This is a genomic window from Stenotrophomonas sp. PE591, from assembly GCF_018320795.1.
Classification (GTDB): domain Bacteria; phylum Pseudomonadota; class Gammaproteobacteria; order Xanthomonadales; family Xanthomonadaceae; genus Stenotrophomonas; species Stenotrophomonas maltophilia.
In genome coordinates this window covers 56,820-112,901 of sequence record NZ_JAAOKO010000013.1, presented here as the reverse complement: position 1 = coordinate 112,901, position 56,082 = coordinate 56,820, and the positions used below count along the sequence as shown (strand labels likewise).

Below are 56,082 nucleotides of genomic sequence, written 5' to 3'. Positions count from 1 at the left end.
CGCGATGTTGACGATGCGCTCCACGCCGCTGACCAGGAAGCCCTGGATCGAGCGGTTGAACTCGGTGACGACCAGGTAGCCGGGCGAGGTGTCCGCCTCCGGCTCGCGCTCGGGATGGCCGATCGCCAGGCCGAGGTCCAGCACCGGCACCGAGCGGCCACGCACGTCGGCCACGCCGGAGAACTGGCTGGGCAGCCCGGGCACCTGGAACAGTTCCGGGCGCCGCAGGACTTCCTGCACCTTGAAGACATTGACGCCAAAAAGCTGACGTCCGCCGAGACGGAACAGCAGCAGCGCCAGGCGATTATGGCCGGCCAGACGGGTCCGCTGGTCGATCCGGTTGAGCAGGTCATGGGACATGGCTGCTGTATCGGCGGGGTAGGCGCCGAACTTGAGGGCGCTGTGCCGCCCGCGCGCTCCACACCGCTTCTGTAGAGTCGACTGTTAGTCGACTGCTCTTCTGGGCGACTGCTCTTATAGTCGACTGCTCTTATCCGATCGCGGGAAATCCCGCGCTTCGCGCGAAAGTCGACTGACGCGAAAGTCGACTAACAGTCGACTCTACAGGCCCCATCCCGAGACCCGGTCTCTGGCACACACCTTGCACGCAGCTGGGCCAGGTCCCATCGACAGGAGGCGCCATGCGCCGGGTCACATCTCTATTGGCCATCGCGCTTGCTGTGGCCTCGCCGTGGGCGGCGGCCGCCGACTGGCAACCCGTAGCCAGCATCCGCACCGCAGCGTTGTCGACGCTGCCGGCCGGCAGTGAGGGTGAGGCCCAGGTGGCCGATGCGCTGCGCCTGCCCAAGTGCGGCGGCGCGCTGCAGGTGCAGCCTACCGCCAACACCACGGTGGAGGTCAGTTGCCCTGATGCGGGGGGCTGGCGCCTGTTCGTGCCGGTGAAGGTGCGGCGCAACCAGACCGTGCTGGTGCTCAATCGTGGAATCGGCACTGGAGAAACCCTCACCGCCGCCGATATCACCACTGCCCAGCGTGACGCTGCCCGGATTGCCGGTGCGGTGCTGGCCGATCCCAATGCAGCGATCGGCCGCATCGCCCGCCGTCCGTTGCAGGCCGGAGCCCTGCTGTCGAACAACGACCTGGTGGTGCAGCGTCTCATCAAGCGAGGAGACAATGTGGCCCTGGTGTCGCGTCGCGGTTCGGTCGAGGTCCGCATTGCCGGCCGTGCGATGGGTGATGCCGGTGAGAACGAGCGGGTCTCGGTCGAGAACCTGTCCTCGCGGCGGATCGTGCAGGGCACGGTCGATGCCGCAGGTGACGTAATCGTGGCGCGTTGAATTACCGCAAAATATCCCTAAAGATCACGGCCCTGCGGCCGTTATCCCTTGTGAACGGCAACTCCAGGACACCCCATGAGCCAGAAAATCGACGGCAACCTGCAGGTCCCCCAGGCACTGCGCAGCGTGACGACCCCGGCCAACAAGCCCGGCGTCAGCACCGATGCGGCGGCGCGCCCGGTCGAGGCGGCCGACAGCCTGCGCCTGACCGGCGAGGCCACCAATCTGCAGGCCATCGAGCGTGAGCTGACCACCGCCCCGGCGATCGACGCCCAGCGCGTGGCCGCCGTGCGCGAGTCGCTGCAGAACGGCACCTACAAGATCAATCCGGACGCGATCGCATCGCGCATGCTCGATCTGGACCAGCAGCTGCACGGATGACCGCGGCGATGAGCGAGCCGCTGCAGCGCCTCGCCCAGGCCCTGGACGTTGAACGCCAGGCCCTGGTCGAGCACGACGTACACGCCTTGATCCGGGCCACCGGCGCCAAGCTGGAAGCGCTGCGTGCGCTGGAAGGCGCGCCGCCGGTGGGGCAGGGCGAGCAGCTGCAGGAACTGGCCGAGCGCAACCGCGCCAATGGCGTGCTGCTTTCGCGGCGCCGACGCGAAGTCAACTGGGCATTGCGCCAGTTGGGCCGTACCGAAGACGCCTCGGCCTATGACGCCAAGGGCCAGTCACACACCGTTACTGCCCGCCGCCCACTCGCCGTCGCCTGACGCGACGGCGGTCGCACTACCCACCCCCGCGGGCTGAAGCCCGCTGCGTGACCGCGTATATTGGGCGCCTGTTCGAACGTCCCGAGTCGCCGTGTCCGCTGCCAACGCCCTGGTTACCGCCCCCCTTCCGCCGCAGCCGGTGCTGCAGGCCCTGCTTGAGCGCCTGCGCGAAGGGCTGCTGCTGTTCACTGAAGACGGGCAGGTGGCGCTGGCCAATCCGGCCGCGCAGAACCTGTTGGCCGGTGGGGAGGACGGTGCACTGCCGCCGCAGCGGCTGCGTGAGCTGCTGCCACCCGATGCGCTGGAACAGGCGCGGCAGCATGGTCACTGGAACGGCAGCCTGCCGCTGGGGGAGGGCGTGGTCATCGCCCACCTCTACCACCACGGCCCGGTCGGCCAGGGGCACTTCCTGGCGTTGTTCCGCCATATCGAAGGGCAGGAGGACTACGAGCGCGAGCTGCAGCAGCGCCATGCCGAGCTGCGCCAGGCCTACCTGCGCCTCAACGGTACCCAGGAAAAGCTGCTGCAGTCGGAAAAGATGGCGTCCATCGGCCAGCTCGCTGCTGGCGTGGCGCACGAGATCAACAACCCGATCGGCTACGTGCACTCCAACCTGGGCAGCCTGCAGGAGTACCTGCGCAGCCTGTTCACGGTGATCGAAGCCTACGAACGCGCCCTTCGTGCGCCCGACCCGAAGGCGTTGATTCCGGAAATCGACGATATCCGTGACCGCCTGGACATCGATTTCATCAGCCGCGACCTGCCGCAGCTGATGGCCGAATCGCGCGAAGGCATCGAACGGGTGACCCGCATCGTGCGTGACCTGAAGGACTTCTCGTATTCCGGCCGCGACGAATCGTGGAAGCTGGTCGACCTGCACGCAGGGCTGGAATCGACCATCAACATCATCTGGAACGAGCTCAAGTACAAGGTCACCCTGGTGCGTGAGTTCGGCCAGCTGCCGCTGGTGGAATGCCTGCCGTCCGAGTTGAACCAGGTCTACATGAACCTGCTGCTCAACGCCGGCCACGCCATTGCCGAGCGTGGCACGATCACCGTGCGTACCGGTGTCGACGGTGACCAGGTATGGGTCGAATTTGAAGACACTGGCGGCGGCATCTCGCCGGAACTGCGCCAGCGCATCTTCGATCCGTTCTTCACCACCAAGCCGGTGGGCAGCGGTACCGGCCTGGGCCTGTCGATCTCCTACAGCATCATCAACAAGCACCATGGCCGCATCGACCTGGACAGCACCCCGGGCGTGGGCTCGCGCTTCCGCGTGGTGCTGCCGGTCAAGCAGCCGCGCTGACCGCTTCGGGTACTGCCGGCTGCTGGCCGGCAATCCCATTGAACTGGGCATCGAGATTAGCCGGCCAGCGGCCGGCTCTACCAGGGCTTGTCCCCGACCTGGATTCGCGCTTCGGGTAGTGCCGGCCGTTGGCCGGCATCCTCATTGAATCCGGCATCGAGAGCAGCCGGCCAGCGGCCGGCTCTACCAGGGCTTGTCCCCGACCGGGTTCGCGCTTCGGGTAGTGCCGGCCGCTGGCCGGCAACCTCTTTGAGCCAGGCATCGAGAGCAGCCGGCCAGCGGCCGGCTCTACCAGGGCTTGTCCCCGACCGGGTTCGCGCTTCGGGTAGTGCCGGCCGCTGGCCGGCAACCTCTTTGAGCCAGGCATCGAGAGCAGCCGGCCAGCGGCCGGCTCTACCAGACGGGATCGTTACCGCAGCGGGCGATCCTCGCCGCCATCCCCGCTCTCGGCAGGCGCCGGACCGGCGTTGCTGCGACGCTGCTCCTCATAGGTGCGGAATGCCTGGTGGATGTGCTTGCGCAGCTCATCGTCGTTCCACGGTTTGGTCAGGAAGCGATAGATCGCGCCGCGGTTGATCGCGTCGGTCACCGTGTTCAGATCGGTGTAACCGGACAGCACCAGACGGATCGTGTCCGGGTACAGCATCTTCACCCGGCCCAGGAACTCGGTGCCGCTCATGTCGCTCATGCGCTGGTCGGACAGGATCACCTGCACGTCGTTGATCGCCAGCAGGTCGAATGCATCGCGCACGTTGCCGGCGGCCAGGATGCGGTAGCCATCGCGGCGGAACAGGCGCACCAGCGAGCGCAGCACGTTCTCCTCGTCGTCCAGCAGCAGCAGCGTGCGGTCCGGGCGGGTCTCGGCGAAGGCTTCCGGGCGCAGGTAGCGGCGGCGCAGGGTCATGCCGGCGGCATCGGCCGACATCGGTTCGCCGAACAGGTAGCCCTGGAACACGTCGCAGTCGTTGCGGCGCAGGAAGCCCAGCTGCGCCTGCGATTCCACGCCGTTGGCAATGACCGTCATGCCCAGCTGGTGGCCCATGGCGATGATCGCGCGTGCGATGGCTGCCTCGCGGTTGCCGGCTGGTGCACTCTTGATGAAACTGCGGTCGATCTTCAGCTTGTCCACCGGGTAACGCACCAGCGCACTGAGGCTGGAATCGCCGGTGCCGAAGTTGTCCAGGCTCAGGCTGATGCCTTCGTTGCGCAGGTTGGCCAGTGTCTCGTGCACGAAATTGACATTGTTGGTCAGCGCGCTTTCGTTGATCTCCAGCGTCAGCATCTGTGCCGGCACGCCCGCGGCCTGGATCAGGCCCATCACTTCAGCGAAGAAGTTCGGCCGCAGCAGCTGCAGGGTGGAGACGTTCACGGCAATGGTGAAGTCGTCGAAGCCCTGGTCGCGCCACAGGCGGGCCTGCTTGAGCGCGCCCTCCAGCACCCAGGTGCCGATCTGCACGATGATGCCCAGCCGCTCGGCGGTGCGCATGAAGCGCTCCGGTACCAGCATGCCCAGCGTGGGGGACTGCCAGCGCAGCAGCGCCTCCATGCCCACCACATGGCCGTCGCGGGCACTGACCAGCGGCTGGTAGCGAAGCTTCAGCTCACCGTTGGGGATCGCGTCGACGATCTGGCGCGCGATGATGCTCTCGCTGTGCGCGCTCGGCGGGGTATCCACTGCATGGATGCGCACCGCGTTTCCACCTTCGCGGGCCGCCTGGTACAGCGCATCCTCGGCGTGGTCGAGCAGTCGCGAGGCGTTACTGGCGTGTTCCGGGCACAGGCTCACCCCCAGCTTGCCAGTCATGAACAGCGTGTACGGCAGCACCGACAGGGGCAACTCCATCTGTTGCCGGATCTCCTCGGCGAAGTCCTCCGGCAGCGGCACGTCGGCGTTGCGCGGGACCGCGATCAGGAACTCGTCGCTGCCATGCCGCCACAGTTTGCCGCGACCGCGCAGGTAGGACTGCAGCCGCTGCGCCACCAGCACCAGCGCCTGGTCACCCACCTCGGCGCTCATGTTCTCGTTGACTGAAGCGAAGTGGTCGATGTCCACGTGCATCAGCATCAGCGCGGTGCCGCCGGAGGCCGCTTCGGCGACCATCGCCTGCAGCTCGGGGTTGCCGGCACCGAGGCGATCGGGTGCATCATCGATGCTGACCGGCGGCTGGTTGGGATTCCACATAGGCTCAGTATTCCGGTGACTCAACGGCGGCCATGCTGGCCGCCTGGTAGGGGAGGTGAACGTCGATCAGGGTGCCTTCGCCATGTGCGGACTCGATGCGCACATGGCCGCCGACACTCTGCGCGCGCTCGCGCATCACGATCAGGCCCAGGCCGCGCGGGCCGTCCGGGTCGAAACCTTCGCCGTCGTCGCGGATCTGCAGGTGCAGGCTGCGCTTGCCGATGTCGCGCAGTTGCAGGTGTACCTGGCTCGCGCGCGCGTGCCGCAGCACGTTGGTCAGGCTCTCCTGTGCGATGCGGAAGCAGGCCTGTTCGATGCTGTTGTCGGGGCGATAAGGCAGGGGCTCGATCTCGGCCAGCAGCTCCACCTGCGAAGAACGGAACAGGACCCGTGCCTGCCAGCTGAGGGCTGCTTCCAGGCCCAGCGCGTCCAGCTGCGGAGGGCGCAGCAGGGTGGAGATGTCGCGCAGCTTGGCTACCGTGGTGTCGGCCAGGCTGACGATCTGTGCCAGGTCCTCGGCGCGGCGTTGCGGATCGTGCTCGTCCTGCGCGGCATGGGCGGACAATTTGATCGCCGTGATCGCCTGGCCGATGTCGTCGTGCAGATCGCGCGAGATCGCGCGGCGCTCGTCTTCCTGCAGGGAGAACAGGCGGCCGGCCATCGCCTGCAGTTCGCGGTTGCTGGTTTCCAGTGCACTGCGCGTCCGTTCGGAATCACTGAGGTCGCGCACGATCAGCAGCTTGCAGTCGCGGCCACCATAGCGAACCTCGCCCACCGCCAGGCCGGCATGGAAGCTGCGGCCGTCGGCGCGCTGCATGGCCACCACGCTGCTGTGGCCGGGGCCCAGGTGTGGCTGTCCTGCACGCAGCTGGCCGCGGACGCGGGCCAGATCACCGGCAGCGACCAGCGCCGACAGCGGCTCACCCAGCAGGGTATGGCTGCCATAGCCGAACAGGCTGGCCGCCCAGGCGTTGGTGTACAGCACGTGCTCGTCGGAGAGGATCACCACGCCATCGGGCAGCACCCGCACCAGCTCTCGGAACTGTTCTTCGCGCTCGCGCAGCAGGCGTCGCGATTGCTCCCGCTCGGTCACGTCCTGCAGGGTGCCCAGTACGCGGCTGCGGCCGGACTCATCGACACCACTGGCGGCACGCAGGTGCACCATCAGGGCGCGTCCGTCCATCGACAGCAGGGGCAGCAGTACGTCCACCTGTACCGGATCACCCGAGCAGAGGTCGGCCAGCAGCTGTTCGGTCTGGGTGGCGGTGGCGGGGTCGGCGGGAACCAGCAGCTCGTCGAAGCGGTGCCAGCGGCGGGCTTCCGGCGGCCGGCGGCCAAGCAGTCGGTAGACCTGGTTGGAATAGCGGCCCATGCCGGTGGACGGGTCCAGTTCCCAGGCGCCGATGCGCGCCAGTTCGTGGGCTTCTTCCACCCGCGCAAGCGCTTGGTCACGGCGCAGCTGGGCCAGGTCCTCGGCGGTGCGGTCGATGGCAATCAACAAGCGCGCGTTGTGGCCGTCATAGCTGATGGCGTTGGAGCGCAGTTCCATCTGCCGCAGCGAGCCGTCACGCAGCTGCAGCTGGGTACGCAGGATGCACAGTTCCTCCGGCGCCTCGCGGATCGCCTCCAGCTTGGTCTGCAGCGCCTGGTCCTGGCCTGGCGGCCACAACGCGTCGATGGTCTGCTCCAGCAGTTCGTCACGCTCCCAGCCGAAGGCGGTACAGGCAGCCGGATTCGCATCGAGGATCGCCAGCGTGTCCAGGTCGTAGACCAGGATCGGGCCGGGGTTGCCCTCGAACATCTGCCGCAGGCGCAGCTCCGAGGCCTGCTGGCGCGCATGGGTGTGCAGCACATGCTCGGCCAGCGGCCGCAACAGCAGATACAGCAGGCCGGCACTGGCCAGTGCGAAGAACGAGCCCTTCACGCTCTGCCACATCGCCGCCTGCTGCGGATCCGGCACCAGCGCCTGCACGGCACTGTCGGAAGCGATCATCCAGGCCAATGCCATCACCAGGTAGCTCAGGACCACCCGTCGCCGGTCGCGGCTCAGCGCCTGCGCCATCCGCGGATCGGGTACAAGGGCGGTGCCGGTCGGTTCTGCAGGCATGGACGGGCTGGTTGAAAGGGGCGCCGGCCATCTTACCGCGCAGGTGCGCCCAGACCACTCAATTATCCGCCGCAGGCGCCGTTAACCACTGCGTGCCCCGCTGACGGGCGTGTCATCCGGAGCAAGATCGCGTGGACCAAGGGATCATCGCCAGCCTGCTGCAGCACCCGCTTGCGTCGGCGCTGGTCATCGTCGACCGCACGGGCCGACCGCTGGCGGCCAATCCGGCTGCGCGCGAGCATGGCCTGCCGGCCACCGTGGCTGCGTATGCGCCGATGCTGGAAGATCTGCGCCTGATGGCGGCCGATGGCGGCATCGTGGCCTGCACGCTGCCGGGTGGCCCGCACGGGCACTACGATGGCCACCTGCGCGCCGTGCACGATGGCGCCGGCAACCTGCTGGCCTTCACGCTGAGCATTCCCGAACCGGTGCCGCTCGGCGGCGGTGGGCGCTGGGAGCTGGCGCTGGACAGTGCCGGCCACAGCCTGTGGGACTGGGACATTCCCAGTGACCGTGTGGTGCGCACTCCGGCAGTGGGCGATGAAACCGCCATCGAGATGCTGGCCCGCGTGCACGGCGAGGACATCGCCCAGGTGCGGGCCGCACTGGACGAGCATCTGCGTGGCTTGAGCGAGCAGTACAGCGCGCAGTTCCGTTTCCGCCAGGCCGATGGTCAGTGGCGCTGGGTACTGGACCGGGGCCGCGTGGTCGCGCGCACCGCCGATGGCCAGCCGCTGCGCATGGTCGGTACCCATACCGATATCGAACAGCAGAAGCAGCTGGAAGGGTTGCTGCAGGAACAGCAGCTGCACCTGAGCGAGGCCCAGCGCATCGCCAGCATGGGCAGCTGGTCGTTCGACCCCAACAGTGGTGATTTCTGGTGGTCGCCGGAGTTGCGCTCGATGCTTGCGCTGGAGCAGGGCGCCGTGCCCGGCCAGCGGCGCTGGCTGAAGCAGCTGCACCCACGTTCACGTGGCGCATTGCGTGCGGCGTGGCGGCGGTTGTGGCGCGATGGCCGTGCCGCCAATCTCGAACTGGAACTGACCCGGGGCAACGAGCCGTCGCAGCACCTGCGGCTGTGGATGCAGCCGTTGCTGGACATGGACGGACAGCCCAAGCGACTGCTCGGACAGGTGCAGAACATCACCGAGCAGCACCAGACCGACGCGTTGATCCGCTGGCGCACCGAGCTGCTCAACCGCGTCTCCGCGCTGGGCCGCATCGGCGGCTGCGAGATCGAGGTGAAGACCCGGCACATGCAGTGGACCGAGGAGTGCTATCGCATTCACGGCCTGCGCAAGGAGCCGATCACCCTCGACCAGGCGCTGGCGTTGTACACCGAGGACTCACGCAACGCCTTCGAAGCGGCGTTGGCGCGCATCGCCAACGGCGGTTTGCCCGAGCAGCTGGACCTGTGCTTCTACCGCCAGTCCGGCCTGCGCGTCTGGGTGCAGGTGCTGATCGAGCTGGACCGCCGTGACGGCCTGCCGCCGCGCTTCGTGGTGCTGTTCCGTGACATCACCCGCGAGCGCGAGGCCAACGAGCGCATCGAACTGCTGGCCCACTACGATCTGCTGACCGGCCTGCCCAATCGCGTGCTGCTCGGCGAGCAGACGGCAGAGGCCATCGAGGAAGCACGTGACCGTGGCACATCGCTGGCGATGCTGTTCATCGATCTGGATGGCTTCAAGACCATCAACGACAGCTTCGGCCACGCCACCGGTGATGCACTGCTGAAGGCCGCGGCGACGCGCCTGCACCAGAACCTGCGCAACAACGACCTGTTCGGCCGCTTCAGTGGCGATGAATTCATCGTGGTACTGCGCGACCTGGCCGAGCCGGAAGACGCCGGCCACGTCGCGCGCAAGCTGATCGCTTCGCTGGCCGAGCCGCTGCGTCGTGGCGAGACCACGTTGAAGGTCGGCGCCAGCGTCGGCATCGCGATGCTGGGCGATGCACAGACCGATTTCGATTCATTGCTGCGTGCCGCCGATGCCGCGATGTACGCGGCCAAGGAAGCGGGGCGCAACACCTACCAGTACTACAGCCAGGACGCATTGGCCCGCATCCAGCGCAAGCTGGAGCTGGAGCACGCCCTGCACGGCGCCATCGAGCGCGAAGAGTTCAGCCTGGCCTACCAGCCGCTGCTGCACGCCCACCACGGCGAGCCGCCGGCGATCGAGGCACTGTTGCGCTGGCACCGCCCCGGGATCGGCTACTGCAGCCCGGCCGAGTTCATCCCCATTGCCGAAAAATGCGGCGAGATCGTGCGGATCGGCGACTGGGTGCTGAATGAGGCCTGCCGCCAGGCAACCGCCTGGGACCGTGCCGGTCTGCGTTTCGACCGCATTGCGGTGAATGTTTCTGCGGTACAGCTGCGAGACCGCGGCTTTGCCGAGCGCGTGATCGAAATCTGCCACGCCCATGGCTGGCCACCGCAGCGGCTGGAGCTGGAACTGACCGAGTCGGCGTTGATCCGTGACACCGACATCCTGCGCCATTGCTTCGACGTGCTGGAGCGGCACGGCGTGCCGCTGGCGGTGGATGACTTCGGTACCGGCTTCTCCAATCTCAACTACCTCAACCGCTTCCCGGTGGGGCGCCTGAAGATCGACCGCAGTTTCGTGCAGGGCATGCTGCACGATTCGGGTACGGCCGAAGTGACCCAGGCCATCGTGCACTTGGGCCACGCGTTGGGCATGAAGGTGGTGGCCGAGGGCGTGGAAACGCACCAGGAAGAGGACATGCTGCGCCGCCAGGGCTGCGACGAGATCCAGGGCTACCTGTACTCGCGCCCGCTCAGCCCGCGCGACCTGGCGCAGTGGCTGCGCCAGCCACAGCCGGTTTCGCTGCGCACCGATGCCAGTGGGGAAGTGATGCTGGTGCGCTGAGTAGATGATTCCTCAGTTGCGCATTATTTCATCAGCAGGATCGGGCGAGGATTGCGACGCGAAGAGTTTGCCTGTTCGCTTCCGGGAATGGATCGACGATCCTTCCCGAACTAGCGACATGCGCATGGTCGAGATGTTCGTTGTCGTCGCGCTCTGCACTTGGGGTGGGCTCAGTGAGCTTCAGGCACGGCTGCCGGAGGCGCGTTTCATCACGGCCGACGGTAGTTTCGCCAGCGCAATTGCGTCGTTGGTGATCAATTTCTACTTGGTTTTCTACCTCTTCTGCAGAAGAAACGTACATGGCGACCATTCGAAATGTGTGTTTGGAAGTCTCCTGATACTCAGTGCAAGCGTGAACTATCTGAGCTTCGAGCTGCTATCGGATCGGCTGCAGGACATTTCCAGGTGGTTACCTCCTACCGCTTGGCAACTGAACTTCGCGCTGCTCATATCGACCGTCAGGAATGTCATCGCTTTCGGTTTCGGCGCGATTGGCGCGGGGATTGTCTCGGGTGTTCTCAGTCGGCACGGAAAGGGTGTCTCGGATGCCTAAGCAGGCGCCGCATGGCGACCATCCACGCATGGCGTGGATCTACCACAACCCGCTTTGGTGGGGGCCGACCGTTGGTCGGCACGGATGCCTGTGCCTCTCGATCATCCACGCATGGCGTGGATCTACCTCGGAAAATCCGCCCTCAGCTGCATGCGCAGCGCTTCTACAATGGCCGCATAGCGCCGCTTCTGGACCAGATAGCTGGCCAGGAACAGCGGCAGCACCAGCAGCATCGGCGCCACCACCGGGCGCATCGCCACCAGTGGCAACAGCAACAGCGACAGGATCGCCACGAACCAGCTGCACAGGCCGATCACCCGCACTTCGTGCCGTCGCGCGTTGAGTACGATGCGACCGCGCATCACCGGGAAGTAGCGCAGGCCGAAGCTTGGCGCGAAGCTCTCGCGGAACGCCATGCTGCCATCGGGCAGCGCATGGAAGGCCAGTTGCAGCCATCTGTCCTGCGGCAGGTCACGTTCCAGGCTGCCCAGCGAGAGCCGGGCCTGCATGGCCGGTGACGCCGCGATGCGTTCGTTGAACAGGGTGATGCCCCAACTGAAATAACCGGCCACCCAGGCCATCAGAAGGACGGTCTCGATCAGCAGGAGTGCGATCAGGGTGATGGCCATCGGTCTTCCATGAACGGGATCGGTGGATCATGCCACAACGATTTCGCCACCCCGGTAGATCCACGCCATGCGTGGATGTTGCGGCGAGGGCCAGGCGTCACACCGGCGGATGAAAGCCGTCCACGCACGGCGTGGATCTACTTCAGCGCTTCCCCGTCCAAACCCAGGTCCCAGGCCAGTCCCAGCAGCGCCTCGTCCGCCCGCGACGGAGCGGGGCGCGCGTCAGCCAGCTGCTGCAGTTCGCGGATCTCTTCGCGGGCGACCTTTTCCAGCTGCTGCAGCTGCTCACGCACGCTCGCGTTGCGCGGGCGCTCGGTATCGGTGAGGGAGGGCAGGGCGCGGATCAGGGTCATGGTGCGGGTACAGGATGCATCCAACGGCGGGTCACAGGCAAAGGCCCCGGACGAACCGGGGCCTTGCGGGCTGCCGGCGAGGGCAGCGGACATCAGGATCAGAACAGCTCGACGGTGCCGGCGCCCATGCTCTGCTGGGCAACCGGCTTGTGCGGCGGGCGTTCCCACTCGCTGCGCAGTTCGCGCAGGCGGCTGCCGGTGCGCTGCAGGGCGGTGGCGATCTCTTCGTCGAACACGCCGCCATTGCGGTGCAGCAGTTCCTGCAGGGCCACCGCTTCGCGGTTGATCGCGGTCAGGCGGTCCAGGTGGGTGTGCACGCCGCCCAGCGCCTGGGTGGCGATGTCCTCGAACTGCAGGGCGCGCACGGCTTCGGCCACGCTGCCATCGATCGAACGGGCGCACTCGGACACTTCGCGCATGCCGTCACCCAGCGAGGCGTTGATCTGCGCGACGTTGTCGAGCATCGCCGCCGCTTCCTGGCGCGCTTCGCGGGAGCGGTCCATGTCACGCGAGGCCATGTGCGAGACCGTCTCGCGCACCTTGGCGATGGCGTCCTTGGAGCTGTGTGCCAGCTTGCGGATCTGCTCGTTGAAGGTGGTCGAGCGCTCGGACAGGTTGCGCACTTCGTCGGCGACCACCGCGAAGCCACGACCGGCTTCACCGGCACGTGCCGCTTCAATGGCAGCGTTCAGGGCCAGCAGGTTGGTCTGGTCGGCGATCGACTTGACGTCTTCCAGCAGCGCGAAGATGCCATCCAGGTGCTGCGCCATCTGGTCGATGTGCTGCACGGTGGTGCTGCTCTGGCCGCTCACCTGTTCCAGTGCTTCGACCAGCTGTTCCATGCGGTGGCTGGCGTGCTGGGCGAAACGGGCAACGTCGAGGCCGGCATTGCCTTCGTCACCGGCGCGGTCGACGATGCGCGACAGGGCCTGGCTCTGCTGGCGCGACTTGCGGTTCATCGCATCGAAGCTGCCACCGAGGCTGGAGACGGCCTGGCGGATCAGGTCACGGGCGCGTTCCACTTCGCCGCGCGAACCTTCGATCTCGTTGCCGACGAAATTGCGCAGTTCGGTCAGCAGCTGGTCCTGCTCACGCAGGACACGGGCGTGTTCCGGGGAACGGTGTGCCTGGGCGCGGGTGGTCCACCACGCAAAGCCGAGCCAGCTCAGCGTCATCGTGGTCAGGATCGCCCAGCGCAGGGCGGCCGGCCATTCGAAACCGATGGCGAAGGGGAGCAGCAGGGTCAGAGCCAGGGGGGCGGCCAGACGGATGAAAATGCGTGAGTACATGGACGTTCTCGGGAGGTGCACGGAGGATGTATCGGCCGTCCCCCCTTTCTCTTTAACGTCGATATGCCTCGAAGTGCATTCTGAATGCGCCGGTTTTCCGGCGCCTTGGCGGCTTCGGGGTCAGAGCCCATTCCTTGCCGGAAAGGGATCCGACCCCACACCCTCAGGCCAGCTGCCGGTCCACGGCCTCGATCATCGCCTTGCGGCTGAACAGGAAGTCCCAGTAGCTGCCGCCCAGCTGCCGCCACAGCACCGCAGCGCGCACCGCGGCCAGCAGCAGGGCGCGGATCTCGGCCACCACGCCAGCCTGGCCCAAGTAGTGCGGGTTGCCCTGCACCATTACCCGCGGCTTGAGGTGGCTGATGGTGTCGGCGTAAAGGCCTCCCAGGTTGGCCAGCACGTCCGGGTGGCCGCTGTCGCCCAGTTCGGTGGCCTGGCGCTGGGCCCGCTCGATGCCCGAGGCGACCTTGTTGACGGTGGCGCCATCCTGAACGAAGCGGCGCTCCAGCTGCAGCACCGACAGGGCCAGCTTGGGCAGGATCGGGTCCTGGCCCTGGCTGCGGAAGTAGTTGTGCAGCAGGCGCAGGCCGGACTTCAGTGCATGGCGGTCACCGAACACCTCCTGCGGCGAGGACGCATCGACACGGAACACGCTGTCCACGGCGGTGCGCACGGCGGCGGCGTCGGAATGGCCGGTATCGGCGATGCGGCGTACCTGCTGCAGGGCCTGGGCAATGCCGGCCAGGGCCAGGACGCGGTCGTCGACAGTGAAACTCATGCAGCGATTACCTCAAAAGGGGAAGGGGTGGTGCGCAGGCGCTGTTCCAGCGGCGCATCGGTGGCGGCGATCACCGCGCCACCCAGGCACACGTCACCGTCATACAGCACCAGCGATTGACCGGGGGTAACGGCGCGCTGCGGGCGCGCGAAGGTGACCAGCACGCTGCCATCGTCCAGCACCTGGACCGTACACGGCTCATCGGGCTGGCGGTAGCGGGTCTGGGCGGTGCATTCGAAGCGCCGTGCCGGCGGCGAACCGGCGATCCAGTGCGCGGTTTCCGAACGCAGGCGCTCGGACAGCATCCACTTGCTGTCGCGGTCCTGGTCCACGTACAGCACGTTGCTGGCCACATCCTTGCCGACCACGTACCACGGTGCGGCCGGGCGGCCGCGCACGCCGCCGATGTTCAGGCCCTCGCGTTGGCCCAGGGTGAAATAGAACACGCCCGGATGTTCGGCGATCACGCTGCCGTCGGCCGGGTCGAGGATCTGGCCGGGCTTGGCCGGCAGGTAGCGGCCGAGGAACTCGCGGAAGTCACGCTCGCCGATGAAGCAGATGCCGGTGGAGTCCTTCTTGGCGTGGGTCGGCAGGCTGACGTCACGCGCGATCCGGCGCAGGTCGGTCTTTTCCAGGTCGCCGATCGGGAACAGGGTGGCCGCCAGCTGCTCCTGGCCCAGCTGGTGCAGGAAGTAGCTCTGGTCCTTGGAACGGTCGGCGCCGCGCAGCAGCAGCCACTGGTGGCCGCGCTGGGTCACCCGTGCATAGTGCCCGGTGGCGATGCGTTCGGCGCCCAGCTCGCGGGCGGCATCCAGGAAGTGCTTGAACTTCACTTCGCGGTTGCACAGCACGTCCGGATTCGGGGTGCGCCCGGCGGCGTACTCGGCCAGGAAGTGCTCGAACACGCCCTGCCAGTACTCGCTGGAGAAATCGCGGAAGTGGAACGGGATGCCGAGCAGGCCGCAGACGGCCACCGCATCGCGGCGGTCGTCCTCGGCGCGGCAGTCACCGCTGCCGTCGTCGGCCCAGTTCTGCATGAACAGGCCGGCCACGGCTTCGCCCTGCTGTACCAGGCGCCAGGCGGCGACCGAAGAGTCGACACCTCCGGAGACGCCCACCATCACGCGCGGAGTGCTCATGCGACCTCCCGGACCAGCGAAAGCGGATGGCGCTGGCCACCCAGGTAATCAGCCACCACCTGCCAGACCAGCGGGCTGCGCTGGCGCTCGCCGGCGGCCTGCAGTTCGGCCGGGGTCAGCCACAGCGCGCGATCTATGCCGGTGTCCAGTGGCTGCGCCGGGTCGTGCGAGACCGGGCACGCCGCATAGCAGAATCGCAGGAAGGCGGTGCCGTCGCCGGCAGTCCACTGGTAGCAGCCGATGAAATGGGTCAGCTGCACCGTCCAGCCGGTTTCCTCGCGGGTCTCGCGCAGGGCTGCCTCGGCCAGGCTTTCGCCCGGCTCGAGGTGGCCGGCCGGCTGGTTCAGCACCTGCCGGCCATCGATGGTCTCTTCAACCAGCAACACGCGGCCGCCGTCGACCACCACCGTGGCGACGGTGGCGTGCGGTGCCCAGCGCGGGTCCGGCGCGGCGTTCAACTCAGAACTCGTCCTTCTTGGTCAGTTCCAGCTCCATGGCGTCGGCGGTGCGGATGGCCGCATCGATGGCGTCGCTGAGCTGGTCGGCAGTGGCATCGGCGTCGATCTTGACCACGAACATGGCGGTGGTGTCCTGCTTTACCCAGCCGCCCATCTTGGCATCCTGCGAATCTTCCAGCAGGCGGTTGGCCACGGCCACCGGGAACTGCTTGGTCTTCGCGTTGTAGGCCGGCGACCAGATCTCGCGGATGTTGTGGGTACCGAAATCTTCCACCGACGAACGCACGTAGACCATCTGGGTGCGGTCACCCTCGACGTCGAAGACCATGCGGTAGTCGCCGTCCTCATCGACTTCGTAGGTGTAGCCCAGCTTGTCCAGATGGCGGGCCACGGCCTTGTCGGCGTCTGCGGCGGCAGCGGAACCGGTGGCAGCCAGAGCGATCAGGAGGGCGGGGAGAAGGGTCCTTTTCATGAAGATCCTGTGAAACAGTGTTGAGAGAGGGTGCAATTGTGACGGTGGGCGTGCGTGCCGTCCAATCTGCGGCAGGCCGACGCAGGCGCGCCCGAGCCTCTATAATGGCCCGATGCCCCATGAGTCTTCCCCCGATTCCCAGCACGAGCACGGCGTCGCCGTAGAGGCCGCGCGCCCGGAAGTGGCGCCGCCGCCGTTCTACCAGGTGATGCTGCTCAATGACGACTACACCCCGATGGATTTCGTGGTGGATGTGCTGCAGCAGTTCTTCAGCATGGACCTGGACAAGGCCACGCAGGTGATGCTGCACGTCCATACCCGCGGCCGCGGCGTGTGCGGGGTGTTCACCCGCGAAGTGGCCGAGACCAAGGTCGCCCAGGTCAACGAGTACTCGCGGATGAACCAGCACCCGCTGCTGTGCACGATGGAAAAGGCCTGACCAGCTGCCGATTCTCGTCCGGGCACATCGATCCCGGATGGTTGTGCCCACCAAGGTGGGCACCTACCAAGGCAGAAGCCCGTATCGATCAGGGATGGCGCGTGCCCACCGGGCGCCTACGGGGTGGGTTTCACGCTTCCGCCAGCGCCTCCAGGGCCATCCGGGCGACTGTCTCGTCGATATCGGCCGGGTCGCCGTCATCCCTGAACCACACTGCCGACAGCGCAGTGCTGGCCGCGATCCAGCGCAGCAGGCGCGTGCGTTCCAGTTCGGCCAGCGCACAGACCTGCTCAAGGCGGATCGCAAACCGCTCGGGCCGCGTCGCAACGTGGATGCCCGGACCACAGAGGTCCGGGTTGCTGAACATCGTCGTGTAATCGAACGCACGGTCCCCCAGCAGTCGCTTCGGGTCGATCGCCAACCAGCCGCGCGGGCCGAAATCCAGCACATTGTCATGATGCAGGTCGCCGTGCAGCGGCCGGATCTCCTGTTCGTCACGCAGCAGCCCCTCCGCCAGTGATCTGCACTGTTCCAGCAGTGGCGGCAGCACAGCCCTTGGCTGCAGCAAGTCGGCGAACCATGTACGCAGGCAGACCAGTTCCGCTGGCGGCGCGCTCCGTGGCCGGTGCAGCCGCTGCAGGACCTGGCACAGGATCGCGGTGCAGGCGTCATCGTCGCCCTCGATCGAGCGTTGCCGCAGCGAGTCACCGCGGGCACGCTCGATCAGGATCGCAGGCCCCTCGTGGGCCAGCAGTCGGGCGGCGCCATCGCCGTTCCACCAGCGTAGCAGGCGATGGCTGTTCTGCTCCTCGGTCTCGCTGCTGATCTTCAGCATCGCTGGCTCGCCCGCAGCGGTCAGCACCGGCCAGATCCGGGCGTGGGGCGTACGGATGGCCGGGCCATCACGCCGCAATCGCCAGCGGCTCAGGTAGGGTTCGCTCATGCTGGGTGGGCTGTCCTGGAGTGAATGAAGATCAAGCGATCTGTACTGCTAACGCCATCTGAACGCAGCAATCCGCTAGGGTGATGGAAATCGCGTAGTCAGGCCGCATATTGTCCCCATCTGCCGCCGGAGTAATCCATGTTCAGCAAAGACCTCGAACACACCATCGGCCAGTGCTACAAGCGCGCCCGTGAGGCCCGGCATGAGTTCATGACGGTCGAACACCTGCTGCTGGCACTGCTCGACAACCCGTCAGCCCAGGCCGTACTGAAGGCCTGTGGTGCCGATGCCGACCGCCTGCGCCAGGAGCTGGAGCAGGCCATCGAGGCCTCCGTGTCCCGCCTGGCGGAAGACGATGGCCGCGACACCCAGCCGACCCTGGGCTTCCAGCGTGTGCTGCAGCGGGCCGTGTACCACGTGCAGTCCTCGGGCAAGAAGGAGGTCACCGGCGCCAATGTGCTGGTCGCCATCTTCGGCGAAAAGGACTCCCACGCCGTCTATTACCTCAACCAGCAGGATGTGACCCGGCTGGATGTGGTCAATTACCTGTCCCATGGCATCGCCAAGCTGGGCGATGAAGGCGAGCAGTCGTCTTCGTCCCCGGAGGGCGAGAGCCGCATGGAAGGCGGGGAGGGCGAGCCCAAGGGGGATGCCCTGACCGAATTCGCCAGCAACCTCAACGACCAGGCACGGGCAGGTCGCATCGACCCGCTGGTCGGCCGTGCCGACGAGATCGAGCGCACCATCCAGGTCCTGTGCCGCCGCCGCAAGAACAACCCGCTGTACGTCGGTGAGGCGGGCGTAGGCAAGACGGCCATCGCCGAGGGCCTGGCCCGCCGCATCATCGAAGGCTCGGTGCCCGACGTGCTGGCCGACGCGGTGATCTACTCGCTCGACCTGGGCGCACTGGTGGCTGGTACCAAGTACCGTGGCGACTTCGAGAAGCGCCTGAAGAGCGTGCTGACGGCACTGAAGAAGGTGCCCAACGCGGTGCTGTTCATCGACGAGATCCACACCATCATCGGTGCCGGTTCGGCGTCGGGCGGCACCATGGATGCGTCCAACCTGATCAAGCCGGCGCTGGCGTCGGGCGAGCTGCGCTGCATCGGCTCGACCACGTTCCAGGAATACCGCGGCATCTTCGAGAAGGACCGGGCGCTGGCGCGCCGCTTCCAGAAGATCGACATCGTCGAGCCGACGGTGGGCGAGACCTACGAGATCCTGCAGGGCCTGAAGTCCAAGTACGAGCTGCATCACGGTGTGACCTACTCCGACGAGGCCCTGCAGGCCGCAGTGGACCTGTCGGTGAAGCACATCGGCGACCGCCTGCTGCCGGACAAGGCCATCGACGTGATCGACGAGGCCGGTGCCCGCCAGCGCCTGCTGCCCGAGGAGCAGCGCAAGGAGCTGATCGACGTCGAGGAGGTCGAGGCGATCGTGGCCAAGATGGCGCGGATCCCGGCCAAGCAGGTCAGTGCCACCGACAAGGATGTGCTGCAGCACCTGGAGCGCAACCTGAAGATGGTGATCTTCGGCCAGGACCCGGCCATCGAGACGCTGTCCTCGGCGATCAAGCTGGCCCGTTCGGGTCTGGGCAACCCGGAAAAGCCGATCGGCAACTTCCTGTTCGCCGGCCCGACCGGTGTCGGCAAGACCGAAGTGACCAAGCAGCTGGCGTTGCAGCTGGGCATCGAGCTGGTCCGCTTCGACATGTCCGAGTACATGGAGCCGCATTCGATCAGCCGCCTGATCGGCGCGCCTCCGGGCTACGTCGGTTTCGACCAGGGCGGCCTGCTGACCGAGAAGATCGTCAAGACGCCGCATTGCGTGCTGCTGCTGGATGAGATCGAGAAGGCGCATCCGGACATCTTCAACATCCTGTTGCAGGTGATGGACCGCGGTGTGCTGACCGATACCAACGGTCGCGAAGCGAACTTCAAGAACGTGGTGCTGGTGATGACCACCAATGCCGGCGCCGCCCAGGCCTCGCGGCGGTCGATCGGCTTCACCAAGCAGGACCATGCCACCGACGCGATGGAGACCATCCGCCGCAGCTTCACCCCGGAATTCCGCAACCGTCTTGACGCGGTGGTGCAGTTCCAGGCGCTGGGCTTCGAGCACATCCTGCGCGTGGTCGACAAGTTCCTGATCGAGCTGGAGATGCTGCTGCAGGACAAGCACGTCAGCCTGTCGGCCACCCCGACCGCGCGCGACTGGCTGGCCCACCATGGTTTCGACCCGCTGATGGGTGCCCGTCCGATGGCCCGCGTGATCCAGGACAAGATCAAGCGTCCGCTGGCCGACGAGCTGCTGTTCGGCAAGCTGGTCAACGGCGGCAAGGTCAGCATCGACGTGCGCGACGACGAGCTGGTGGTCGAGACCCAGGCCGAGCCGGAGCGGCTGCTGCCGGTCACGGTGGAATGAGCTGACGCCGCAGGCTTGGCGCGAAAGACTGGAAATGACAAGGGCGGCTTCGGCCGCCCTTGTCGCATGCACTGCAACTCAACGCCCCTGCTGCGCCAGCCGCCTGAAGGTCGCCGCATCGATCGGTTCGATCCGGGTCACGGTGCAGTGGTTGCTGTCGGTTTTCAGTGTGCTGCGGGCATCGCCGCAGATCCGTTCAGGGGTGCTGGGCGTGAAGAAGACATAGCTGGCCGAGGCGGCAGCGCCCAGGCAGCGCTTCTGCAGGTGCACCCGATAGTGGTTGTCACCGTCGCGCAGCAGCACCTCGCGTTCCGTGCTGGAGGGGCGGATTTCACGATTGGCGCCGAGGGCAATGCACTCGGACGCGTTGGAGGGCTTGCTGGGTTCAGCGGCGAATGCCGCCAGGGGGAGGCTGACCAGCAGAACTGCCGGCAGCAGGACTTGCGGGAGCAGGGCGTTCATGATCGGGAGGGGGTGGCGATCCGGACTGGATCGGATCCCACGATGCCGCGGCGGCTGCAGGCGCGAATCTGCCGCAAGCGGGGCTGACCGACGCCACGGTGAGCTCGGTCACGGTGACCTCCGGCAGGGCCGGATTCCGGGCATGACAAAAGGCCAGCAACCAGGGCTGGCCTTGTCGAGTGGCGCCAGGCGCCGACCGCTTACTTCATGCGGTAGGTGATACGACCCTTGGTCAGGTCATACGGGGTCATTTCAACCTTGACCCGGTCACCGGTGAGGATGCGGATGTAGTTCTTGCGCATGCGGCCGGAGATATGGGCGATGATTTCGTGCCCATTTTCCAGGCGAACGCGGAAAGTGGTGTTCGGCAGCGTCTCGCTGACGGTGCCCTCGAACTCGATGGAATCGTCTTTCGACATGTAGTCCTGTGCGGTTCAGAAAACGGCCACGCTGGGCCTAAGGCGCGGTATTTTACGCGTGACGGCGCCAGCTTGCAAAGTTTGTGTTAACCCCCGGCCAAACGCCGTGCTGGCAGGCGTCCAACCGCCTGGGTCCACGGGCCTTCCCGGCCGTCACCGCGCACGGCCCGGCGCACGTGCTGCAGGAATTCCGCGCGCGGCAGGTGCTCGGCGCCCATCCGCAGCAGGTGCGGATTCTCCACCTGGGCATCGATCAGTTCCCAGCCCCAACCATGCAGGGTGGATGCCAGGGCGGCCAGGGCGATCTTGGAGCCGCCGCTGGCACTACTGAACATGCTTTCGCCGAAGAACATCGACCCGATTGCCACCCCGTAGATGCCACCGACGAGGGTCTGCTGGTCCCAGACTTCAAACGAATGGGCGAAGCCCAGGTCGTGCAGCTGGCCGTAGGCCTCGACCATCGCCGGGCTGATCCAGGTGCCGTCCTGGCCGGGCCGCGGTGCTGCCGCACAGGCGCGCATCACGCGGCTGAAGGCGGTGTCGGCGGTGACCTCCCACGTACTGCTGCGCAGCTGGCGGCGGAACCGGCTGGACAGATGCACGCCCTCGGTGCGGAACACCATGCGCGGGTCCGGCGACCACCACAGGATCGGCTCGCCCTCGCTGAACCACGGAAAGATGCCGCCAGCGTAGGCATTGAGCAGGCGCACCGGGTGCAGGTCACCGCCGACGGCGAGCAGGCCATCGGGCTGGCGCAGCGCGGTCTCGGCCGGCGGGAAGGGGGCGTCCGGCGCATCAGCCAGGCGCCAGGGCAGCTGGCGGGTCATGCCCTCATTGTATTCGCCGTGGTGACCGCTGATGTCTGGCAACATCAGTGTCCAACGGCAAGGAGCCCACGCATGAGTGACGCGATCAACGCCATCCTCGATGTGCACGACAACCCGCGCACGTGCAACGACAGCCAGAGCATGCTGCTGGCGCTGGCGACTGAGCAGCCGGGCCAGCTCGGTGCGCTGATGCGGCTGGCCCTTGCCCGGCGTTCACCCAGCTCGGCCTTTCTCGACATGACGCTGGATCTGCTGCCCGACGAAGCGGTTGCGCCGGTCTGTGCCGAGGCTTGGCGTCGCTATCGTGATGGTGAGCGCGGCGAGCTGCTGGCCAGCGTGATCGAATTCGCCAGCTACCAGGCGCCGCAGGTGCTGCAGGACGACTGGGAGGCCTTGCTGGCGATTGCCAGTGAGGATGAGCTGCAGCTGGCTTCGCAGGTGTGGCGGGGCCTGCCGTCTGCCACTGCCGTGCAGTGGGCGCAGATTCTGGCCGAAGCCGATGACGATCGCGAAATGGCGCGGGCCAGGGCGCTGCTGCTCGCGGCGCAGCCCGAGAGCTATGCCGTTGCCCGCGGCTACCTCGCTGACTGGGGCGCGCTGGATGCTGAGGTCTGGGCGCATTGGGCCGGCGTGGCTGATGGGCCGCTGCCGCGCCGCCTGCATGGGGAGCGGCCGCTGCACATCCGCTTTGGCCGCGAGCAGCATCGCGCGCAGCAGGCGGACGAACCGAGCTGGCGCAAGCGTATCTGGCGCCTGCACCCAACCTGGAATGGTGGGCAGGTGCACCATGCGGGGCAGATGGGAGGGCCGCTGGAAGCGTTGTGTGGCAGCTGCCATGCACCGCTGCAGCGCCTGATGCGAACCGACGCTGCCGCGCTGCAGCCGGGCGCGGCGGGTGAGATCACGCTGGGCCTGTGCCTGGACTGCTGCGGCTGGGAAGACCCGCCCGTGCGCTTCTATCGCCACGATGCCGTCGGCCTGCCCAGCTGCCACCCCAGCCAGCGTCTGGAGTTGCCGGCCACGCCGATCGACAGCGGCGACCTGATGCGTGCCGAGATCGGCCTGGTCGCCATGGATACCATGCGGTGGCAGCAGCAGGACTGGGGCCAGTCCAACCATCGGCAGAACCTGTCGCGCGTGGGCGGCGCGCCCAGCTGGGTGCAGAGTGCCTGGTACCCGGCGTGCATCGATTGCGGCGAGGAGATGTCCTTCGTGATGCAGCTGGATTCGACGCTGCCGACCACCGGTGGAGGCGCGCTGCTCTGGGGTAGTGGCGGCATGCTCTACACGTTCTGGTGTGCGAAGTGCCGGGTGAGCGGGCACTTCTGGCAGTGCACCTGAGCACAGCGCCCTCGCCATTGTCCTGATAGGTGCCAGCGTTGGTTGGCGCGCCCCACTGCCCTGGTAGGTGCCAACCTTGGTTGGCACGCTTTTCGGCACCGCGCCAGTCAAGCAAGCCAACGCTACGCATCCGCGCGGAAAGGCCCATGCCCGTGCAGCTCCTGCTGGTAGCGCCGCACATCGCGCCGTTCCTGCCGGCACCAGTCCTGCAGTGCTTCTGCGAAATCCGCATCAGCCACCCAGTGCCGGCTGCGCACCAGCGTCGGCAGGAAGCCCCGCGCCAGCTTGTGCTCGCCCTGTGCACCCGGCTCGAATCGGGTCAGTCCTTCGCGCAGGCAGTATTCGATACCCTGGTAGTAGCAGGCCTCAAAGTGCAGGCCGGGCAGGGTGGCGCCGCCCCAGTAGCGGCCGTACAAGGTGTCGCCACCGCGCAGGCACAGCGCGCCGGCAATCGGCTCGCCGTCCTGTTCGGCCAGGAACAGCACCAGCCCGCGGCCCAATGAAATGGCCAGATGGCGCAGGAAGGTCTCGGTCAGCGCCGGGGCGTTGCCGTACTCCAGGAAGGTCTGCAGATAGAAGCGGTACATCGCCTGCAGATCGGCACGACTGGCCTCGTCGCCGTGCACCACGCGGAAGGTGATGCCCTGGCGGGTGACCTTGGCCCGTTCCTGGCGGATGTTCTTGCGATGCTTGTGGTTCATCGCACCGAGGAACTGGTCGAACGTCGTCCAGTCGCCCGGGTTCTGCCACTGGAACTGCACGTCCTCGCGCAGCAGCCAGTCATCGCCGAACAGCGCCTCGTCCACTGCGGTGTGGAAGTTGATATGGGCCGAGGACACGTCCAGTGCCGGCAGCGCCTCGCGCAATGCCGACAGCAAGATGGCGCGCCCTGAATCGTGACGGGCCAGCAGCCGCGGGCCGGTGACCGGCGAGTACGGCACCGCGCCCAGCCACTTCGGATAGTAGTCGCGGCCATGACGGGCATACGCGTTGGCCCAGGCATGGTCGAACACGAACTCGCCGTGCGAATTGGTCTTCAGGTAGCCCGGAATGGCGCCGACCAAGGTGTCGCCTTCCCATAGGGTGAAGTGCCGGGGCTGCCAGCCCCAGTCTTCGCGCAGGCAGCCGTGCCGTTCAAGGCCTGAGATGAAGGCGTGGCTGACGAAGGGGTTCTGCCCGTCGTGCAGGGCATCCCAATCGGTGGCGGGAATGGACTGCAGGGAGTCGAGGAAGCGGGGGGAAGGCATGAGGGAAGGATAGGGCAGGCGGGTGCGAAAAGTGTTGTCGCACTCGACTTGAGGATTATCCGAATTGGTCGAATTCGCGAGTCGGTTCAACAAAGTAGCTGAGAGCTGGATGGGACATTCCCTCTTCTCGCCCTTCTGGCGCATACCCACATCGAAGGATTCGATACATGGAATGCATGAATGTTCTCCGTTGCTCTGCGTTTGCACTGATCATTGCTGGCTTAAGCGGTGGGCCGGCAGCCATTGCCCAGCCCGCACATGCGATGATCGAGACTGATCCAGCGCTGGATCTGCTGCTGACGCGAGAGGCGCAGCGGATGCTTGACGCGCACCAGGTCCGAACGTCGCGGTCGACTCATGTGGTCGTAAATGCTTCCGTCGATCTGGAACGCCAGCGGCTGATCATTCGCTTCGGCCCCGGCATGTTGCCTGCGGAGGATGATCACTCGCTCGAGGAGATCGAGCAGTACATCCGGAGCTCGCTTGAGTTCTATGCCTTGAGGTCCGGCGCAGGCGAGGTCCAGTCGGAGGTCCTGTACGAAGGAAAGCCCTACTGGGAGCACTTTCCAATCATGTCTGCGACACCCTCTCAGTCATCGGATGCTTCAAGGGTGAACTCGGTACTGGTCTCTGCAAGTCACGGCCTGGTTCGTGTGCATCCTGGATTGGAGTGGGAGTTCCAGCGCCCTGCCAGGAATGGCGTTCAGGAGGATCTGATCACAGTTGGGTATGCCGAAGAACTGCAGCAGTTGATGGAAGAACGTGGAGGACGTGTGGTCCACCGGGCGCGTCGCAATCAGGGCGACCTGCACCCAGAGTCCGAGAGGGCCTGGAACGAAATGTCATCCAGATACCATCTCCGCGATATGCTGCCAGATCGGCCGGACATCTGGAATCACTTTGCCAACAGCACGGCGACAGACAGGGAGGTTTCTGATGATATTCGTGCCCGACCCTACTATGCGAATCATCTTGGTGCTGCAGGGTTGTTCAGCATTCACACAAATGCGGATGCCTCGGGCGCGGCTCGGGGCACGCGCGTCTACTACCATCCGCGCAAGCCAAGTGATCAACGGCTTGCCGATATGGTGCTCTGCTACATGCGTGAGCTCATTACTGCACAGGAGGAGTATGCAGACTTTCCTGTTGCTGCGGCGGGTGCAGCCGCAGGCCATGGTGAAAACGGATTCGCGCAGATGCCATCGGTGGTTGTCGAAGTTGCCTTCCACACAAACCCAACCGATGCCGCAGCCTTGCTGGACCCGGCATTTCGCACCGCTTCAATGAAGGGTGTCGAGAAGGGCTATCGGCTGTTCCGCAAAGGCGAGGGTTGTGTGCCGTTGAAGGTGGAGCCCATCCAGTCCATCGAGCTGTCCGCAGGGAATTCACGGCGCGTCGATGTGGTGTTTGAGGGCCATCCCCGGTACCCGATTGATCTGGTCACCACCAATGTGGGTTGCCCGCCCGGCTGGACCTGCACCGACGGCAAGGTCCACATCGCTGCGCCGGACGAGAAGCCCAGTCAGATCATCATGAAGTGCGAGAACGCTGGCAGCGCCCCCTTGTTCTGGAACACGCAGGTGGTCGATGCCGATGGCGTGAAGTCTCCGCCAGTCAGGCACAGGGTGCAGTGCATACGGCGGCCGGGTGGGTTGAGTGTTGCGGCGACAGGGCTTGCCGGCTCGTGAAAACGAAAAGGCCGACGCACTGGCGTCGGCCTTTCATCCGGAGTCGGGCGTGGCTCGGCCCTACAGGCGCGGGTCAGCCTCTCAGCTGGCCTTGCCCTGCGCGTCCAGGTAGCGCTCGGCATCCAGCGCGGCCATGCAGCCGAAGCCGGCCGAGGTGATCGCCTGGCGGTAGTGCTGGTCGGCCACGTCGCCGGCGGCGAACACGCCTTCCACCGAGGTCTGGGTGGCATTGCCGCCCAGGCCCGAGCGGATTTCCAGGTAGCCGTTGTTCATCGCCAGCTGGCCATCGAACAGGGTGGTGTTCGGGTGGTGGCCGATGGCCACGAAGAAGCCGTGGGCGTCGATGTCGCGGGTGCTGCCGTCCAGCGTGGACTTCACGCGCACGCCGGTCACGCCGGCGTCGTTGCCCAGCACTTCCTCCACCTGGTGGTGCCAGACGGTCTCGATCTTGCCTTCGGCCACCTTCTTGAACAGCTTGTCCTGCATGATCTTTTCCGCCTTCAGTGTGTCGCGGCGGTGGACCAGGTAGACCTTGCGGGCGATGTTGGACAGGTACAGGGCCTCTTCCACGGCGGTGTTGCCGCCACCGACCACGACCACGTCCTGGTCGCGGTAGAAGAAGCCGTCACAGGTGGCGCAGGCGGACACACCGCGGCCCTTGAACTCGTCTTCGGTCGGGATGCCCAGGTACTTGGCGGTGGCGCCGGTGGCGATGATCAGCGCATCGCAGGTGTACTCGTGGCTGTCGCCGATCAGCTTGAATGGGCGGTGCGACAGGTCGGCGGTGTGGATGTGGTCGAAAATGACCTCGGTCTCGAAGCGCTCGGCATGGGCCTGCATGCGCGCCATCAGGTCCGGGCCCATCAGGCCGTGGGCGTCACCCGGCCAGTTGTCCACCTCGGTGGTGGTCATCAGCTGGCCGCCCTGTTGCAGGCCGGTGATGACGACCGGCTTCAGGTTGGCGCGGGCGGCGTAGACGGCGGCGGTCCAACCGGCCGGGCCGGAACCGAGGATGACGAGGCGCTGGTGGCGGGAGGGCAGGCTGGTGCTCATGTAAACTCGCGAAAAGGTAGATGGGACAAGGCGCTGGCGATGTTTGCGCAGCATCCTTGGCTGGTCATAGAGTGGCGGCTGGGGCAGGGCGATTCAAGCCGATGAACGGAACGCCGTCATCCAGCAGTGGTTTCGGCCCCCGGATTGGCCTGCCGGACGTCGCATAACTGAAAACTGACGCCGTCTCATTTATTATCAATCACTAACAGCGCATTCCAAAGGTATGGTCTAAGGTGGCGAAGCAGGTCCCCGAACGCTCCAAGTCCGACGACAGCAAGGCGTCACGTCGCACGGCCGCGGCGGCGACGACCGACAATCCACGCCGCCAGCGTCTCTGGCGCGATCTGGGTCTGATCGCCATCGCGCCGGCCCTGCTGTACCTGGCGGCCAGTCTTTTCACCTATTCAGCGACGGATCCGGGCTGGTCGCATACCGGCAGCGTGGTCGCGCCGGTGCACAACCTGGGTGGCCGCGCCGGGGCCTGGATCGCCGACGTTCTGCTGCAACTGTTCGGCTACATCGCCTTCCTGCTGCCGGTGGTGCTCGGCGCGCTGGCGTGGATCGCCATGTTCGGGCTCAAGCGCGAGAGCAAGGGCGAGAACGACCTGGATCCTGCGCTGCGCCTGGTCGGCCTGGTCGGTTTCCTCATCGCCGGCACCGGCTTCCTGCACGTGCGCCTGTTCAGTGGCGACGTCTCCAGCGCCGGCGGCATCCTCGGCAAGCTGGTGGGCAATTCGCTCACGGTGGGCTTCGGCGCGCTGGGCGCCAACCTGTTCGTGCTGGTGCTGCTGCTGGCCTCGATCACGCTCGCGACCGGGCTGTCCTGGTTCACGGTGATGGAGAAGATTGGCCGCGGCGTGATGTCGCTGGCGCCGTTGCTGGAACGCAAGAAGGAAGAAGTCACCGAGTGGAAGCAGACCCGGGTGATGCGCGAGGAGCGCCAGGAAGTGCGCAAGGCCGACGCCGAGGTGCGCGCCAAGCGCGAGCCGGTGAAGATCGAGCCGCGTCCGGAGCCGGTGATCGAGAAGAGCGATCGGGCCAAGCGCGATACCCAGATTCCGATGTTCCGCGGCGTCAACGGTGATGGCTCGGACCTGCCGCCGCTGGCGCTGCTGGATGATCCCAAGCCGCAGCCCAAGGGCTACGACGAAGAGACGCTGGAGACCCTGTCGCGGCAGATCGAGTTCAAGCTGAAGGACTTCCGCATCGATGCGCAGGTGGTCGGCGCCAATCCCGGCCCGGTCATCACCCGCTTCGAGATCGAGCCGGCACCGGGCATCAAGGTCAGCCAGATCAGTTCGCTGGACAAGGACATCGCGCGCGGCTTGTCGGTGAAGTCGGTGCGCGTGGTCGACGTCATTCCGGGCAAGTCGGTGATCGGCCTGGAAATCCCCAACGTCACCCGCGAGATGATCTTCCTGTCCGAGCTGCTGCGCTCGAAGGAATATGACAAGTCGGCCAGTGTGCTGACCTTGGCGCTGGGCAAGGACATCGCCGGTCGCCCGACCGTGGCCGACCTGGCACGCATGCCGCATCTGCTGGTGGCCGGTACCACCGGTTCGGGCAAGTCGGTGGCGGTCAACGCGATGGTGCTGAGCCTGTTGTTCAAGGCCTCGCCGAAAGACCTGCGGATGCTGATGATCGACCCGAAGATGCTCGAACTGAGCGTCTACCAGGGCATCCCGCACCTGCTGGCACCTGTGGTCACCGACATGAAGGAGGCCGCCAACGGCCTGCGCTGGTGCGTGGCCGAGATGGAGCGCCGCTACAAGCTGATGAGCGCAGTGGGCGTGCGCAACCTGGCCGGCTTCAACAAGAAGGTGAAGGAAGCCCAGGACGCAGGACAGCCGCTGATGGACCCGCTGTTCAAGCCGAACCCGGAACTGGGCGAGGCGCCGCGCCCGCTGGAAACGCTGCCGTTCATCGTCATCTTCATCGACGAATTCGCCGACATGATGATGATCGTCGGCAAGAAGGTGGAAGAGCTGATCGCGCGCCTGGCACAGAAGGCGCGTGCGGCCGGCATCCACCTGATCCTGGCCACGCAGCGCCCGTCGGTGGACGTGATCACCGGCCTGATCAAGGCCAACATCCCGACCCGTATCGCCTTCCAGGTCAGCTCCAAGATCGACTCGCGCACCATCCTCGACCAGTCCGGCGCGGAAACACTGCTGGGCCACGGCGACATGCTGTACCTGCCGCCGGGCACCGCGCTGCCCGAGCGCGTGCATGGTGCGTTCGTGTCCGACGATGAAGTGCATCGCGTGGTCGAGCACCTCAAGGCGATGGGCCCTGCCGACTATGTCGACGGCGTGCTGGACGAAGTGCAGACGATGGGCGACGGCGTGGTCGTCGGCGCCACCGGCCTGCCCGAGAACAGTTCGTCCGGCGACGAGTCCGACCCGTTGTATGACGAAGCGCTGCGGGTGGTCACCGAGACCCGCCGTGCATCGATTTCCGGCGTGCAGCGCCGGCTGAAGATCGGCTACAACCGTGCAGCGCGACTGATCGAGGCCATGGAAGCGGCCGGCGTGGTCAGCCCGCCCGAGCACAACGGCGACCGCACGGTGCTGGCACCGCCGCCGCCGAAGTAAGACCCGACGTATCCCCCACGACGTCCAAGGAACCGACGCATGCTTCACCCCGTACCAAGCGCGCTGGCACTGGCGCTGGCAGCCTTCCTGGCTGCCGGCCCGGCACTGGCAGACACCGCCACCTCCGCGCCCGCCACGGCGCCGCCTTCCACCAGCGGCGATACCGAAGCCAGCAATAATTTCAGCATTGTCCGTTACCGCGCCGACTACCAGGTGCGGCCGGATGCCGGCAATGTGCAGACCGAAACCTACGAAGTGCTGCTCAAGACCAAGGCCTCGGTCGAGCAGTTCAGCCAGGTGCGGCTGAGCTACAGCGAGAAGATGGAAACCCTGGAGGTGCTTGGCGCCTACACCATTACCGCCGACGGCCAGCGCCGCGACGTGCCGGCCGACCGCATCTACACCCAGGAAAGCTACTCCAGCGCCTCGGCGGCGATGTATGCCGACCGCAAGGTGCGGGTGATCGTGTTCCCGAACCTGGCCCCGGGCACCCGCCTGTACTACCAGGTGCGCCGCACCCAGGCCACGCCGTACTTCCCGGGCTATTTCGGCCTGTGGGAGACCTTCAATGTGTTCACCGAGTACGAGGACGCCGAAGTCACCCTGAGTGCGCCGGCCAACCTGCCGATGTTCATCGACAGCCGCGGCGTGCAGGGCAGCGATCGGCCGACGGTGAAGAATGGCCAGGCGCAGTGGCGCTGGCGCTACCAGCGTCGCGAGGCGATGCCGGCGCAGAACTGGTCGGCGGCGGGCTGGGAGTTCGGCCCGAACATCATGGCCAGTACCTATCGTGACTGGTCGCAGATGGGTCGCGCCTACCAGCTCAAGGCGGGCCCGGCGGCCGAGGTGACCCCGGCGCTGCAGGCGCTGGCTGATGAGATCACCGCGGGTATCAGCGACCGCCGCGAGCAGGCTGATGCGCTGTACCGCTGGGTTGCGCAGAACATCCGCTACGTGGCGGTGTACCTGGGCAATGGCGGGCTGGAGCCGAACAGCGCGCAGAGCATCCTCGACAACCACTATGGTGACTGCAAGGACCATGTGACGATCCTGGAGGCGCTGCTGGCGGCCAAGGGCATCGCCAGCTCGCCGGTGCTGATCGGTGCCGGCGGTGGCCCGACGTTGCCGAAGATCCCGGTGCTGGGCCGCTTCAACCACGCCATCACCTACATTCCCGAGTTTGATCTGTACCTGGATTCGACCACCGCGTGGGCGCGCTTCGGTCAGCTGCCGGAAGGTGACCTGGGTGCGCCGGTGATGCGTACCCGCGACGCCACGCTGGCACGCACCCCGGCCAACACGCCCGAGCGCAATGCCACCTCGATGGAAGTACGTTTCACCTTCGACGCCAACGGCAACCTGCGTGGAGAGACCATTCCGAAGCTGGGCGAGAACGCCGAGATCGGCATGCGCGCCCAGTTCTCCCAGCTCAACGCGCAGAACCGTGCGCGCGCTGAAGAGCAGATCATGGCCGCCTCAGGTTTCGATGGGCGAGGGCAGCTGCAGATCCAGGGCGTGCCGGTCGATCTGACCCGGCCGTTCGGCTACCGCATGGCGTTCCAGGCCGAGGACTACGCCGACTTCAGCGTGGCCGGCGGCATGGCCGTGCCGGATCCGCCGGGTGGCGAGTCGGTGCGTGGGCTGTACGCCACTGCCTCGGCGCCGGCCAACGAAACGCCGTTCTACTGCAATGCCAGCCTGCGCGAGGAAACCTATCGCCTGCAGTTCCCGGCCAATGCGCCGATCATCGCCATCCCGGCCAGCCAGCGTTTCGCCAATGCCGCCGGCGAGTACCGGGTGGACTGGAGTCGCGAGGGCCAGGAGGTGATCGTGCACCACCGCTTGCAGCAGAATGCAGTGCGTGGGCCAGAGGCGTTGTGCCAGCCGCAGGACTATCCGGCGTTCCGCGCGCTGTATCGCGAAGTGCGGCGTGGCTTCCGCGGCCAGGTGCTGTACGGCAAGCTGCCGGGATCCGGTGGCTGAATCGCCGATGGACGTTCAGGGCGGCATAATGTCGCCCTGATCGCCCATTCATCTTTCCCCGGGCACACTGGCAACCACCTTTCCTGGCGCCCGCGCCCACAGGATTCCCGCATGAACTTCCGCTTCCGCCGTTTCCTTGCCACCACCACCCTGGCCGTGGCCTGCGCCGCCGCCGGCAGCGCCTGGGCTGGCGCCCGCGATGACCTGAAGACCTTCACCAGCGGCCTGAAGGGCCTGGATGGTCAGTTCAGCCAGCAGGTGTTCGACAGCCGTGGCAAGGTGAAGGAATCGACCAGTGGCCGTGTGGCGCTGTCGGCGCCGCGCCTGTTCCGTTGGGAATACGTGCGCCCGCACGAGCAGCTGATCGTGGCCGACGGCAGGAAGGTCTGGATGTACGAGCCGGACCTGGAGCAGGCCACCGTGCGCGAGCAGGGCAAGGAAGAGCAGAACAGCCCGCTGACCGCGCTGATCAATCCGGCGCTGCTGGAGCAGCAGTACGACGTCAGCGAAGAGGCCGCGCAGCGCGACGGCCTGCAGTGGCTGTCGCTGTCGCCGAAGCGCGAGACCGAAGCCAGCTTCCAGTACGCCGCGCTGGGCTTCAACGCGCAGGGCCTGGCCAGGATGGAAATCACCGATGCGGTTGGCCAGCGTACCGTGATCAGCTTCAGTGGCTGGAAGCGCAACCCGGGCTTCGCGGCCGGCACCTTCAGCTTCACCCCGCCGAAGGGCACCGACGTCATCGGTAATTGATCTGTGGGCGGAGGCGCTTTGGTGGGTGTCAACCTTGGTTGACACGCTTTTGTTCTGCCGGCCAGCGGCCGGCACTACCAGACATCGCGTCCCGCCCGCCGGGCACGGTCCGGCGCTACCGTTGGGCGGCGCGGTACAATGACCGGGTGCCAAGACATCGCTCCACTTCCTTCCCCGGACCCGATCTGCTGAGCGTCGATCGGGAACACATGCGCCCGCTGGCCGAGCGCATGCGCCCCCGCACCCTGGACGAAATGGTCGGGCAGAAGCGCCTGCTGGCGCCGGACAGTGCGCTGCGCCGCGCGGTCGAATCCGGTCGCGTGCATTCGATGATTCTGTGGGGGCCGCCGGGCTGCGGCAAGACCACGCTGGCGCTGCTGCTGGCCGAGTACGCCGATGCGGAATTCCGCGCCATCTCTGCCGTGCTGTCCGGCCTGCCGGAGGTGCGCCAGGTGCTGGCCGAGGCCGCGCAACGCTTCGCCGAAGGCCGCCGCACCGTGCTGTTCGTGGATGAGGTACATCGCTTCAACAAGGCGCAGCAGGATGCGTTCCTGCCGCATATCGAGCGCGGCACCATCCTGTTCGTCGGTGCCACCACCGAGAATCCATCCTTCGAGCTGAATTCGGCGCTGCTGTCGCGTTGCCGCGTGCATGTGCTGGAAGGCGTTTCGCCGACCGACATCGTTGAGGCGCTGGAGCGTGCGCTGGGTGACCGCGAACGCGGCCTGGGTGAAGAGCACATCGAGGTCGCGCCCGAACTGCTGCTGGAAATCGCTACCGCCGCTGATGGTGACGTGCGCCGTGCGCTGACTCTGCTGGAGATCGCCGCCGAACTGGCAGGCGGCGAGGGTGGCCGCATCACCCCGCAGACCTTGACCCAGGTGCTGGCCGACCGCACCCGTCGCTTCGACAAGGGCGGCGAGCAGTTCTACGACCAGATCTCGGCGCTGCACAAATCCGTGCGCAGCTCCAACCCGGACGCCGCGCTGTACTGGCTGACCCGCATGCTCGATGGCGGCTGCGATCCGTCTTACCTGGCGCGCCGGCTGACCCGCATGGCCATCGAGGATATCGGCCTGGCCGACCCGCGTGCGCAGAGCATGGCGCTGGAAGCGTGGGACATCTATGAGCGACTGGGCAGTCCGGAGGGCGAACTCGCGTTCGCCCAACTGGTGCTTTATCTGGCCAGCACGGCGAAGTCGAATGCCGGCTATGCAGCCTTCAACCAGGCCAAGGCCGACGTGCGCGAGAGTGGTACCGAAGAAGTGCCGCTGCACCTGCGCAATGCGCCGACCAAGCTGATGAAGGAACTGGGCTACGGCGCCGAGTACCAGTATGACCACGATGCGGAGGGTGGCATCGCGCTCGACCAGACCGGTTTCCCGGATGCGATGGGCGAACGGGTGTACTACAACCCGGTGCCGCGCGGGCTGGAAATCAAGTTGAAGGAAAAGCTGGATCGTTTGCGCGCCGAGCGTGAGGCGGCAAGGGCTGCGAAGGGCCGCTGACCCGGTTCATGTGGCGTCGAGCCATGCTCGACTGCTTTTCGCAGCACTTCACGGCTCCCGACAGCCGAGCATGGCTTGGCTCTACATTGTCCTGCACGCGTTCATTTGGCACACTGCGCGGCTACTTTTTCAAGGATCGATGCCGTGCAGGAAATGATTCTGCCGTTGAAGCGCTACGCCCAGTTCGAGGGCCGCGCGAACCGCCGCGAGTACTGGATGTACCAGCTGTTCCTGTTCCTGGTCGCAACGGCAGTGATGCTGCTGGCCGGCGTGCTGGCGATCCTCCTGCGCAACAGTGCCGAAGCGCTGGCCGGCATCCTGATCGGCATGGTGGTGCTGCTGTGTGTGATGTGGCTGGCCACGATCGTGCCGCTGATCGCAGTGACCGTACGCCGCCTGCATGACTGCAACCAGTCGGGCTGGCTGTTCCTGCTGGCGCTGGTGCCGGGGGGCGGGATCGTGATCATGATCTTCTCGCTGCTGCCGGGCACGCCGCAGGAGAACGTTTATGGTCCGGTGCCTACGGGGCCGTGATGATGCATGAGTCGAGCATGGCTCGACGCTACAGAGGCAAAGAAATGAAGCCGGCATTTTGCCGGCTTCATCTTTACTTGATGGTGCAATCGCCGAAGGACAGGTAATCGGTGCCCGAGCTGAACTGCAACGTGCAGCTGGCGGTGAAGGTCGCGCCTTCTTCCAGTGCGCCCAGCTTGGCCGCCTCCTGTTCGTCGTCGCTGGTCAGCCGGGCCAGGACATTGCCCTGGTCATCGCCGGCCTCGATCAGTGGCTCGCCCGCCAGGTTGCTGGAAACGCTCAGTGCTACGGCAGTGAATGTCACCGTCTGGTTGAGTTGGTCCATGCCCAGCGACGAATTGCCGGCCTCTTCAAAGGCCTGGTAGAGCGTTGGCAGGTCCTGTGCGGCATGGGCGGCCAGCGGTGCGAGCAGGCCAAGGGAAAGGGCGATCAGGGTGGTGCGCTTCAAGGTGTTCTCGCAGTCACGGGATCCATTCCCGTGGGTGGTGGTCAGTAGATCCACGCCATGCGTGGATAGGTTTGGCAATAGACAGGGCGCGGCCGATGGCTCGATCACCCATCCATCCGCAGCCCTGCGAGGGTAGGGCGCTCCTGCGCCCCGCTGCCGGGCAAAATAGTGGATTCAGTGTTTCCGGTGCAACCGGGAAAATGAACGTATCGCGCGCGTGATACACAGTGTGACGTTTGATCGATGTGATAATCATTCGCGTTTAAGGTAGACTGCGGTCCCCTATGAACCGGCGGCCATCGGTCGCTCCTGCCGCCGCTGATGATGCATTTCGTCCCGCCTTCGCGCCGTGGTCCGCTGGCCCGCGGCCTGGCCGCCTTGATGATGGGTCTGCTCCTGGCCACCCCGTACGCCCATGCGCAGCAGCGCAATCCGCTGCAGAAGATCGGCCATACCGTACTCGACGAGCCGGCGGCCAGCTATCGCTTCGAGCATTTCGTGGTGGACAGTCCCGACCAGCAACGCCGCTGGCGGGTGAACCTCGCAATTCCGGCCAAGGCCGGCAAGACGCCCTCTCCGGTGCTCTACGCGCTGGACGGCAATGCCGTGGCCATGGTGCTGGATCAGCCGCTGCTGGCCGAACTGGCCGCGCGCAAGGCGCCGCCGGTGCTGGTGCTGATCGGCTACGACAACGACCTGCGCATCGATTCCAAGGCGCGCACCCGCGACTACACCGCGTGGATCGACCGCGCCGACGATGAGAGCGGTACGACCCAGGCGGTCGGCGGTGGTGCTGCGGCCTTCCTGGATGTGATCGAACGCCGCATCAAGCCGGAAGTCGAGCGTCGCGCACGCATCGATACGCAGCAGCAAGCGCTGTGGGGTCATTCGCTGGGTGGGTTGTTCGTGCTCAATGCGCTGTACACCCGTCCCGCCGCCTTCCAGTTCTATCTGGCGGCCAGTCCCTCGCTGTGGTGGAGTCAGGGCGCGGCGCTGGGTGATCCGGAACAGCAGTTCGTGCAGAACGTGCATGGCCAGCCCGCAAAGCTCTGGTTGATGCTGGGCGGTGCCGAGCGTGTTGGCGATCGTGGCAAGCGCGACCTGAGCAACCCACGGGTGGTCGCGCACCTGCGCCGCATTGGCGGTGCCACGCCGGACGCGGCGATGCAGTTGTCCGAGCGGTTGGCCAAGGTGCCGGGCATGAGCGTGCAGTACCGCGAGTTCCCGGGGCTGGGACACGGCCCGATGCTGCCGGCCTCGTTCCATGCCGCGCTGCATGAACTGTACGGCGTGACCGACCGCAGCGCCGGTGACGGTGTCCCCACGGATGGTGACAACGCCGCCGAGTGAATTCCTTCGCACGCGATGCCGTGCGACCCCACTACCCAGGCGAGGCTGCCGGCGTGCAGCGGCCCAGGCAACCGATGAATCCCGCGTCACGTGGCGCGGCCTACGTGTGCAAGGAGCCTTCCATGTCGTTCCGTCCGTCCTTCCGTCTCACCTCTCTCGCCGCCGGCCTGTTGCTGGCGGTGACCGCCACCGCGCAGCCGGTGTTCGACCAGCCGGCCAACGCCACCTTCAAGGGTGAAGTCGTCTCACGCGGTGAGAACGTGGTTCCCGGCAGCACTGCCGACGTGGTCGGCCGTGGGTTCGTGCCGGGCCAGAAGGTCAGCCTGCTGCGCGGTGACAGCGTGCTCAACGCGCAGCCGCTGGTGGTCGATGCTGATGGCAACTTCAAGGCCCAGTTGAGCATTCCGGCCGACGCGGTGCCGGGCACCCATCCGGTTGTGGTGCGCGCCAGCCAACCGGCTGCGGCCACCGTGCTGAAGCTGCGCGTTTCGCCGCAGCTGCCGCTGTCCGGCCAGGCGCAGTTCGCCACCCAGTCCAACAAGCTGGTGCCGGGCCTGTACCAGTCCGCCTATAGCGCCGCCAGCAACGCAGTGTTCGTGACCTCGGCGGTGGGTCGCCCGCCGGTGACACAGTCGCAGCTGCTGAAGCTGGACCCGAAGTCGTTGAAGGTGACCAAGGCGATCACCCCGGCGCAGGTGCCGGGCAGCACCAATGGCGCGGTGTACGCGGTCTACGGCGTGGGCGTGGATGACGCCAACGGCAATGTCTGGGTCACCAACACCCGCCAGAATTCCATCGCGGTCTATCGCCAGAAGGACCTGTCGCTGGTCCATCAGTTCCCGGTCGATGCCGTGCCGCACGCGCGCGACGTGGTGGTCGACGGCACGCGCGGCAAGGTGTTCGCTTCTGCCACCGGCGAGGACCACCTGTCGGTGTTCGATGCGAAGACCTTCAAGGAACTGCCGCAGGTGACGCTGGAATCCGGCGTGGACGACGGCAAGTTCACCCCGATGAGCCTGGTGCTGGATGAGAAGGGCGGCAAGCTGTTCACCGTCAGCATCGGCACCCCGGAGGCGGCAGTGATCGATGTGGCCAGCGGCAAGGTCGAGAAGGTCATCGATCTGGGCAATTCGATCAGTGCCTCGGGCGTGGCCTTCGACGCGGCGCGCAACCGCCTGTACGTGGCCTCGCAGGGCACCGACAACCTGCTGATCGTCGACGTGGCCGCCGGCAAGGTGCTGCACGATGTGCCGGTCGGCGCCGGCGCGCTGAACGTCGCCTTCGATGATGCCTCCGGCCTGGCCTACGTCAGCAACCGTGGTGCTGGCACGGTCACCGTGGTGAACGGTGACGGCAAGGTGGTCGCCAATCTTGATGGCGGCACGCTGCCGAACCACGTCCGCGCCGATGGCAAGGGCAACGTGTTCGCGGTGAACAAGTCGCGCGGCGCTGAAGACCCGAAGGGTGACCGCATCACCCGCATCACCCCGAAGCAGTAAGTCACAGGGCAGGGCGGCGTGCGCGTCGCCCTGCCAGCAAGGAGAATGTGCATGAACATCGCGTCCCGTCTGCGCCTGTGTGCGCTTCCGTTGGCTGTTTCGCTGGCGCTGGCTGCCTGTGGCGGCTCGTCGGCTCCCTCTGATGCCAATACGCCTGCCGAGGCGCCCGCAGCAACGGCGGCCGCTGCGGAAACCGCGCTGCCGGCAGGCTGGCAGCGCGTGGCAGGTGCCGAAATGCCGGCCGTGCACGGCCAGAAGGCGGTGCTGCCGGCCAAGGTGCATTCCGACGATGGCGCCGATATCGAAGTGGCCGATACCAGCCGGATCATCGCCGGTGGCGACGACGTCATCGCGGTGATCGAAGCACTGGGGCTGGGCAAGCAGGTCTTTGCCGCGCCGACCAACACCACCACCCAGGCCGGCCTGGCCGCGCCGCACCAGTTCCTGTTCAACCGAACCACTGGCGTGGAGGGCGTGCTGAGCCTGCAGGGCTCGCTGTTCCTCGGCAACAGCCTGCGCCGCCATACCGAACTGGCCAAGAAGCTGCGCGAAGTGGGCGAGCCGGCGGTAGTCATCGATGACCTGCAGCCAGCGCCGGACAAGGTGCGCAAGGTCGCTGCGGCACTAGGGCTGGCCGAGGCAGGGCAAGCACTGGCCACGCAGGTGCAGCGTCAGCTCGACGAGGCTGCAGCGATTGGCAAGGGCCTGGGCCATGCGCCACGACTGATCCACGTATCGGCCACCGGCGCTGGCGGCTCACCGACTGTTGCCGGTGCCGACAGCGCCTCGGCGCAGCTGATCGCGCTGGCTGGCGGCGTCAACATCGGCACCGAGGCGGGGGTGAAGAACTACTCGCAGCTGAGCAATGAAGGCGTGGTCGCCGCGGCGCCGGAGGTGATCCTGGTGACCGAGCATGACCTGCAGCTGTTCGGCGGTGCTGAGGGCCTGTGGAAGGCGTACCCGACGCTGAAGCAGACCCCGGCTGGGCAGGCCAATCGGGTCTGGGTGATGCCGGACGTGCAGCTGAAGTACACCAGTGTCGGTTCCGGTGCTGGCGCGCTGGCGCTGGCCAAGGCCCTGGCGGCGTTGCCGAAGGCATGAGTCCGGCGGATCGGCGCCGCCGTCGCGGGCGGGCGATGTTGATGGTGGCGTTGCTGGCACTGCTGGGTGCGGTGCTGGCCTCGTTCGCCGTGGGCCCGCTGCGGCTGCCGCCGCTGGAGGTGATGCAGGCGTTGGCGGTGAAGCTGGGTCTGCTCGATCCGCAGGCGGTCAGCAGCCGCGACCTGGCCGTGGTCTGGCAGCTGCGCATTCCGCGTGCCTTGCTGGGCGCGATGGTGGGTGCATCGCTGGCGATGGCCGGTGCCAGCCTGCAGGGCCTGTTCGGCAATCCGCTGGCCGATCCCGGGATCGTCGGTGTCAGCCAGGGCGCTGCGCTGGGTGCGGTGGCTGCCATCGTGCTGGGGGCCGCCGGTGCGGCAGGCTGGCTGGTGCCGGTGGCCGCGTTCGTTGGCGGTGCGCTGGCGATCGGCCTGACCTATGCGCTGGCGCGGCCCGGCAAAGGCAGTGGCAATGCCACGCTGCTGCTGGTCGGCATCGCGATGGCCGCGTTCTGCTCGGCGCTGATCGGTTTCCTCACCTACATCGCCAGCGAAAGCGAACTGCAGTCGCTGGTGTTCTGGCAGATGGGCTCGCTGGCGCGTGCCAACTGGGCCGATGTGGCGGCGGTGGTGCCGCTGTTTGCCATCGGCGTGTTCGCGTTGCAGCGGTTGGCCACGCCACTGGACATGCTGGCGCTGGGCGAACGCCAGGCGCAGCATCTGGGGCTGGACGTGACCCGCACGCGGCGTCGCCTGGTGGCGTTCAGTGCGCTGCTGGTGGGCGCGGCGGTGGCGTTTGCCGGTTCGATCAGTTTCGTGGGCCTGGTGGTGCCGCACGTGGCTCGCCTGCTGGTCGGTCCTGGCCATCGCTGGCTGCTGCCGTTGTCCGGCCTGCTCGGTGCGCTGCTGATCGTAGTGGCCGACACCGCGGCCCGCACGCTCGATCCGCCGGCGGAGATTCCGCTGGGCTTGTTCTCGGCCGCGCTGGGCGCGCCGTTCTTCCTCTGGCTGGTGCTGCAGCAGCGCCGCAAGGCGGCCCCATGAGCGCGTTGCTGAAGCTGCATGAGGTGGTGGTGCGCCGCCAGCAGCGCGAGATCCTGCATGGCATCTCGCTCGCGTTCGAGCCGGGTACGGTGACCGCGCTGGTTGGCCCGAACGGCGCAGGCAAGTCCACGTTGCTGGCGGTAGCGGCCGGCGACCTGCGCGCCGATGCGGGCGAGGTGAGCCTGTTGGGCAGACCGCTGGCCAGCTACAAGGCCGGGCCGCTGGCGCGCGAGCGCGCGGTAATGCCGCAGGAGCACGGCGTTCGTTTCGCCTTCAGCGTAGAGGAGGTGGTGGCGATGGGCCGGTTGCCACACCCGCCGGACCCGGTCACGGACGAAGCCCGGGTGGAAGCGGCCATCGATGCCGCCGAACTGCAGGCGCTGCGCCTGCGCGAGGTGCAGCAGCTGTCCGGTGGCGAGTCCGCCCGCACCACGTTCGCGCGCGTGCTGGCGCAGGACACGCCGCTGCTGTTGCTTGATGAGCCGACCGCTGCGCTGGATCTACGCCACCAGGAGCGCACGCTGCGTAGCGTGCGCGCCTGTGCCGAAGCTGGTGCGTGCGTGATCGTGGTGCTGCACGACCTCAATCTTGCCGCCGGCTATGCCGACCGCATCGTGCTGCTGGAACAGGGCAGGGTGGCGGCCGACGGCACGCCGTTGCAGGTGCTGACCGAAGACAACCTGCAGCGCGTGTACCAGCAGGATGTGGTGGTGCTGGAGCACCCAAGGCGCGGGGTGCCGCTGGTGGTGGTGACCTGAGCGAGGGCCCGCCAGGTTGCTCCGGGTATCATGATTGCTTCGTTTTCTTCAATGGACTGATGCCATGTTCCGCAGCGTTACCTGCAGCGTGCTGCTCGCCGCAATGATTGCTTCCGCTTGCGCTGCCAATGCGGCGTCGACCTCTCAGGTTTCGCTGACCGACGCGGCCGAGAACGCCTCGCTGATCGAGACCCGACATTCCAGTAGCGACGGTGCCGCTGTGACGTCGATGAAGACGCAGTACTTCGCCAACGAGGAAATGTCGGTGAGCTGGGACGACCAGCAGGTGCTGGTGCTGTGCAGGGAGACGGCGTACCTGAAGATTCCCGCGACCAAGCTCAAGGCCGGTGCGTTGACCTCCGAACAGCGGCAGATGATCGTCTACCAGGCGCTGATGTCAGGCCTGGGGGCTGTCGCAGGCGTCATCGGGCCGGCAGGCGAGGTGGTGACCGTGGCCGATGACGGCAGCGAGACCCGCAGCGTTGGCGAAAACAGCTGGGCCTATGGTGTTGAGCGATACGAGGTGATCACCCAGCGGCTGCCGGACGGTGCACTTCGGGTCCGGACCCGCAAGACGGAAACCGTGAATACCACGCCTCCGGCGGGCCCGGACGACATGTTCAGTACCGAGGACGATCAGGCGGCACGCCTGTCGGAACTGGCGCCGGTGGGCAGCTGGACGGAAGTGGTGGTCCACGGTGGCGCACGGCTGCCACACATGGACCCGGCGACGTCGCTGAAGGGGTGGATCTCGATGGGCGACGACCAGGCTGCGACCGTGGGTGAGGCGCGCAAGCTGCACGACTGCAAGTAGGACATGGCAGGGGTCAGAGCCCTTTGCTTTGGGCAAAGGGATCCGACCCCGATGTCGGTCGGCCTCATCGTTCTATTAATGTGTGCAATATTCACTTGCGCGCCAGATTGGCAGGTCTAGAATGCGCCCCATGAACCGGATGCCGCTCCTGAAGTTTTTCACCCTGACCCGCGCAAGCGCGGAACGGGCGTGTCTGCCTGGAGCCCCACGAGGCCGTTGAAGCGGCCATCGCTGGACCTTCGACAGAGCGCCCTGCGGGGCGCTCTTTTCGTTTTTGTTTTTTGTGAGTCGACGCTACCCAGTCGACGCTACCTACTCGACTCTACCCAGTACTGCGAAGGAGAACGTGCCATGCACCAGATCGCTGAGACCGAACGCTAGCCGCGCACCCTGTCGCCAACCGGGGTGTGCGGCCCCTGAAGTTGGCTTTGCAGGAACTTTTTTATGAACACCCACGTCCTTTCCCGTCGTCGCAACCTTGGCATCATTGCCCACATCGACGCTGGCAAGACCACGCTGACCGAACGCCTGCTGTGGAAAAGCGGCGAAATCCACCGCGTCGGCGAAGTGCATGACGGCAATGCAACCACCGATTTCTCGGCGATCGAGCGCGAACGAGGCATCACCATCGGCGCGGCCGCCGTGCAGGCGCAGTGGGCGCCACGTGACCTGCCGCCGCATCGGCTGACCCTGATCGACACCCCCGGCCATATCGACTTCGCCATCGAAGTCGAACGTTCACTGCGCGTGCTCGACGGTGCCGTGGCCGTGTTCTCGGCCGTGGACGGCGTGCAGCCGCAGTCCGAGACGGTATGGCGCCAGGCGCGTCGCCATCGCGTGCCGCTGATCGCCTTCGTCAACAAGATGGACCGCGTCGGTGCTTCGTTCGAGCGCGTGCTGGAGCAGCTGCAGGACAAACTGCAGGCGCGACCGTGGGCGTTGGGCGTGCCGTTGGGCAGCGAAAGCGGCTTCAATGGCTGGGTCGACCTGGTCGATGAGCGCGTGCTGCAGTGGCAGGATGGCGCCGCAACCACGGTGGCCCCGTGGGACGACGCGGCACGCGCGCAGTGGCAGGCTCAGCGCGATGCGCTGGTCGAGGCCGTGGCCGATCACGATGAACAACTGGCCGATGCCTGGCTGGAAGGTCGCGTGATCGATGCCGAACAGCTGCGCGCGGCGATCCGCCGGGCGACGCTGGCGGGTGCGGGCGTGCCCGTGCTGGCCGGTGCTGCGTTCAAGGACAAGGGTATCGAGACACTGCTGGATGCGGTGGTCGATTACCTGCCGTCGCCGCTGGATCGCCCTGCCGTGACCGCCGAAAGCGAGAGCGGCGAGGTGGTGCTGCCGCCGGATCCGGACGGTCCGCTGGCGGGCCTGCTGTTCAAGATCACCCACCAGCAACACGGCGCGCTGAGCTTCGTGCGGCTGTACTCGGGGACCTTGAAGGTGGGCGACGCAGTGGCCAGCTCGCAGCATGCACAGGGACGGCGTGTCAGCCGGCTGGTGCGGGTGCAGGCCGACCAGACCCACGACATCGAGCAGGCCGTGGCCGGTGACATTGTCGCGGTACTGGGCTGGAAGGATGCGGTCAGTGGCGAAACGCTGAGCGGCCGTGCGCAGCCGCTGCGCCTGGAGAACATCCAGGCCCAGGCGCCGGTGCTGGCGTGGCGGCTGGAGCCGGCGCGTGCGGCCGACCTGATCAGGATGGCGCAGGGCCTGGCCAGCCTGGCCCAGGAAGACCCGTCATTCCGCGTCGAAACCGATCGCGACACGGCGGAAACCCTGGTCTGGGGCATGGGCGAGCTGCACCTGGAGGTGATGGTCGAGCGCCTGCGCAGCGAATGGAAGGTGGACGTGGGCGTAGGTGCGCCGCGCGTGGCCTACCAGGAGACGCCGCTGCGTGCGATGACCGGCGTCGTCGGGCGACTGGTCAAGCAGACCGGTGGCCAGGGCCAGTTCGCGCACGTGGTGCTGGATGTGTCGCCGCGTGAGGACGACCAGGTGGTGTTCAACGACCGCATCGTCGGTGGCGTGGTGCCGCGCAGCTTCATCGCTGCGGTGGAGAAGGGTGTACGTGCCGCGCTGTCGGAAGGGCCGCAGGGTCATCCGGTGGTCGGCATCGAGGTCAGTCTTGTCGATGGCCAGACCCATGCCAAGGACTCTTCGGAGATGGCGTTCCATCGCGCGGGTGCCGAGGCGATCAAGGCCGCGCTGGCTGAAGGTGGCACGCAGCTGCTGGAACCGGTGATGGCGGTGACGGTGCATTCGCCGTCGGCGTCGGTGGGCGATGTGGTCGGCGACCTCAACCGGCGCCACGGTCGCATCGCCCGCATCGAGGACCAGGACGGTCGCGCTGAGGTCAGTGGTTTTGCGCCATTGGCGCAGCTGGTGGGTTACACCACGTCGCTGCGTTCGCTCAGCCAGGGGCGGGCGAGTAGCGAGGCGCACCTGCACGGCTACGAGCCGGTACGCGCTGCATGAGGAAAGGTGGGGGGAGCCCGTTCGCGGGTTCCCCTTTTTTGTGTTCGGGCGCGCATCCACGCATGGCGTGATCTAGAGGGCGATCGGGTCGCGAGCTCTGCAGTAGATCCACGCCATGCGTGGATGGGGCCCTCAGGATGCAATTTTTTTGCATTGCATCGCAACAAAACTGCAGAAAAGGCTGGATTAAAGTGATGCCTCACGATAAATTGCGCACCCCCCGTTGCTCGCCGCCGCCCGCACCCTTCTCATGCGTGATGACAAAGACCCCGGAACCCTGGAGCTGACCCTGCCGCGAAAGCGCGGCCGTCCGCCCAAGTTCGGGTACGCCATGAGTGACGCACAACGGGCCGCGCGCTACCGCGCGCGCCGGGCAGGGCAGGCCAACCACGCGGATGTGCGCTCCTGTTCGGACATGGTGCTGCTGGACAAGATCCGCGCGGCGGTCAGCGCGCGTGACACCGAACTGGCCGGTTTCCTGGTCCATGTGCTCTGGCAGCGGTACCCCCTGCAGCTGAAATAGGCCGACGATGGGGTGGCCGTTGTCATCGAGCTTGTTGATAATGCGGGATTCAGGTTGTTCCCGCTGGCGCGCCCGGGATGGCAGGCGCGCATGATCGAACGGTTCCCAAGATGACCACCACCAGCGACACCACCACCGAAGCGGCGCCGAGCAACGCCCCCCTGTTCTACACCCGTCCGGTGCCGCTGCAGGCCGATGTGCACGCCGACCTGCGCATCCTGCCGGGCAGGCTCGAGTTTGCCGCGGGCAACAACGCCATTCCGCTGGTGCTCGGCGAGTTCTCGCTGGCGCTGCACCACTTCCCGATCCTCTTCGCTGGCCCGACCGCAGTGCCGATGGCTGCCGTTGGCGTATCCGACCAGAACCTGTTCATCAAGGATGGCCTGTGGGAAGACGAGGCCTATATCCCGGCCTACCTGCGTCGCCACCCCTTCATCTTCATCGACACCGGCTCGGACAATGATTTCCTGCTGGGCATCGACGAAGAGAGCTCGCGCGTGGTCAAGGGCGGTGACGAAGGCCAGCCGCTGTTCGTCGATGGCAAGGCCACCGACATGGTGCAGCAGGCGCTGGAGTTCTGTGGCCAGTTCACCCGTGAGCACGAACAGACCCAGGCCTTCTCCAAGGCCCTGATCGACAACGGCCTGCTGGTCGAGCGCAACGCCACCGTGCGTACCCCGGATGGTCGTGAGTTCAACCTCAATGGTTTCCAGGTCGTCGACGTCGAGAAGTTCGTCGCGCTGCCGGAAGCCACTGTGATCGAGTGGCATCGCAGTGGTTGGCTGGCGCTGATCCACCAGCATCTGATGTCGCTGGGTCGCTTCAACGACCTGACCCGTCGCCAGGTCGAGCGTCTGGCGGCCTGATCAGGCCCCGGGTATGGCTTCCGCAGTGCGGGAGCCATGCCATTGCTGAAGGACGCGCAACAGGCGTCGCGCATCGGCCCAGTCGGGTGTGGCGTCGCGACCCAGCTCCCACAGGTCGCCCGCCGTGTCCGCCTCTGCGGCAGCCCCGTATATCTGCAGGGCCCCCTGAAGCCGATGCGCGTGATGGCATAGGTCAGTGGCACTGGCGGCATCGATGGCCTGTTCGATCCGCAGCAGCTCGTGGCCGATGTCCGTGATGTAGGCGGGGTCGCCTGCGGCTGTGCCCATTGCGATGGCCTGTCCGGTCGCCGGCAGCTCCAGCGCCCGCAGCAGTGACTCAAGCTGTAGTGGCTTGGTCAGGGTGGCGTCGAACCCTGCTTTCCGGCAGCGCGCCACATGCCGACGATCACGGCGTGCCGACAGCGCGATCAGTCGCAGTGGGGCACGCGCCTGCCTGCGCAACTGCATGGCCAGCGCATAGCCATCCATGTCCCCGAGCCCGATGTCGAGCAGGATCACGCTGCGCGGTCTCACCGCCTGCTCGGCAAGCGCGCTGGCGGCGTCGCCAGACGCGTGTACATCGGCACCCAGGCGGCGCAGCTGCTCGCTGATGACCCGGCGATTGAGGGCGTGGTCCTCCACCAGCAGCAGCTCAAGCCCGCCCAGCGGCGTTCCCGCGCCGGCGCTGGCGGCTGACATGACCTTGGCCTTGGCGGGGCGTACCGGCAGGCGCAGAGTGAAGCGACTGCCGCGCCCGGGGACGCTGTGCACTGACAGGTTGCCGCCCATTGCGCGGGCAAGCGCATGCGCGATCATCAGTCCCAATCCGCTGCCTCCGCGTTCCTTGCCGTCTTCGCCCTGCTGGAATGGCTGGAACAGCACGGTGAGTTGCTCTGCAGTGATGCCGATTCCGCTGTCGATCACATCCAGCATCAGCTCACGAGGGTGGTTGCCTGGCGTCAGTTGAAGGCGCAGCTCGATGCCGCCGACGTCGGTGAACTTGAGTGCGTTTCCCAGCAGGTTGTCGATGATCTGGCGCAGTCCTTCCGGATCGATGGCGACAATGGGGCAGGGCTCGGGGAGGCAGTCGAAGCGAAGCGCCAGCCCGCGCTGCCGAGCCTGGGGACGAATTGCATCCAGCGATTGGCGGCAGAGTCCTGCAATGTCGCAAGGTTCTACGTGCGGCTTGAAGGTGCCGCTGGCCAGGCGTGAGAACTCCAGCGAGCGGTTGAGCAGGTTGCGTAGCGAGGAGCCCGCGGCATGTGCAGCCGCCAGCGCTTCTCGCTGCCCCATGGGCGCCGACGGCTGGCTGAGCAGGTCGATCGAGGCAAGGACTGCCTGGGCCGAATTGCGCACCTCGTGGCTCAACATGCCAATCGCGCGGGCACGGGCACGGCCTTCAGCACGCAGGCGCCTGTGCCAGGCATGCCACAGGAACGGGGCGACTGCCAATGCGGCAGCCAGGGCCGGCAGCCACTGCGGGGGCAGCTGACGCATCCAGTCCAGGACGTGCTCCAGCGAGGCGGGGGCCGCCTGTTGGGCCCATAGCTGCAACAGGCCGGCATGTTCCTCCAGCGTAATGTCGTGCAATGCCTGCTCGATGCGCTCCAGCAGCTGGCGATCTTCGTGGCGCGCAAGCAGGTGCAGGTCGGTGGAGAAATCGCTGTCGAAAGGCTGCAGGTGCAGGTGCCCGGCGAAATGCCGGCGGATCAGGGGCCGCAGGGTCGTTTCCAGACCGATTGCCAGATCGGCGGTGCCACTTTCGACAGCTGCCAGTGTGGCGTGCCGATCGGCCAGGTGCAGCAGGCGGACGTGCGGATGGCGCGCGGCCAGCCATTCCGCATACGGCCCCCCTTCGAGCACGGCCAGGACCTGATGGTCCAGCTCCGTGATATCGCGTGGCAGGCGTTCGCCGCTGCGGCCGGCGAGCATCGTCTTGCCACCGCGGAACGTGCTGGATGCCACCAGGCCGGGGCAGGGTGGCTGCAGGTGGTTGCCAATCACCAGTACCAGATCCGCTTCGCGTCTGCAGACGGCAGCCACCGATGCGCCGGTGCTGGGATGCTGGTGCTCCTGGAACTGCAGCTGCGAACGCCGTGCAACCAGATTGGCGTAGCCATGGGCCAGGCTTGGCAACGTCGTGCCGCCAGCGAGTGCAGCGGGTACCGGGTGCAGCGATGGCGTGGTCGCCACCCGGACTTCGCGCCCCGGCCCCCATTCAAGTGACGACGCATCCTCGGCCGACGCGGCGGGAAGCAGGATGAGCGCCAACAGCAGGAGGGTGGATGTACGCATTCGATCGCGCATCTTCACGGTGATTCCAGCTGCTGCCGCATGGCGTAGATCTCGGCATCGTTGCGCAGCCTGAGCTTGCGCAGGGCCGCAACCTTCTGTGTGCTGACGGTCTTGATGCTGCGATGGCGGCGGAGCGCGATTTCCGAAACGGTCAGGCCCGCCAGCAGGAGCTCCAGTACTTCGCGCTCGTTGCGGCTGAGCTCTTCGCAGTCTCCCGGCAGGGTGCAGTCGGGTGGCAGTCGCGGAAGGCCCTGCGATACCCGCACGATCGCGTCGGAGAGCATCGGCAGTGGTTCGGCCTTGCTGACCACGCCGCTGACACCCGTGGCGATGAGCTGGTTGATGTGGATCGAGGGTGAAAGGGTCGCAAAAGCGAGCAGGGTGACGCGAGGAAAGTGCTCGCGCAGCAGCGGGGTCAGCTCGGACGCGCTGCGATCGTCGCGGGCCAGGGTCAGATCGATGATCGCGACATCCACCCGCATCTGCTGGAGGCTGTGGATGAGTTCGTCGCTGCGGGCGTGGCTGGCGACGATACGGAAGCGGGCGTCGCGGGAGAGGTGCAGGGCAGTGCCGCGACGGACGACTTCGTGGTCGTCCAGTAGTGCCAGTCGCAGCGGGCGCGGGGCAGGAGGTCCATTCATGCGCAGGGAGGTGATCGGCGCCCATGGGGCGTGATGACCATTCTGGCGCTGCTGTCGCGGCGAACATCGAAATTGCTTGATTTTTGCGAATATTCCTAAGAAGTGATTCGCTGCATCCATCGATTCGGAGCTGTCAATTGATGGGATCGAATGCTACCGGACGGATTGCGGCACGCGCCGGAGTCGGCGGATGTCGTAGCCCATCTCGGCGATGCGCTGCACGGCCTTCTGGTAGTCGCCGTCGGACACCTGCGGCGTACGCGCCATGTACCAGACATAGTCGCGCTTGCTGCGCGCCACGATGGTCTGGCGGTAGTCGTCATCCCGCCAGGCGATCACGTACTCGGCCTGGATCGGCCAGATGAACTGCATGCCCCAGATCGCGCCATTGCCTGCCTTCTCGACACGGCCAATGGGGTGCATCGACTTCTGCGGCGCATCGAAGCTGCCCTTGCGATAGGTGAAGGTGGTCTGGATGCGCCCGTCGGGCTTCAGGGCATAGCTTTCCACCGCATCGTAGGCATCGCGTTCGGGCCAGGACGGAATATGGGCGATCACGTACCAGTCGCCCATGAAGCGTGGCACATCCACCGAAGGCGCACGCGGAAGCGGCCGGGTGTCGCTGGAGGAGCAGCCTGAGCCGAACAGGCCGACTGCGATCAGCGGAAGCAGCGAGAACATGCGCATGGGGCACCTCAGCGGGGTCGGAACAGATAGTGGGCGACCAGCCACTGCTGGCCGTCGTCGTAACCGAACAGTTCGGCGCATGCCATCCAGAACATCCGCCAGCGCTGCCACCAGACCTTCGCTGCAGCCTGGCCGTAGGTGGCGATCAACACCGGCATCACCTGCTCGCGGGCGGCATCCTGGTTGGCCAGCCAGTGGTCGGCCGTGCGCTGGTAGTGGGTGCCGTCCAGCAACCAGCGTTGATCCAGGCGCAGGTCGCGCTGGAAATGCAGCAGCGTGTCGGCGGCCGGCATCAGTCCGCCGGTGAAGAAGTGGCGACCCATCCAGTTGTCGCCGCCGTCTGTCTCGAACGGATACATCAGTGTGCGATGGGCGAAGATGTGCACGAACAACGTACCCTCCGGTTTCAGCCATCGTGCGATGCCTGCCAGCAGGCGCCCGTAGTTGCGTACGTGCTCGAACATCTCCACCGAGACACAGCGGTCGAACCGGGCTGTCGGCAGATCAAGTTGGTTGACGTCACAGGTCAGCACCTCGACGTTGTCCAGGCCGCGCGCCTGGCACTGCGCCATGATGTGCTGGCGTTGGCTGTGCGAGTTGGAGACGGCAGTGATATGCGCCTGCCGGTAGCGTTCGGCCATCCACAGGGTCAATGAGCCCCAGCCGCAGCCCAGCTCAAGAATCTGCTGGCCATCGGCCAGTCCGGCGCGCTGGCCGTACAGTTCCAGCATGGCGTCCTCCGCCTGGTCCAGCGTTTCGCGCCCGGTGGGGTAGTAGCAGCTGCTGTACTTCAGTCGCTTGCCCAGGCAGGCCTGGAAGAAGGCTGCCGGCACTTCATAGTGTTGGCGGTTGGCTGCGTCGGTATGCAACGCGAGCGGGCTGTCGGCCAGCTCGGCGATGCGCCGGCTGAAGCGTGCCGATTGGCCTTCGATGCCACCCTCGCTTTCCTCATGCAGGCGCTGCGCGCACAAGCGGCGGATGCCCGCACGCAGCGCCGCATCGGGGACCAGCCCGCGTTCGGCCCAGGCGATCAGCCCGGTTTCCGCATCTTCGGCCGGGTTCAGTGACGGGATCGCGCTCATGCGGAATGCTCCTTGGAAGAACGGGGAAACCAGGGAAAGAACATCGGTGTACTGCGCTGGTAGGCGCGATAGTCGTCGCCGCGGCTGCGCAGCGCCTGTTTCTCGGTGAATGGAATGCCGCTCAGATAGCGCAGGAACACGTACATCAGCAGCGGGCCGGCCCAGGCCAGCCACCACAGTGGCGAGCCGACCGCGAGCAGGACATAGGTGAACCAGTGCAGCCACTCGAAGAAGTAGTTGGGGTGGCGGGAATAGCGCCAGAGTCCGACGCGGCAGGTGCGGCCCCTGTTCGCCGGGTCGGCGCGGAAACGCGCCAGCTGGCGGTCGGCCAGGCTTTCGCCGCCGACGCTCAGCAGCCAGACCAGCGCTGCGGCCACCACCCACAGGGTCAGGTCGGCCCGAGGATTGGCAGCCACCGCCACGAAGGGCAGGGCGAACAGGACGATCAGCAACGCCTGCGCCATGAAGAAGCCGAAGATCTTGCCCTGGTGGCCGTGCCAGTATTGGCGCAGGTAGCGGTAGCGTCCGTCCTCTTCTTCGTGACGGACCCGGTGCCACAGGTGCAGGGCGAGTCGACTGCCCCACAGGCCGCCGAGCACGCCCAACGCGATCCGCGGCATCACCGCACCGCCGCCGAGCAGCGCGAGCAACAGCGCCGAGGCGCCCATGCCCTTTGCCCAGAGCACATCAACCACGCCGATGTTGTGGTGGCGGCGCTGCCAGGCCCAGCCCCAGCTCATCACCAGTACGGCGTACAGCAGGACCCACATCAGATTGATCATGACGACGCTCCTGCGAAGGGCGGCTGCGGGATGTGCATGCCGCGACGGGCGGTCCGGCACAGCAGGGAAAGCGCAATGCTCCAGCCCGCGCCCAGCACCAGCAGTCCTGGCCATACGGGATCTGCGAACCGCACTGCGTCGAAACCGCGTGCGGCAGACAGATAGGCCAGCGGTGCCAGCAGCAGGCCGAACAGGGCCGGCAGGGCCGGGTGGTGCTGCAGGAAGCGCATCGACGTGGTCAGCGTCATCGCGAACGCCGCCCACAACGCCATGATCCACGGCGGTGGCGCCCAACCCAGTGGGGCCGCCGCGTAGCGCACCGTGCCGCTGGCGGCGGCACTGGCGTCGACCAGCCATGCGCAGGCCAGTGCCAACAGCAACAGCCGCAGATCCAGCCGGGGGCGCGGTGAGGTCAACAGCTGGCTGCCGATGTAGAGCGACGCGGCCAGTAGCGCGGGCCACTGCCAGCCGCGGCCCGCGCCGGCCACGGCACACAGCCAGACCAGCTGGTTGCCGAGCAGATTGGCCCAGAAGCGATGCATGTCAGTGGCTGTCGGTCGCAGCGAAAATGGGCCGGTGCTCCGGACGGGCCAGCAGCAGATGCGAGACGCCGATCGAACGTTCCAGGAAGCCACCCTCGCAATAGGCCAGGTAGAATTCCCACAGCCGGCAGAAGCGCGCGTCAAAGCCCTGCGCCTGCACTGCCGGCAGCTGGGCCAGGAAACGTTGGCGCCAGGCGCGAAGGGTCAATGCGTAGGAGTGGCCGAAATCCTGCTGGGCGATCAGCTGCAGGTCGCTGGATCGGCTCTTGGCGGCCATGATCGCGTTGATCGATGGGATGAAGCTGCCCGGGAATACATAGCGCTTGATGTAATCGACGCTGCGCCGGGCCTGTTCGTAGCGGTGGTCCTCGATGGTGATGGCCTGCAACAGGGCAACGCCATCAGGCTTGAGCAGGCGCTGCAGCGTGGCCATGTAGGTGTCCAGGTATTCGGCGCCGATCGCTTCGATCATCTCGATCGACACCAGCTTGTCGAACTGGCCTTGCAGGTCGCGGTAATCCTGCATCAGCAGCGTGACCTGGTCCTGCAGGCCCGCCTCCCGTACACGCCGGGCGGCCAGCGCATGCTGTTCTGCAGAGATGGTGGTGGTCGTGACATGGCAGCCATAGTGCCGGGCGGCATGGACCGCGAAACCACCCCAGCCGGTGCCGATTTCCACCACGCGGTCGCCGGGTTTGAGCTGCAGCTGCTGGCAGATGCGGTCCAGCTTGCGCCGCGAGGCCGATTCCAGCGGTTCGGACTCACTGGCGAACAACGCCGACGAGTACATCAGGTCCGGCGACAGGAACAGGGCAAAGAAATCGTTGCCCAGGTCATAGTGCGCGGCGATGTTGCGGCGGCTGCCCTCACGGCTATTGCGGCGCAGGCGGTTCCAGCCCCGCAGCAGCCAGCCACCCACGCGGGCCGGGCCACGCTCCATGCCGTCCAGCAGGTCGCGATTGCGTACCAGCAGCCGGATCAGTGCCACCAGATCATCACAGTGCCATTCGCCCTGGATGTAGCTTTCACCTGCGCCCACACTGCCTTGCGCTGCAACCTTGCGATAGAACCCCGGGTCATCGATGGTGACGGTGACATGCAGTTCGCCACGGGCATCGCCCAGCCAGACCTCGCCCAATGCGTCACGTACGCACAGGCGACCGTCGCGCATGGGGGCAAGCAGGGCCAGCAGGCGGCGGCGCAGGAACGCATCCAGGGCGCCGGGGCGCGGCAGGGCGACCAGAGGGGTCATCGAGTTCATCGTGGTTTCTCGGCAAGAGCAGGGTGGTCGTGCACGGGGTTGCGTTTCATCCACAGCCGAAGTGCATGCCAGTGGATGGCGGCCACCACCTGGGTGGTCATCAGCGGATAGCAGGCCAGCACCCGGGCCAGCCCTCGGCCGTTCAAGGCATGTCGCTGCATGGCCTGGGTGGCATCAAACTGGCGCACCCCGTCGCGCCAGACCTGCATGTGCACGCGCAGGTCCTGGTCCGGGCGGTTGAAGCGCCAGTCATAGCGGCAATCCATCGGCATGAACGGCGAGACATGGAAGCGCTTGTCGAACTGCCAACGCAATGACGCCCCTTCGTGGAGCGCCGTGGCAACCGGCAGCACATAGGCGTGCCGTTCCTTCCAGGGGGTATTGGTGATCTCGGCCACGATGCAGTCCAGCGTGCTGCCGTCGGCCTGGTAGCAGTAGTAGAAGCTGACCGGGTTGAAGACATGCCCGGCGAAGCGGAGGTGGGTGAGCAGGCGCACCGGACCGGCTGGCCGGTAGCCAAGCGTGCCTGCAGCGTGGTCGCGCACCGCATCGGCCAGCGGCCGCGCGGGATCACCGAAGTAGTCGCTGCGGCGGAACTCGGCCAGGTTGCGGCGATTGACCGACCACAACCAGCGCCCGGCGAACACCGTGTCGAGTTCATCCAGGTCGAGCAGCAGCTGCGCGATGCGGTAACGGAATGCATGCGGATGCGGATGATGCCGGCGATGCATCACCTTCCCGATGTAGAGCGCGCTGGCACTCATGCCGCCACCTCATCCGAGGCGGATACGTTCCGATGCGGAGCGCAGGCCTGCAGGGCATCGACCACGTGGCGGGCACTGCGGATGCCATCCTCGTGGAATCCCCAGCCCCAATAGGCGCCTGCAAACCATGTGTGGCGGCGGCCCTGCAGTTCCGCCCAGCGCTGCTGTGCGCGCACTGCAGCGTGGTCGTGTACCGGGTGCGCGTAATGCAGGGTCCGCAGCACCTTGGCCGGATCGATTGCCTCGCTGCGGTTGAGGGTCACTACCAGGGGGATGTCGCCCGGCAGGCCCTGCAGCAGGTTCATGCAGTAGCTGACCGTGCAGGGCGCCGCGCGATCCTGTGGTACGTGCGCGTTCCAGGCCGCCCACGCCTTGCGGTTGCGCGGCAGCAACGATGCATCGGTATGCAGCACCGCCTCGTTGGACTGATAGCTGATGGCGCCGAGGACCTCACGCTCGATGGCATCTGTGTCGGCAAGCAACGCCAGTGCCTGGTCGCTGTGGCAGGCCAGGATCACTTCGTCGAAGGCCTCCACGCCGGCGCTGCTGTGCACGCGTGCACCCCAGGGCATGCGCTCGACCCTGCTGACCGGGCATTGCAGCCGCTCATGCACGCGCCAGCGGCGACGCAGCGCATCCACGTAGCGCGTCGATCCCCCGCTGACCACCCGCCAGCTTGGCCGCCCGGTCATCTGCAGCATCTGGTGGTTGGCCATGAACTGGGCCAGGTAGCGCGCCGGGAACGCCTGCACGGTGGCCGTCGGCGAGGACCACAGCGCCGAGGCCATCGGCAGCAGGTGCTCGTCGATGAACGCCTCGCCATAGCGCTGGCTGCGCAGGTAGTCGCCGAGCGTGGGGCCGTCTTCTTCGGCCAGCAGCAACGGCGCGTCGCGATAGAACCGGCGCAGATCGGCCAGCATGCCCCAGAAGCGCGGCGATACCAGGTTGCGGCGCTGGCAGAACAGCCCATCCAGCGAGGTGGCGTTGTACTCCACGCCGCTGCGCTCACTGTGCATGGAGAAACTCATCGTGGTCGGTTGCGAGGCCACGCCCAACTCGTCGAACAGTGCCGACAGCAAGGGATAGTGCTGGGGGTTGAAGACGATGAAACCGGTATCCACCGCCATGCCTCGGCCCGCCACCTGCACCTCGTGGGTATGGGTGTGGCCGCCGAGGTAATCGTTGGCCTCGAACAGCGTGACGTCGTGCTGGCCATCCAGCCACCAGGCACTGGCCAGCCCCGCGATACCCGAGCCGATGACCGCGATGCGCATCTCAGTACCTCGCCTTGGCCAGAACCCACTCGGGGATGGGCTTGAGCCCTTTGACCAGGCCCAGCGCCGCCATCGCGCGCAGCCCGTACCAGGTCAGGTCCACTTCCCACCAGCGGAAGCCTTGGCGCACGGTGCCGGGGAAAAAGTGATGGTTGTTGTGCCAGCCCTCACCGAAGGTGAGCAGCGCCAGCCACAGGTTGTTGCGGCTGTCGTCGCGGGTCTCGAAGCGGCGGCGGCCGAAACGGTGGGCCAGCGAATTGATGGTGACGGTGGCGTGGAACAGCACGATGGTGGAGATGAAGAAGCCCCACACCAGCAACTGCGGGCCCGTGGTGTGCAGGCCGGGCGCCCAGCGTTCCAGTGCTGCACCCAATGCATACAGTCCGATGGCCAGCAGCACGGGAATGGCGGTATCGAAACGGTCAAGCCAGCGCAGTTCGGGGAAGCGCGCCAGGTCAGGTACACGCGACAGATCGGTCGCGAATGCCTCGCGGGTGAGGAACCAGCCCATGTGGCTGCGCCAGAAGCCGCCTTCGCGCGGCGAATGCGGGTCCAGCGGCTGGTCGGCATGCCGATGGTGGTGGCGATGATGGGCAGCCCACCACAGCGGACCGCGCTGCACGCTGGACGCGCCGATGACCGCGAACACGAACTGCACCGGACGCGGTGCCTGGAAGGTGCGGTGCGAGAAGTAGCGGTGATAGAACGCCGTGATGGCGAACATGCGCACGGCGTAGAGCGCCGTGGCCACGACGACCGCCGTCCATGACACGCCCACCCAGATCACCGCGATGCAGGCCAGGTGCATCAGTGCAAAGGGTACCGCGCGCACCCAGTCGATGCGTCCTGGCCGTTCGCCGGTGGTCTCTGTGGCGTTGCTGGTATCCACCCACCGCTGCAACGTACGCAGCAGGCGCCAGCGTCGACGGGGGAGGGGCGCTACAGAGGCCATGGCGGATCTCGGCGGGTGTCGTGTCTTCCTTTACGCAGCAGGGTGCGCAATGGATGCGCCACTTCGAACTGAATTTCGCTTCACCTGGGCGTCACAGCGCAACGCTCGGCCAGGGGCTGCGCCCACGCCTGTTGCCAGTCACCTGCCGGTCGCTCGGCAGCTGGCGACCGGAAGCGCACCGTCACCTGCGGATAAGTGCCGCGCGCATCGCGCAGGTTGCTGGTGCCGCGGAACTCCAGCAGGCGACGGTCGGCCGTGGCGTAGACCAGGGCCAGGCGCGGCGCGATGCCGCCGTACCAGGTGTCCAGGCTGACCTCGATGGCCTGGGCGTCGATGCCCTGCCAACGTGCCGGGCCGACGCGCCGCACCTGCACCGGGAAGTAGCGCTGGCGTGCAGGCACCAGGAACGGCAGTGTGATGCGTTCGCCGCGCAGCAGCACCGGCCAGTGCAGGCGTACTGCGGCATCAAACCCCGCATCGATCACCGCGTCCGGCGGCTGTTCAAGCCGGCGCCTGCGCAGCTCACTGGCGGCATC

At 66.4% G+C, this 56,082-nt stretch carries 52 protein-coding genes (2 of these 52 running past the window's edge); 24 read left to right on the top strand and 28 right to left on the bottom strand.

The genetic code is table 11. From position 1 onward, the window contains the following. Positions 1-360 carry the start of a chemotaxis protein gene (locus JLDANKMP_RS21445; protein WP_024958572.1) on the bottom strand. It extends 585 nt beyond the left edge of the window, so only the first 360 of its 945 coding nucleotides appear in the window; it begins with the start codon at positions 358-360; its stop codon lies off the left edge, out of view. Positions 361-641: 281 nt separating this feature from the next. Between JLDANKMP_RS21445 and flgA the strand changes: the two genes are divergently transcribed. The 4 genes from flgA to JLDANKMP_RS21425 all read left to right on the top strand — a co-directional run bounded on the left by flgA (position 642) and on the right by JLDANKMP_RS21425 (position 3,323). Then, a complete protein-coding gene (gene flgA, locus JLDANKMP_RS21440) occupies positions 642-1,298 on the top strand; it encodes a flagellar basal body P-ring formation chaperone FlgA (protein ID WP_043033566.1) in 657 nt (218 codons plus the stop codon). Positions 1,299-1,373: 75 nt separating this feature from the next. Further along, entirely contained in the window at positions 1,374-1,679 is a 306-nt protein-coding gene (gene flgM, locus JLDANKMP_RS21435; RefSeq protein ID WP_005409579.1) for a flagellar biosynthesis anti-sigma factor FlgM, read from the top strand. Then, complete coding sequence (locus tag JLDANKMP_RS21430; protein WP_005409580.1) at positions 1,676-2,014, top strand: flagellar protein FlgN; 339 nt, start codon at positions 1,676-1,678, stop codon at positions 2,012-2,014. The genes flgM and JLDANKMP_RS21430 overlap by 4 nt, the downstream gene beginning before the upstream one ends. Positions 2,015-2,105: 91 nt before the next feature. Then, positions 2,106-3,323 carry an ATP-binding protein gene (locus JLDANKMP_RS21425; RefSeq protein ID WP_005409581.1) on the top strand — a complete coding sequence of 406 codons (1,218 nt, stop codon included), beginning with the start codon at positions 2,106-2,108 and terminating at the stop codon, positions 3,321-3,323. 409 nt (positions 3,324-3,732) lie between these two features. On the opposite strand, the gene JLDANKMP_RS21420 is transcribed toward JLDANKMP_RS21425, so the two are convergent. Together JLDANKMP_RS21420 and JLDANKMP_RS21415 are read right to left on the bottom strand one after the other, a co-directional pair. Then, on the bottom strand, positions 3,733-5,505 hold the full coding sequence (locus JLDANKMP_RS21420) for an EAL domain-containing protein (protein WP_005409582.1): 1,773 nt from the start codon (positions 5,503-5,505) through the stop codon (positions 3,733-3,735). Positions 5,506-5,509: 4 nt separating this feature from the next. Beyond that, positions 5,510-7,612, bottom strand: coding sequence for a PAS domain-containing sensor histidine kinase (locus JLDANKMP_RS21415; RefSeq protein ID WP_212562067.1), 2,103 nt, complete (start codon positions 7,610-7,612; stop codon positions 5,510-5,512). A gap of 131 nt (positions 7,613-7,743) precedes the next feature. Here JLDANKMP_RS21415 and JLDANKMP_RS21410 point away from each other — a divergent pair, with 131 nt between their 5' ends. Then, positions 7,744-10,503, top strand: coding sequence for an EAL domain-containing protein (locus JLDANKMP_RS21410; RefSeq protein ID WP_212562066.1), 2,760 nt, complete (start codon positions 7,744-7,746; stop codon positions 10,501-10,503). Positions 10,504-10,507: 4 nt separating this feature from the next. Continuing rightward, positions 10,508-11,056: a hypothetical protein gene (locus tag JLDANKMP_RS21405; RefSeq protein WP_146257205.1), complete on the top strand. Its 549-nt coding sequence runs from the start codon at positions 10,508-10,510 to the stop codon at positions 11,054-11,056. 122 nt (positions 11,057-11,178) lie between these two features. Here JLDANKMP_RS21405 and JLDANKMP_RS21400 read toward each other — a convergent pair whose 3' ends face one another. From JLDANKMP_RS21400 to JLDANKMP_RS21370, 7 genes are all read right to left on the bottom strand, one after another. Further along, positions 11,179-11,685, bottom strand: a complete 507-nt coding sequence (locus tag JLDANKMP_RS21400) for a hypothetical protein (protein ID WP_212562065.1) — start codon at positions 11,683-11,685, stop codon at positions 11,179-11,181. A gap of 137 nt (positions 11,686-11,822) precedes the next feature. Further along, entirely contained in the window at positions 11,823-12,038 is a 216-nt protein-coding gene (locus JLDANKMP_RS21395) for a hypothetical protein (protein ID WP_212562064.1), read from the bottom strand. Between the two features lie 98 nt (positions 12,039-12,136). Beyond that, positions 12,137-13,327: a methyl-accepting chemotaxis protein gene (locus JLDANKMP_RS21390; protein ID WP_005409587.1), complete on the bottom strand. Its 1,191-nt coding sequence runs from the start codon at positions 13,325-13,327 to the stop codon at positions 12,137-12,139. 163 nt (positions 13,328-13,490) lie between these two features. Next, complete coding sequence (gene hflD, locus JLDANKMP_RS21385) at positions 13,491-14,105, bottom strand: high frequency lysogenization protein HflD (RefSeq protein ID WP_005413279.1); 615 nt, start codon at positions 14,103-14,105, stop codon at positions 13,491-13,493. After that, positions 14,102-15,244, bottom strand: a complete 1,143-nt coding sequence (gene mnmA, locus JLDANKMP_RS21380) for a tRNA 2-thiouridine(34) synthase MnmA (protein ID WP_012480134.1) — start codon at positions 15,242-15,244, stop codon at positions 14,102-14,104. The genes hflD and mnmA overlap by 4 nt, the downstream gene beginning before the upstream one ends. Then, positions 15,241-15,702 (bottom strand): NUDIX hydrolase, encoded by a 462-nt coding sequence (locus JLDANKMP_RS21375; RefSeq protein ID WP_212562063.1) that lies wholly within the window; start codon positions 15,700-15,702, stop codon positions 15,241-15,243. Before JLDANKMP_RS21375 ends, mnmA begins: the two co-directional genes overlap by 4 nt. Position 15,703: 1 nt before the next feature. Then, complete coding sequence (locus JLDANKMP_RS21370; RefSeq protein WP_005409591.1) at positions 15,704-16,174, bottom strand: hypothetical protein; 471 nt, start codon at positions 16,172-16,174, stop codon at positions 15,704-15,706. Positions 16,175-16,286: 112 nt separating this feature from the next. Here JLDANKMP_RS21370 and clpS point away from each other — a divergent pair, with 112 nt between their 5' ends. Then, positions 16,287-16,613 carry an ATP-dependent Clp protease adapter ClpS gene (clpS, locus tag JLDANKMP_RS21365; protein WP_005409592.1) on the top strand — a complete coding sequence of 109 codons (327 nt, stop codon included), beginning with the start codon at positions 16,287-16,289 and terminating at the stop codon, positions 16,611-16,613. A 130-nt stretch (positions 16,614-16,743) separates the two neighbouring features. Here the strand turns inward: clpS and JLDANKMP_RS21360 are convergent, their stop codons facing one another. Next, positions 16,744-17,556, bottom strand: a complete 813-nt coding sequence (locus tag JLDANKMP_RS21360; protein WP_212562062.1) for an APH(6) family putative aminoglycoside O-phosphotransferase — start codon at positions 17,554-17,556, stop codon at positions 16,744-16,746. 138 nt (positions 17,557-17,694) lie between these two features. Between JLDANKMP_RS21360 and clpA the strand changes: the two genes are divergently transcribed. After that, on the top strand, positions 17,695-19,980 hold the full coding sequence (gene clpA, locus JLDANKMP_RS21355) for an ATP-dependent Clp protease ATP-binding subunit ClpA (RefSeq protein WP_005409594.1): 2,286 nt from the start codon (positions 17,695-17,697) through the stop codon (positions 19,978-19,980). A 78-nt stretch (positions 19,981-20,058) separates the two neighbouring features. Here clpA and JLDANKMP_RS21350 read toward each other — a convergent pair whose 3' ends face one another. The 3 genes from JLDANKMP_RS21350 to aat form a co-directional block, all read right to left on the bottom strand. Next, on the bottom strand, positions 20,059-20,442 hold the full coding sequence (locus JLDANKMP_RS21350) for a hypothetical protein (protein WP_212562061.1): 384 nt from the start codon (positions 20,440-20,442) through the stop codon (positions 20,059-20,061). A 200-nt stretch (positions 20,443-20,642) separates the two neighbouring features. Further along, complete coding sequence (gene infA, locus JLDANKMP_RS21345) at positions 20,643-20,861, bottom strand: translation initiation factor IF-1 (RefSeq protein WP_005409596.1); 219 nt, start codon at positions 20,859-20,861, stop codon at positions 20,643-20,645. 86 nt (positions 20,862-20,947) lie between these two features. Further along, on the bottom strand, positions 20,948-21,688 hold the full coding sequence (gene aat, locus JLDANKMP_RS21340) for a leucyl/phenylalanyl-tRNA--protein transferase (protein WP_212562104.1): 741 nt from the start codon (positions 21,686-21,688) through the stop codon (positions 20,948-20,950). A 72-nt stretch (positions 21,689-21,760) separates the two neighbouring features. Between aat and JLDANKMP_RS21335 the strand changes: the two genes are divergently transcribed. After that, positions 21,761-23,029, top strand: a complete 1,269-nt coding sequence (locus tag JLDANKMP_RS21335) for a hypothetical protein (RefSeq protein WP_212562060.1) — start codon at positions 21,761-21,763, stop codon at positions 23,027-23,029. Positions 23,030-23,151: 122 nt separating this feature from the next. Here the strand turns inward: JLDANKMP_RS21335 and JLDANKMP_RS21330 are convergent, their stop codons facing one another. Then, on the bottom strand, positions 23,152-24,276 hold the full coding sequence (locus JLDANKMP_RS21330) for a GNAT family N-acetyltransferase (protein ID WP_212562059.1): 1,125 nt from the start codon (positions 24,274-24,276) through the stop codon (positions 23,152-23,154). 176 nt (positions 24,277-24,452) lie between these two features. On the opposite strand from JLDANKMP_RS21330, the gene JLDANKMP_RS21325 reads away from it, so the two are divergent. After that, positions 24,453-25,964: an N-acetylmuramoyl-L-alanine amidase gene (locus JLDANKMP_RS21325; protein WP_249337034.1), complete on the top strand. Its 1,512-nt coding sequence runs from the start codon at positions 24,453-24,455 to the stop codon at positions 25,962-25,964. An 81-nt stretch (positions 25,965-26,045) separates the two neighbouring features. Here the strand turns inward: JLDANKMP_RS21325 and trxB are convergent, their stop codons facing one another. Then, positions 26,046-27,017: a thioredoxin-disulfide reductase gene (gene trxB, locus JLDANKMP_RS21320; RefSeq protein WP_212562057.1), complete on the bottom strand. Its 972-nt coding sequence runs from the start codon at positions 27,015-27,017 to the stop codon at positions 26,046-26,048. Positions 27,018-27,250: 233 nt separating this feature from the next. Between trxB and JLDANKMP_RS21315 the strand changes: the two genes are divergently transcribed. The 5 genes from JLDANKMP_RS21315 to JLDANKMP_RS21295 all read left to right on the top strand — a co-directional run bounded on the left by JLDANKMP_RS21315 (position 27,251) and on the right by JLDANKMP_RS21295 (position 34,386). Further along, a complete protein-coding gene (locus tag JLDANKMP_RS21315; protein WP_005413288.1) occupies positions 27,251-29,611 on the top strand; it encodes a DNA translocase FtsK in 2,361 nt (786 codons plus the stop codon). A 39-nt stretch (positions 29,612-29,650) separates the two neighbouring features. Beyond that, positions 29,651-31,594, top strand: coding sequence for a DUF3857 domain-containing protein (locus JLDANKMP_RS21310; protein ID WP_005409602.1), 1,944 nt, complete (start codon positions 29,651-29,653; stop codon positions 31,592-31,594). A 111-nt stretch (positions 31,595-31,705) separates the two neighbouring features. Then, the gene (gene lolA, locus JLDANKMP_RS21305; RefSeq protein ID WP_108269874.1) at positions 31,706-32,344 is read left to right on the top strand and encodes an outer membrane lipoprotein chaperone LolA; all 639 of its coding nucleotides are present in this window, start codon (positions 31,706-31,708) and stop codon (positions 32,342-32,344) included. A 209-nt stretch (positions 32,345-32,553) separates the two neighbouring features. Next, on the top strand, positions 32,554-33,852 hold the full coding sequence (locus JLDANKMP_RS21300) for a replication-associated recombination protein A (protein WP_227843153.1): 1,299 nt from the start codon (positions 32,554-32,556) through the stop codon (positions 33,850-33,852). A 144-nt stretch (positions 33,853-33,996) separates the two neighbouring features. Continuing rightward, positions 33,997-34,386, top strand: a complete 390-nt coding sequence (locus tag JLDANKMP_RS21295; RefSeq protein WP_005413291.1) for a DUF805 domain-containing protein — start codon at positions 33,997-33,999, stop codon at positions 34,384-34,386. Positions 34,387-34,459: 73 nt separating this feature from the next. On the opposite strand, the gene JLDANKMP_RS21290 is transcribed toward JLDANKMP_RS21295, so the two are convergent. Beyond that, a complete protein-coding gene (locus JLDANKMP_RS21290; protein ID WP_212562056.1) occupies positions 34,460-34,834 on the bottom strand; it encodes a hypothetical protein in 375 nt (124 codons plus the stop codon). 321 nt (positions 34,835-35,155) lie between these two features. On the opposite strand from JLDANKMP_RS21290, the gene JLDANKMP_RS21285 reads away from it, so the two are divergent. The 9 genes from JLDANKMP_RS21285 (at position 35,156) to JLDANKMP_RS21245 (ending at position 45,266) form a co-directional block, all read left to right on the top strand. Beyond that, positions 35,156-36,184 carry an alpha/beta hydrolase-fold protein gene (locus JLDANKMP_RS21285; protein WP_212562055.1) on the top strand — a complete coding sequence of 343 codons (1,029 nt, stop codon included), beginning with the start codon at positions 35,156-35,158 and terminating at the stop codon, positions 36,182-36,184. A gap of 122 nt (positions 36,185-36,306) precedes the next feature. Next, the gene (locus tag JLDANKMP_RS21280; protein WP_088428734.1) at positions 36,307-37,683 is read left to right on the top strand and encodes a YncE family protein; all 1,377 of its coding nucleotides are present in this window, start codon (positions 36,307-36,309) and stop codon (positions 37,681-37,683) included. Positions 37,684-37,734: 51 nt separating this feature from the next. After that, positions 37,735-38,784: an ABC transporter substrate-binding protein gene (locus tag JLDANKMP_RS21275; RefSeq protein WP_111188285.1), complete on the top strand. Its 1,050-nt coding sequence runs from the start codon at positions 37,735-37,737 to the stop codon at positions 38,782-38,784. After that, the gene (locus JLDANKMP_RS21270; RefSeq protein WP_212562054.1) at positions 38,781-39,824 is read left to right on the top strand and encodes an iron ABC transporter permease; all 1,044 of its coding nucleotides are present in this window, start codon (positions 38,781-38,783) and stop codon (positions 39,822-39,824) included. The genes JLDANKMP_RS21275 and JLDANKMP_RS21270 overlap by 4 nt, the downstream gene beginning before the upstream one ends. Beyond that, on the top strand, positions 39,821-40,582 hold the full coding sequence (locus JLDANKMP_RS21265) for a heme ABC transporter ATP-binding protein (RefSeq protein ID WP_212562053.1): 762 nt from the start codon (positions 39,821-39,823) through the stop codon (positions 40,580-40,582). The genes JLDANKMP_RS21270 and JLDANKMP_RS21265 overlap by 4 nt, the downstream gene beginning before the upstream one ends. Positions 40,583-40,646: 64 nt before the next feature. Next, positions 40,647-41,396: a hypothetical protein gene (locus JLDANKMP_RS21260; RefSeq protein ID WP_212562052.1), complete on the top strand. Its 750-nt coding sequence runs from the start codon at positions 40,647-40,649 to the stop codon at positions 41,394-41,396. Positions 41,397-41,840: 444 nt separating this feature from the next. Beyond that, the gene (fusA, locus tag JLDANKMP_RS21255) at positions 41,841-43,877 is read left to right on the top strand and encodes an elongation factor G (protein WP_212562051.1); all 2,037 of its coding nucleotides are present in this window, start codon (positions 41,841-41,843) and stop codon (positions 43,875-43,877) included. Positions 43,878-44,127: 250 nt separating this feature from the next. Next, on the top strand, positions 44,128-44,400 hold the full coding sequence (locus JLDANKMP_RS21250) for a hypothetical protein (RefSeq protein WP_005409616.1): 273 nt from the start codon (positions 44,128-44,130) through the stop codon (positions 44,398-44,400). Between the two features lie 110 nt (positions 44,401-44,510). Continuing rightward, a complete protein-coding gene (locus JLDANKMP_RS21245; protein ID WP_005409617.1) occupies positions 44,511-45,266 on the top strand; it encodes a SapC family protein in 756 nt (251 codons plus the stop codon). On the opposite strand, the gene JLDANKMP_RS21240 is transcribed toward JLDANKMP_RS21245, so the two are convergent. The 11 genes from JLDANKMP_RS21240 to JLDANKMP_RS21190 form a co-directional block, all read right to left on the bottom strand. Continuing rightward, positions 45,267-47,573, bottom strand: coding sequence for an ATP-binding protein (locus tag JLDANKMP_RS21240; protein WP_212562050.1), 2,307 nt, complete (start codon positions 47,571-47,573; stop codon positions 45,267-45,269). It lies immediately after the preceding gene. Positions 47,574-47,575: 2 nt separating this feature from the next. Next, complete coding sequence (locus tag JLDANKMP_RS21235) at positions 47,576-48,322, bottom strand: response regulator transcription factor (RefSeq protein WP_249337033.1); 747 nt, start codon at positions 48,320-48,322, stop codon at positions 47,576-47,578. 33 nt (positions 48,323-48,355) lie between these two features. Beyond that, positions 48,356-48,889, bottom strand: a complete 534-nt coding sequence (locus JLDANKMP_RS21230; RefSeq protein ID WP_212562049.1) for a lipocalin family protein — start codon at positions 48,887-48,889, stop codon at positions 48,356-48,358. 8 nt (positions 48,890-48,897) lie between these two features. Then, positions 48,898-49,971 carry a cyclopropane-fatty-acyl-phospholipid synthase family protein gene (locus JLDANKMP_RS21225; RefSeq protein ID WP_212562048.1) on the bottom strand — a complete coding sequence of 358 codons (1,074 nt, stop codon included), beginning with the start codon at positions 49,969-49,971 and terminating at the stop codon, positions 48,898-48,900. Then, positions 49,968-50,753: a DUF1295 domain-containing protein gene (locus JLDANKMP_RS21220; RefSeq protein WP_212562047.1), complete on the bottom strand. Its 786-nt coding sequence runs from the start codon at positions 50,751-50,753 to the stop codon at positions 49,968-49,970. Before JLDANKMP_RS21220 ends, JLDANKMP_RS21225 begins: the two co-directional genes overlap by 4 nt. Next, positions 50,750-51,295, bottom strand: coding sequence for a DUF2878 domain-containing protein (locus JLDANKMP_RS21215; protein ID WP_024957374.1), 546 nt, complete (start codon positions 51,293-51,295; stop codon positions 50,750-50,752). The genes JLDANKMP_RS21220 and JLDANKMP_RS21215 overlap by 4 nt, the downstream gene beginning before the upstream one ends. A gap of 1 nt (position 51,296) precedes the next feature. Further along, a complete protein-coding gene (locus JLDANKMP_RS21210; protein WP_212562046.1) occupies positions 51,297-52,556 on the bottom strand; it encodes a cyclopropane-fatty-acyl-phospholipid synthase family protein in 1,260 nt (419 codons plus the stop codon). Beyond that, positions 52,553-53,320, bottom strand: a complete 768-nt coding sequence (locus JLDANKMP_RS21205) for a DUF1365 domain-containing protein (protein WP_212562045.1) — start codon at positions 53,318-53,320, stop codon at positions 52,553-52,555. The genes JLDANKMP_RS21210 and JLDANKMP_RS21205 overlap by 4 nt, the downstream gene beginning before the upstream one ends. After that, the gene (locus JLDANKMP_RS21200) at positions 53,317-54,594 is read right to left on the bottom strand and encodes an FAD-dependent oxidoreductase (protein WP_212562044.1); all 1,278 of its coding nucleotides are present in this window, start codon (positions 54,592-54,594) and stop codon (positions 53,317-53,319) included. The genes JLDANKMP_RS21205 and JLDANKMP_RS21200 overlap by 4 nt, the downstream gene beginning before the upstream one ends. 1 nt (position 54,595) lies before the next feature. Continuing rightward, complete coding sequence (locus JLDANKMP_RS21195; protein WP_212562043.1) at positions 54,596-55,546, bottom strand: acyl-CoA desaturase; 951 nt, start codon at positions 55,544-55,546, stop codon at positions 54,596-54,598. Between the two features lie 80 nt (positions 55,547-55,626). Beyond that, a protein-coding gene (locus tag JLDANKMP_RS21190; RefSeq protein ID WP_212562042.1) for a hypothetical protein crosses the window boundary here: on the bottom strand, positions 55,627-56,082 show its 3' portion. It continues 312 nt past the right edge of the window; 456 of the gene's 768 nt are visible here — the last part of the coding sequence; its start codon lies beyond the right edge, outside the window — the gene reads right to left on this strand; its stop codon occupies positions 55,627-55,629.

Coding starts and splice junctions, on each gene's coding strand:
- JLDANKMP_RS21225 (WP_212562048.1), bottom strand. CDS start 49,971: ATGAGCGCGATCCCGTCACTGAACCCGGCCGAAGATGCGGAAACCGGG.
- JLDANKMP_RS21350 (WP_212562061.1), bottom strand. CDS start 20,442: ATGAACGCCCTGCTCCCGCAAGTCCTGCTGCCGGCAGTTCTGCTGGTC.
- JLDANKMP_RS21280 (WP_088428734.1), top strand. CDS start 36,307: ATGTCGTTCCGTCCGTCCTTCCGTCTCACCTCTCTCGCCGCCGGCCTG.
- JLDANKMP_RS21335 (WP_212562060.1), top strand. CDS start 21,761: ATGAGTGACGCGATCAACGCCATCCTCGATGTGCACGACAACCCGCGC.
- JLDANKMP_RS21400 (WP_212562065.1), bottom strand. CDS start 11,685: ATGGCCATCACCCTGATCGCACTCCTGCTGATCGAGACCGTCCTTCTG.
- JLDANKMP_RS21360 (WP_212562062.1), bottom strand. CDS start 17,556: ATGAGCGAACCCTACCTGAGCCGCTGGCGATTGCGGCGTGATGGCCCG.
- JLDANKMP_RS21240 (WP_212562050.1), bottom strand. CDS start 47,573: ATGCGCGATCGAATGCGTACATCCACCCTCCTGCTGTTGGCGCTCATC.
- JLDANKMP_RS21415 (WP_212562067.1), bottom strand. CDS start 7,612: ATGCCTGCAGAACCGACCGGCACCGCCCTTGTACCCGATCCGCGGATG.
- clpA (WP_005409594.1), top strand. CDS start 17,695: ATGTTCAGCAAAGACCTCGAACACACCATCGGCCAGTGCTACAAGCGC.
- JLDANKMP_RS21205 (WP_212562045.1), bottom strand. CDS start 53,320: ATGAGTGCCAGCGCGCTCTACATCGGGAAGGTGATGCATCGCCGGCAT.
- trxB (WP_212562057.1), bottom strand. CDS start 27,017: ATGAGCACCAGCCTGCCCTCCCGCCACCAGCGCCTCGTCATCCTCGGT.
- JLDANKMP_RS21260 (WP_212562052.1), top strand. CDS start 40,647: ATGTTCCGCAGCGTTACCTGCAGCGTGCTGCTCGCCGCAATGATTGCT.
- lolA (WP_108269874.1), top strand. CDS start 31,706: ATGAACTTCCGCTTCCGCCGTTTCCTTGCCACCACCACCCTGGCCGTG.
- JLDANKMP_RS21395 (WP_212562064.1), bottom strand. CDS start 12,038: ATGACCCTGATCCGCGCCCTGCCCTCCCTCACCGATACCGAGCGCCCG.
- aat (WP_212562104.1), bottom strand. CDS start 21,688: ATGACCCGCCAGCTGCCCTGGCGCCTGGCTGATGCGCCGGACGCCCCC.
- JLDANKMP_RS21235 (WP_249337033.1), bottom strand. CDS start 48,322: ATGGATGCAGCGAATCACTTCTTAGGAATATTCGCAAAAATCAAGCAA.
- clpS (WP_005409592.1), top strand. CDS start 16,287: ATGCCCCATGAGTCTTCCCCCGATTCCCAGCACGAGCACGGCGTCGCC.
- fusA (WP_212562051.1), top strand. CDS start 41,841: ATGAACACCCACGTCCTTTCCCGTCGTCGCAACCTTGGCATCATTGCC.
- JLDANKMP_RS21330 (WP_212562059.1), bottom strand. CDS start 24,276: ATGCCTTCCCCCCGCTTCCTCGACTCCCTGCAGTCCATTCCCGCCACC.
- JLDANKMP_RS21390 (WP_005409587.1), bottom strand. CDS start 13,327: ATGTACTCACGCATTTTCATCCGTCTGGCCGCCCCCCTGGCTCTGACC.
- JLDANKMP_RS21405 (WP_146257205.1), top strand. CDS start 10,508: ATGATTCCTCAGTTGCGCATTATTTCATCAGCAGGATCGGGCGAGGAT.
- infA (WP_005409596.1), bottom strand. CDS start 20,861: ATGTCGAAAGACGATTCCATCGAGTTCGAGGGCACCGTCAGCGAGACG.
- JLDANKMP_RS21430 (WP_005409580.1), top strand. CDS start 1,676: ATGACCGCGGCGATGAGCGAGCCGCTGCAGCGCCTCGCCCAGGCCCTG.
- JLDANKMP_RS21370 (WP_005409591.1), bottom strand. CDS start 16,174: ATGAAAAGGACCCTTCTCCCCGCCCTCCTGATCGCTCTGGCTGCCACC.
- JLDANKMP_RS21250 (WP_005409616.1), top strand. CDS start 44,128: ATGCGTGATGACAAAGACCCCGGAACCCTGGAGCTGACCCTGCCGCGA.
- JLDANKMP_RS21195 (WP_212562043.1), bottom strand. CDS start 55,546: ATGGCCTCTGTAGCGCCCCTCCCCCGTCGACGCTGGCGCCTGCTGCGT.
- JLDANKMP_RS21310 (WP_005409602.1), top strand. CDS start 29,651: ATGCTTCACCCCGTACCAAGCGCGCTGGCACTGGCGCTGGCAGCCTTC.
- flgM (WP_005409579.1), top strand. CDS start 1,374: ATGAGCCAGAAAATCGACGGCAACCTGCAGGTCCCCCAGGCACTGCGC.
- JLDANKMP_RS21325 (WP_249337034.1), top strand. CDS start 24,453: ATGAATGTTCTCCGTTGCTCTGCGTTTGCACTGATCATTGCTGGCTTA.
- JLDANKMP_RS21215 (WP_024957374.1), bottom strand. CDS start 51,295: ATGCATCGCTTCTGGGCCAATCTGCTCGGCAACCAGCTGGTCTGGCTG.
- JLDANKMP_RS21200 (WP_212562044.1), bottom strand. CDS start 54,594: ATGCGCATCGCGGTCATCGGCTCGGGTATCGCGGGGCTGGCCAGTGCC.
- JLDANKMP_RS21420 (WP_005409582.1), bottom strand. CDS start 5,505: ATGTGGAATCCCAACCAGCCGCCGGTCAGCATCGATGATGCACCCGAT.
- flgA (WP_043033566.1), top strand. CDS start 642: ATGCGCCGGGTCACATCTCTATTGGCCATCGCGCTTGCTGTGGCCTCG.
- JLDANKMP_RS21210 (WP_212562046.1), bottom strand. CDS start 52,556: ATGAACTCGATGACCCCTCTGGTCGCCCTGCCGCGCCCCGGCGCCCTG.
- JLDANKMP_RS21285 (WP_212562055.1), top strand. CDS start 35,156: ATGATGCATTTCGTCCCGCCTTCGCGCCGTGGTCCGCTGGCCCGCGGC.
- JLDANKMP_RS21245 (WP_005409617.1), top strand. CDS start 44,511: ATGACCACCACCAGCGACACCACCACCGAAGCGGCGCCGAGCAACGCC.
- JLDANKMP_RS21230 (WP_212562049.1), bottom strand. CDS start 48,889: ATGCGCATGTTCTCGCTGCTTCCGCTGATCGCAGTCGGCCTGTTCGGC.
- hflD (WP_005413279.1), bottom strand. CDS start 14,105: ATGAGTTTCACTGTCGACGACCGCGTCCTGGCCCTGGCCGGCATTGCC.
- JLDANKMP_RS21270 (WP_212562054.1), top strand. CDS start 38,781: ATGAGTCCGGCGGATCGGCGCCGCCGTCGCGGGCGGGCGATGTTGATG.
- JLDANKMP_RS21300 (WP_227843153.1), top strand. CDS start 32,554: ATGCGCCCGCTGGCCGAGCGCATGCGCCCCCGCACCCTGGACGAAATG.
- JLDANKMP_RS21265 (WP_212562053.1), top strand. CDS start 39,821: ATGAGCGCGTTGCTGAAGCTGCATGAGGTGGTGGTGCGCCGCCAGCAG.
- JLDANKMP_RS21275 (WP_111188285.1), top strand. CDS start 37,735: ATGAACATCGCGTCCCGTCTGCGCCTGTGTGCGCTTCCGTTGGCTGTT.
- mnmA (WP_012480134.1), bottom strand. CDS start 15,244: ATGAGCACTCCGCGCGTGATGGTGGGCGTCTCCGGAGGTGTCGACTCT.
- JLDANKMP_RS21220 (WP_212562047.1), bottom strand. CDS start 50,753: ATGATCAATCTGATGTGGGTCCTGCTGTACGCCGTACTGGTGATGAGC.